The organism is Clostridium sp. AF35-15, from assembly GCF_003477745.1.
Lineage (GTDB): Bacteria > Bacillota > Clostridia > Lachnospirales > Lachnospiraceae > Otoolea > Otoolea fessa.
Genome location: NZ_QUDY01000001.1, coordinates 458601 through 516271, shown reverse-complemented (window position 1 = coordinate 516271; position 57671 = coordinate 458601). Strand labels below are relative to the sequence as shown.

Here is a 57671-nt window from a genome sequence, read left to right as displayed (position 1 = left end):
CTGTGCATCCGTCCCCACCGTCCGATTGGGCGGCTTTCCTCCGGCAGCTGTAAGTCTGGAATATAGTAGTCTCCGACCAGAACATAGTCCAGACCGTTACTGTCATCATGGATATGCTTTTTCAATTTCTCCATAGCGACCTCCTGTTTTCGTTTTATCCGAATCCAGTTGATCGTGTCCCTGTTCATCTGTTATTCAAGGCAACTGAACTCGTCACCATGAATTATGGCATATCTTTCCCCAATTTTTGATAGTTGAGTGAATGGGATGTTTCCCTCCCACGGCTCTCTCCGGTGTTGTAGGTGTCGATGGTTTCCTTACCCAGCACGGCGGCCAGCTCCTTGAGAGTGGTCGGCTCCTTACCGCCCAGAAAGATGGAAGTATCCATGTTTCCGATAATGGTATCTGCGTTATCCTTATAAATCGCCTTGAGCTGACTCTGCGCCTGCAACACCAGACAGGCGGAGATCTCACGGCTTCGGATAGTGGCCACCAGCTTTTCCAACTTGGGTATCTGGCCAATGTTGGCGCACTCGTCGATCAGACAGCGCACATGAACCGGCAGTCTGCCGTCGTACACATCGTCGGCCTTTTCGCAGAGCAGGTTAAACAGCTGGGTATAACACATGGATATAAGGAAATTAAAGCTGTCATCAGTGTCACTCATGATGAGGAACAGGGCAGTTTTCCTGTCTCCCAGAGTATCCAGCTCCAGCTCATCATAAGCCGTGACCTCACGCAACTCTGCAATGTCGAACACGGCAAGGCGAGCGCCGCAGGAAATCAAAATCGACTTGGCTGTTTTTCCGGCGGCCAGCTTATATTTCTTATACTGGCGCACCGCAAAGTGGTTTGGCTTCTCGGCTTCCAGTGCATCAAACATCAGGTCTACGGGGTTTTTGAACTCCTCGTCATCCTCACGGACTTCCATGGCGTTGATGAACTCAATGAGGGTGGAGAAGTTTTGTTCCTCCACCGGAGCCTCATAATGGATATAGCCAATAAGCGCGCAGTACAACAAGGTTTCTGCTTTTACCCAGAAATCGTCTCCGGCCTTGCCTTCGCCTTTGGTATTGGCGATCAGCGTTGTTACCAGCTTCAAGATGTCCTTTTCGCTATGGATATAGGCGAAAGGGTTATAGTGCATGGACTTCTTGAAGTTAATGGTATTTAGGACCTTGATTCGGTACGGCTCATAAATGACCTTGCCGTGCTTATCCTTCATAGGCTTTCCGTCTTTCCCCAGCTTGGGTGCGCCCCTTTGGAGCATTTTTCCGCACTCCACCAAAATGGTTCCCTTCGGGTCTGTGACCACATAGGAACTGTGCATCTGCATCAGATTCGGTTTGAGCCAGAAGCGGGTCTTACCGGAACCGGAGCCGCCAATCACCAGCACATTTTTGTTTCTGGCGGTCTTTGGGTCCTTGGGGCGGCTGTTCATTGTCAGGCTCTCCGTTTTCGTCAGAATCACATTGTTCTGGAATACCGGGTCGATGTAGGGTGTAATGTCCTCATGGGTTCCCCACCGGGCGGAACCGTATTCCATGCCGTGCCTGTACTTCTTGGCGTTCTTGCTTTTCAGGTACACAGCCAGCCGCAGGCCGCCGCAGCAGCACAGGCCCACCAGCAGGTCCAGCGGGTGCAGGCTGGGCCACCAGCTGGCCAGCGCCACCGGCAGCGTGGAGAAGAACGAGAGCATTTTTGCCGAAGCGTCCGCACCCACGGCCATCCGCCACGCTTCACCGAAGTTGGTGGAGAAAAGCCCCATCAGGATATACGGCAGATTCAGCAAAATGAGCTTTTTGATGTTCAGCTGCTTTTTCATCGTTCCAGCTCCTTCCGCTTGTTCCGGTCCACGACGGCGTGTTTTACCAGTTCTTTGAACTGGCTCAGCTTTGCCAGCACGGACGGGCGCTCGGATTTCTCCGCCTTTCTGACCTTTTTCCCGGTGTACTCGGTAAAAGCAGCGGTCAGGGCATCCGCGTCCCGACCCTTGAAAAAGATCAGGTACTTGGGTGGGGAGCTGCTGCGGTCCTTCTTCACCGCATAGTCCACGCCGTATTTCCGGGCGATCTTCTCAAACTCCTTGATGGAGGGGTCGGTGATCTCGATGTTGGAAACCCCTTGGTTTTGACCAATCAGCTGTTTCACCGTCTGCTTGCCCTGGGGCTTCACAGGCGCGTCACGGCTTCTCTGCTTTTGCAGCTTCTTTTCCTTGCGGTGGGCAAGGTACTTGCTGATGGCGGCTTTGAGCAGCCTGCCGGTGAACTTTGTTCCGCTGACAACCAGCGTTAAAGTCCTGTTTTCCACTTCTTCCTGCATTTTCATCGCCTCCTTTCCACAAAATGTGCAGGGGTGGTGCATTTATTTCTAAGGCGGGACCACCAGCCGCCGGAGAAGGTATTTCTTCATCGAACCGCCCTCAACGAATTTGCTCAGAACGGTCATAGAGCAAATCTCCATTTCTGACCTTTGCATGACTGAGAATCTTGATCTGTCCCTTTGCCTGACTGTCCAGAGCTTTTTCATAGCCCTTATCTGACAAAAACAGGCGGGTTCGTTCACCTTTCCAGCCCACCGGGGAGTCATGCGTCAGCACATCAAAAATAATCATGTGCCGGGTGTTCTCAGCAAATCGCTGGAGATCCATGTAGTCATGGCCGTGATAGTTCTGCGCTCCAGCTTTCTGGCGCATTTCTTCCATCAGCTGACCGATTGTTTTGCCTTCTGGCATAAAACTCACTTCCTTTCCCACTCTCATACAACCATCAAAATCATGTCTCTCAGCTGAGCAAAGTAGAGTTTGCCTTGCGGGGTTATCAGCGTATAGGAGCCGATATGCCCGTGATTGCAGTAGTCTTTGACACAAAACAGTCCTTCATTGGCTGGCTTTGCATAGGGCAGTACATTACCGGATGCGGTGCGGTACACAAAACGCTTTTCCAGAAGGAAACGGACAAACCGACGCTCCGGGACAAGCAACTCTTTGGCGGTGGTGCGGAGGTTGGTACTGTGATTGAGGTCGATGAACAAATCATAAAAGGCTGCCTTACTCTCCAGCAGGGCATTTTCCTCTCGTAGCGACGCATTTTCTTCCCGCTCAGCAAGCAGCTCGGAGCAGAGCTTTATCAGAGCTTCCGGAGAAGTGGCTATCTCCCACAACTTCTCTTTTGTGAGATAGGCTCCGTGCTTGCGAATGGCAGGTAGAACTTCATCAAACACCCATTGTTCAAACCGTTCCGCTGACGGCAGTTTACTATGGGCGATCAGACGATATAGATCACCTTCGGGGATAAAGAGCATTTCGACCATTTGTACCGCGGGGCTTCCATCTGCCTTTTTCCCAGTCTGGACCCCTATGGAACATTTCGTTCCACCCCTGGTATGGTCGCGGACGGCTTTGCGTGGATTGGTATATCCCAGCGCTGTTGCCACATCTGTACCGCAAAATAATACTTTGCCATTCTGTTCCAAAGTGCGAATGCTTCCGAACTCTGGACTATTGAAAATTTCAATCTGATTCATGCTGTGCCTCCTTTGGTGTAATACAAAAGCGGCTGATTACCAGCCGCCTGCGTGCATATCGTGATTTACCAGTGAAGTGTAGTGGTTATTCATGGTGGTAGGAGCGTTGAACAGCACTGCAAGCAGGTACTGCTTGATGTTGTGTACCTGGGTGGTGTTCTTTTGCAGACAGTCCATGACAAACTCGATGTGAGAGCTGTCCAGCTTCAAAAAGCGGGAGCGTACAATTTCATGAGGAAAGTCCGCACCAGAGATCCGGGTGGTCTTTCGTTTGGCACAGACCGTTTCTACCAACAGCTCTACGATCTCATTCAGGTCATCCAGGTAGAGAGGATAACGCTGCTTCAGACAATCATACTCGATATTCTCCAAAATCAATTCCCGATAATTTTCTATCTCTGTGACAGACATCGCATCCCTTCCTTTCCGTTCCGGCGGTATTACCGCCGCTGTTTCCCGGAAGGGAATGGAATCGGTATTTGATCCATGAGTATTTTGTTTTTGGGTATTTGATTTCTTAGTATTTAATTGTGTTGGATTTTCCGGTAACGGATTTACCGCTGACGGGTTTACCGTTATCGGGTTTTCCGACAACGGCTTATCCAACATCGGTTCTCCCTCGATGGGACGCTCAAAAATGGTATACTCATTGGCTGCGAATTTACCAGAAGCATCAGTTGTCTGTCTGCGCAGAATGTATCCGGCTGTTTCAAGCTCATTGACAGCAGAGCGGATTGCATCTTTGCTTTCTCGATTGATATAGCTGAGTCCTGACAGCGTATAATCCCAGTCATCAGGCAGAGATAACATTTGCGACAAGAGACCCTTTGCCTTCAAAGAAAGTCGTTTGTCTTTTAGATGAAAATTGCTCATAACCGTGTAATCGCCAGTGCGTTCTACACGAAAAACAGCCATTTACTTCACTCCTTTCATTTCTCAGGTATGAAAAAAGCCGCAATTCATAAAAGAATTGTGGCAGCGGTTAGGGTCTGTCTGTATCTTTTTTCTTGCGTCGGTAGGGGCGTTTTGGCATTGGTGGTTTATCAAACAGATCCCTTTCCTGAGAAAATGGTAAGGTTTGAAAAACACGGTCAATCTCGGTGGATTCCATATCACGCTGTGAGCGGCAATCTTCTTGAATAGCTTCTCGGATTTCTCTTACAGTACACATATTCATTCCTTTCCTTTCGTTGTATCGGTTATGAACGACGGTGTTTTTTAGGCTTGAAGTCGAGGATATGCCCCTCAATAACATGGGCATATCTCTTAATTTTGATTTCTCGACGCTGCTGGCTTTGCAGAGCTGACTGATACCCGTCCTCTGTGAGAAAAAGCCTCATTTCGTCACCAGATTCTCCATAAGCAGTAGGGCGCAAGACAGTAAACTCAATCATCCAGAAAGTGCTGTCCCAAAATCGCTCCACTGCAAGAATGTTGTGGCCTTTCAGTTCCCTTGCTGCAATATCTTTCATAGGCTCTCCCTTCATCGTTCCTGATCTCGTTGGCGTTTTTTCTGCCATTGTTCCAGCAGTTTAATAATGGTTTCCTGCATTTTGGCCGGTGTATAGCTTTTGGGGAAATACTTTCGCAAGGTATCGCTGCTCAAGGTCACTTTATCCAGATCACCCTTTTTTTCCTCTGACATGATGGCAAGCATCACATCTTCTGACAATTTCCCTTCCTGGCTGAACTTTTTCATTCGCTGAGCCTGAGAGAGAGAAGGGGTAGCCTGCTCATAGTCCATTGTTTCCACCAGCATTTGCTGTTCGTCCGGTTTCAAAAAAGAGAGTTCATAGGCTGGGTTAAATGCGATTTTCTTTTCATCCACCATATCCAAAAGCTCTGGAATCAGTTCAGTCAAACGAACATATCGCATTACCTGGATACCGCTTCGTTCACCGGCTTCTTTTGCCACCTGGTCTCTGGCGCTCAACTTCTGTTCAACTTGAACAGAAGTCAGGTCTGTTCTTGCTCCTTGATGTTTAATGGCTTCCAGCTTCATTTTGTAGGCAAAAGCCCTTTCACTGGGGAGCAGATTTTCTCGCTGCAAATTGCTGTCAACCATAATAATTGTGGCAGCATCGTCATCCAAGTCGCGCACAATGACAGGCATGGTTTCTTTTCCGGCCAATTCGCTGGCTCTGCGGCGTCTGTGACCGGCTACCAGCTCATAACCGCCATCAGGCAGTGGTCTGGCAATCGCAGGAACCAACACACCATACTTTTTGATGCTGTCTGCGGTTTCTATCATTGCATCATCATCCTTGACCTTGAAGGGGTGATCCTTGAACGGATGCAGTTCAGATAGGGGAATTTCCTGAATTTTTTCCAGTTGCTCGTCTTGCCGACTTTCTTCTGTAGAAAACAGGTCATCTACTGAGGCCAGCTCTATTTTTTTCGCGCTGCTTTTCAAGTTTCAATACCTCCTTCGTCAGATTTTTGTAGCCCTCAGCCACTTTGCCATTAGGATCATGGGCATAAATGCTTTTTCCTTCAGCACTGATTTCTTTAGCCCTGACAGAATGAGGAATTTCTGATGTAAACACCTTGATCTTACTGCCATAGGTTTCGCGCAGAAGAGCGGAGATTTCTTTGGCAAAATTGGTTCGGCTGTCTACCATCGTCAGCAGAATCCCATCAATTTGCAGCTTGGGATTGATTTGTCTGCGAACCTTATTGATAGTTTGCAAAAGCTGCTCCAAACCTTTAGCTGGAAGATACTCTGCCTGGACGGGGATTATAACCCTATTAGCGGCAGCCAGTGCATTGACCGTAAGCATACCCAGGGAGGGCTGGCAATCAATAAGGATATGGGAGTATTGCCCCTTCAGCGTGTCCAGATATTGTCGCAGAATGGTTTCTCGGCTCATAGCGTTTACCAGAGATACCTCCATACCAGATAGCTGGATGTCCGCAGGCATCAGGTCTACGCCCTCAGGGTGGTGCAGGATACCCTCGCCGGGACGAATTGGTTCATCCATCAAAATACGGCCCATAGCGTCTAACAGTGTAAAGGGCAGCTTATCAGGCTGAGGATTGCCCAAGCTGATGGTCAGGCTTCCCTGTGGGTCTCCGTCAATCAGAAGGACTTTCTTCCCGGACTGCGCCAGACCAATTCCAAGATTGGCACAAGTGGTTGTTTTGCCGACACCACCTTTTTGGTTGGCTATGGCAATAATCTGTGTATTCATGATTTCACCTCATTTCTTTCTAAGTTTAGATATGAAAAAAAGTGCCTGCTTTACCTTTCCTGAGAAAGATAAAACAGGCACTTTCACTGGCTCAATACCTCTTGTAATGAACCTCTATGTATGGTAAACTATGTCCACGATACCATGAATATAATTAAGTCTCGACGGGAATTGAACTTTTGGCTAACGCCAAATTTCGCGCCTTTGCAAACAGAGTGCAAACAATAGGGGGCTAAAATCCTTTGTTTTTGCTTGATTTTGCTTGTACAAGGTTTATAGAGAACATGGAGAAAAGCCTTGATATAACTGCATTTTCTTTATCCCTGTTGATAGGGAATATATGCACTGGGTCCATCTCCTAAGCACTAGTTGAGGGTTCGATTCCCCCTGGGAACGTGCATTTTTTGCAGCAATGATCGTAAAAGTTCATTGCTGCTTTTTCTTTTTTCCGGTGCTCGTGAGCACCGAGAGAACACTTAAACGCAGATATTGAGCACCGAAATTTCTTAACGGGCACCAATGCAATAATTCAATCCTGGTACCGAACGGAGATAACTACAGCGTAGGATAAGGATTGGGGTGTCAATGAATGTAAATATGGTTTTCTTGCCTGAACAAAACAGGCCTGACGGATCTATCCGCTCAGATTAGATTAAGAATCTATTCTGGGCGGATTTTTTCGTTACAGATATTTTAGAGGAGGATAGCTTATGGATAAAAAAACGGATGTAAGAGATCCGGATGAAAAAGTTGTTGAGATTGAAATGGAACGGTTAAGAGCATTTTCAAATCATCCATTTAAAGTGATCGGAGACAGTCAGATGATTGAGCTGCAGGACAGCATAAAAAAGTATGGTGTACTGAATCCATTGATTGTTCGTCCAAAGATTGAAGGCTACTACGAAATTATTTCTGGCCACAGAAGAAAATATGCGGCTGAGAAGCTGGGATATAAGAAAATTCCGGTAATCATTTGTATGTTGCAGGATGATGAAGCAGTAGTGATCATGGTCGATTCCAATTTGCAGAGAGAGCAAATTACACCAAGTGAAAAGGCCTATGCCTATAAGATGAAATATGATGCCATCAAAAAAAAGGCAGGCAGAAAGAATTGTAGTCAAGTTGACCACAATACAGGAAAGAGGAGTATTGACGTAATCGGAGAACTTTGTGGTGACAGTGCGAAGCAGGTGCATGGCAGTATCAAATCAAAAAGGTGGAGTTGGAAAGACGGTATCGTGCGTGAATTTAGGAATCGGACTGGCACAGGAAGGGAAAAAGGTTCTTCTGATAGATGCAGATCCGCAGGGCAGTCTCACAATTAGTTTAGGGTATGAGGAACCGGATGAAATGGAGTATTCTCTTGCAACGCTGATGCTAAATATTGTGAATGATGAAAAACTGAACATGGAAAAAACAATCCTTCATCATAAGGAAGGTGTGGATCTGATACCGGCCAATATAGAATTATCAGCGATTGAGGTATCTTTGGTAAACGCAATGAGCAAGGAACTGATTATGAGGTCACTTATTGAGAGATTAAGGGAATTTTATGATTTTATCATTATAGATTGTATTCAGAAGTAGTAGATACGAATGGAAGCGGACATGGTGCATTGGCAGGAGTTCTTAATGCATTAAATGCCGATGTTTTGATCTGCGGCGGAATAGGAGGAGGTGCCCAGACTGCGTTAGCGGTAGCAGGCATTAAGCTTTTTGGCGGAGTTTCAGGAGATGCAGATAAAGCAGTAGAAGCTTTTATCAATGATACACTTGATTATAATCCAGATGTTAAGTGTTCTCACCATGAGCACAGCCACGGAGAGGGACATACATGTGGTAAACATGGATGTGGAAACCATAGCTGTCATTAAGAAGAATAGCAAAAAATACAATACGAAAGGATGCGTCAAGGTAATGGGAGAATTATCGTGATACATCCTTTTGTATTATTTGATAAGATGGCAGATTACATTTTCAATAAGGCGGTTAAAAACTGTGAATGCTACATCGATCTCTACATGGATTGAGTATTTTTCTTTTCTTACTTGTAGAAAGTGATGAATGGAAGGTATAATATTGTTAATGATCCAGAGATATTTATTTTGGAAACAGCTTAATCAATTTGGAGGTATAAAATGAAAGCACATAAATATTGGTCAATCGGAGCAATAGTTACAATGGTTGGAACTTTTTATACAGGATATAAAGGGTTAAAAGCAGCACACAAATACTTTGCATTTGGCTCTCTGATATGCATGATTATGGCAGTCTATTCTGGTCATAAAATGATTTCAGGTAATAAAAGAACAAGAAAACAGGTGGAAAATACAAAAGCGGAGGAATAGTAAATGTTAGAGATAGGAACAAAAGCACCGGATTTTGAATTGCCGGCTCAGAACGGAGAAGTGCATAAATTAAGTGATTATTTAGGTAAAAAAATAATTTTATATTTTTATCCAAAGGATAATACACCAGGATGTACGAAGCAGGCATGTGGCTTTTCTGAGCGTTATCCACAATTCACCGAGAAAGGTGCGGTGATCCTTGGAGTCAGTAAGGATTCTGTAGCCTCTCACAAGAAATTTGAGGAAAAATATGGATTGGCATTTACACTTTTGGCAGATCCGGAGCGTAAGGTGATCGAAGCATATGATGTCTGGAAAGAAAAGAAAAACTATGGCAAGGTTTCTATGGGTGTGGTAAGAACCACATATCTTATTGACGAGCAGGGAATCATTAGAAAGGCAAATGATAAAGTCAAGGCGGCAGATGATCCTGAAAATATGCTTAAGGAATTAAATTGATGAAGATTATATTGTCACCTGCAAAAAAGATGATTGTAGATACAGATAACATAGCACCGGTTGAACTGCCTGCCTTTATTGATAAGACAGCAGAGATATTAAGCTGGATGAAAAGCAAATCAAAAGAGGAACTGAAAGCTATCTGGAAATGTAATGACAAGATTGCAGAGCAGAACGTTAACAGATTGGAAAATATGGATCTTTATAACAGACTTACTCCGGCTGTTTTAGCATATGAAGGAATTGCATTTCAATATATGGCACCAGCTGTGTTTGAAATCCAGCAGTTTGAGTATCTGCAAAATCATTTAAGAATCCTGTCTGCGTTTTATGGCATTTTAAAACCACTGGATGGTGTGACTCCTTATCGCCTTGAAATGCAGGCAAAAGCTGAGATTGAAGAAACAACAAATCTATATGATTACTGGGGGGACCGGTTATATCATTCAGTAATTGATGACAGCAGGATTATCATTAATCTTGCATCAAAAGAATACTCGAAATGTATAGAAAAGTATCTGACACCACAGGACAGATATATTACGATTGTATTTTGTGAGTTATCCGGAGATAAATTGGTAACAAAAGGTACCTATGCCAAGATGGCTCGTGGTGAAATGGTCAGATTCATAGCGGAAAATAATATTGAAAATCCGGTGGAGATTCAGAAATTTGACAGACTCGGATATTCGTTTAGGTCTGATTTATCTTCAGATTCAGAATATGTATTTGAACGCAAAATAAAATAGTTATTCAGGTAAAAGATGCTCAGTTTAGCACCTTTTATAATAATGAGAATCATTACTATTTTTATTGACAACAGGATGATAGTGGTATATAATCCTTATTAAGAACTAATCCTAATAAGGAGGACGGATGACAAGTAGGAGAAATACCATTCAAAAAGATCTCGTAAGAAATACCGTATACGAAATGAGAAGACACGTTACGGCAATTGAAGTGTATGAATTTATAAAAGAAGCATATCCATCAATTGGAAAAGGAACTGTATATAGAAATCTTGATATATTGGTAGAGGAAGGTGCATTAAGAAAGGTTGAAGTTCCGAATGGACCGAACCGATTTGATTTTACATTGAAAAATCATTACCATGTAAGATGTATAAAGTGCGGTGAAATTTTTGATGTGGATATGGATCAAATACCGGATTTGCTGGAAAGAATTCATAACACTCATGGAATTGAATTTGTGGATTACGATATTTCATTTAAAGGCATTTGCCCGAAATGCAGGGAGAAGGTAAAGGAGGAACAGCATGGATAGGAAAGCAATGTATAAGTTGAGTTATGGACTGTTTATATTGACCGCTAAAGAAGCAGAAAAAGATAACGGATGCATCATTAATACAGCCATTCAGGCAGCTTCGGAACCAAACCAGTTAAGTATCTGTGTAAATAAGGCAAATTATACGCATGATATGATTCAAAGAACCGGAAAATTTACTGTATCAGTCTTAAGTCAGAAGGCACAATTTGAATTGTTCAAACATTTTGGCGTCCAATCAGGAAGAGATACCAATAAGTTTGAAGCATTTGAGCAGTGTGCCAGGGGCACGAATGGTATTTATTATATTACAGAAGGTACAAATGCATACATTTCTGTGACAGTTACTAAAACAGAGGACTTAGGTTCACATACGATGTTTATCGGTGAGATAACCGATATGGAAGTTTTAAGCAATGTTCCTTCAGTAACATATGATTATTATCAGAATAACATTAAGCCTAAGCCACAGGAGGTTGGAAAAACAGAGGACAGTCAGACAATATGGCGTTGCAGAATTTGCGGATATGAATATGTAGGCGAGGAATTACCGGATGACTTTATATGTCCTTTGTGCAAGCACCCGGCATCAGATTTTGAAAAAGTAGTAAAGAAAACGGAGGTAAAAGAGATGGCAGAAAACAAATATGTAGGAACACAGACAGAGAAGAATTTACAGGAGGCATTTGCGGGGGAATCACAGGCAAGAAATAAGTATACCTATTTTGCTTCTGTAGCGAAAAAGGAAGGTTACGAGCAGATGTCAGCATTGTTTTTAAAGACTGCAGATAATGAGAAAGAACATGCAAAGATGTGGTTCAAGGAATTAGCAGGAATTGGTGATACAAAGGAAAACCTGGCGGCAGCGGCAGAAGGCGAAAATTATGAGTGGACAGATATGTATGACGGCTTTGCTAAAACAGCTGAGGAAGAAGGATTCCCTGAGCTTGCAGCAAAATTCAGGGCAGTAGGTGAGATTGAGAAGCACCATGAGGAAAGATATCGTGCACTTCTTAAGAATATTGAAACTGCACAGGTATTTGAAAAGAGCGAAGTTAAGGTATGGGAATGCCGTAACTGCGGACATATTGTGGTAGGAACAAAGGCTCCTGAGGTATGTCCGGTATGTAACCATCCACAAAGCTATTTTGAAGTACATGAAGAGAATTATTAAGGAGATAAGATTATTAGCAGTCAAGAACAGTGCTTATGAAATAATAAATAAAAAGCACGCTACATATTATGAAATGGCAATGTCTGTAAAAAGAATCTGTGAAGTAATTATGAGAAATGAAAAATCAATACTTCCGGTATCGCACATAATTTATGGCGTATATGATATTGACGGAGTATCGTTAAGTATGCCAGTTATTGTAGGTGTTGATGGTATTGAGTCTAATATACCTATTAATTTAAGTGGTGAGGAAGCATTAAAGCTTAAGAAATCTGCAGATTCTTTGAAAAAGATTATAGAGACGATTGAACTATAAATTATACACATGGAAGGAGATAAAAGCATGGAAGTAAAGTATTATATATGTAAGCATTGTGGAAACATTGTTGAAAAGGTAAAGGATAAAGGTGTTCCTGTAATTTGTTGCGGAGAACCTATGCAGGAATTAAAAGCCGGTGTGACAGATGCGGCTGTTGAGAAGCACGTGCCTGTATATACAGTGGAAGGCAATTATGTTCATGTCGTGGTCGGAGAGACAAAACATCCAATGCTTGAAGAACATTTCATTGAGTGGATTACATTAAATACCAATCAGGGAATATACAGAAAACAGTTAAATCCAGGGCAGGAGCCGATAGCAGATTTTTGTCTTTGCGATGGTGAACAGGTAGAAGAAGTATATGCATATTGTAACCTGCATGGATTATGGAAATGCTAAAAGCATTTATACATATTAAGATTTAAGAACAACACAAATATAACCGTAATATAGGCTGTGTATTAATGTATTTACAAGGAGGAACAACAAATGAAATATGTATGTGATGTTTGCGGATGGGAATACGATGAGGAGAAGGGATATCCAGAAGGTGGTATTGCACCTGGTACAAAGTGGGAGGATATTCCGGAAGATTTTGAATGTCCGTTATGTTTTGTAGGCAAAGACCAGTTTTCAAAGGCTGAATAAAAATGAAAGCAGGACTAATGGATGTATGAAATGAAACCAGAATATTATAATGGAATAAATATGATAGAATTGACATAATATTGGAAAATCTTCGTGATTATACAGTAAAACACTTTACTGATGAAGAGCAGTATATGGAATCTATTAATTATAAGAAGTTATTTACACAGAAAGTTCAACATCTGAAATTTATACACAAACTTGATGAATTTATAGAACATCATAATGATGAGATAGAAGATCAAGATGAACAGATTATGGTTATATGTGTAGAGTCTGCGGATAGAGGATAGGGGAATGTGCAGCATGTTTCCGTATTACTCCCATGTTGTTACCAATTGCTATCCTTTTGCTACCATTCTACCTCTTTTTTTTCAGAATTGACCTGTGCTAATATTATCATAGACAAATGAGACATGAGCTACAAACTTACATTTCATTTGTTTCTCTTTTGCAAAAGAATACGGACAAAATATAAAGCGTCTGCTCATTGCCGGAATGGTGATGAGTATGGCGCTTTTTTTGATGCCGAAAACCGGGTGATGACCTGAAAAATGAAACAGGAGGAAATAGCATGGCATATGAATATGGCCACGATTGCCCATTTGAAGCTTACATCACGAATCTCGGAAAATATAACGAAGGGGAGTTGGTAGGCGAATGGGTAAAGTTTCCTACCACATCAGAAGATCTGAAAAAAGTATTTGAACGAATTGGAATCGGTTCAAAAGATGACTTTGGTAATCCTTATGAAGAATGGTTCATAAGTGATTATGACTGTTATGTCGATGGGCTGTATGAAATGCTGGGAGAATACGAAAGTCTGGATGAACTCAATTATCTGGCTTTCTTTAAAAAGAAGCCGATCATATTTTTTTATGAAAAATAAATTTTGTTGAGGTTAAATTGAGATTGACTTTGTATTGTATAAGTATGAAATAAAAAGGAATCAGGTGCTGTACAATGAAAAAGCATAAAATATGTAAAATCCTTCTTGTTATACTGGCAATTTTTTTATGTGTGGCTTTTTATGAATTGCTCGGAATCTGCGTTGCATATAAAAAGCAGCCGGAAGTGTCCAATACAACCAAAAAAGAAACAAAAAATAGGTCATGGAACGAATGCAGTGAAAATACAGAACGGGCAGTAATCATAGAAAAGAATCCAGAAGCGCTTTTACAAAGAGTGCGTTTGATCAAGAATGCAAAAAAGGAAATTATTCTTTCTACTTTTGCATTTCAATCCGATGAAAGTGGAAAATTGATCTTAGGAGCACTGCATGATGCGGCAGACAGAGGTGTGCATGTTCGTCTGTTAGTAGATGGAATGGAGAGCTGGGTTGATATGGAAGGCAATCCGTATTTCTATGGATTATCTTCCCATGAGAATGTTGAAATTAAACTGTATAATAAGGCCAATCCGTTGAAACCGTGGAAAATGATGGGTAGAATGCATGATAAATATTTGATTGCAGATGGTAAGACATATATTCTTGGGGGAAGAAATACATACAATTATTTCCTGGGTGATTTTCCGGGACATAAGAACTATGACAGAGACGTGTTAGTGGTTTGCGATGAACCTGAGAAAGAAAATTCAGTTAACCAGTTGTCAGAGTATTTTGAAACCATATGGAATCAGGAAGACAGTGGTTATTTTCATGACAATAAAAAACTGGCAAATAGAAAATCTGTAAAGAACGCAGTTTTAGAGCTGCAGAACGGCTATCAGAAATATTTTGAAGAGAATAAGGAAAGAATCTGCGATACCGATTACACGGACGAAACTTTTGAGACAGAAAAGATTGCATTAGTGTCAAATCCTATCCACACAGGTCCCAAGGAACCAGTAGTCTGGTATCAACTGGGAGAACTAATGAAAAATGCAAAAGAGCGCGTGAAAATTCATACACCATATATTATCTGCAATGATATGATGTATAATACATGGAAAGAGATTGCGGAGAGAGTTCCGGATTTTTCTATCATGACCAATTCGGTTGCCAACAATGGAAATCCGTTTGGTTCTGCTGATTATGCGAGAAACAGAAACAGAATTTTAAATACAGGAATTGATATCTGGGAGTATGAAGGCGGCTATTCTTACCACGGAAAAAGCATCCTGATTGATGATGATCTATCCGTAATCGGTTCCTTTAACATGGATATGAGAAGCACGTATCTGGATACGGAACTGATGCTTGTAATACGTAGCAAAGAGATTAATAAACAGTTGGAAGAAGACATGATGGAATATGAAAGAGTGTCCCGACAGGTATTGGAAGATGGAACCTATCGTGCTCCATATCATGTAGAGCCAATTGAATTGACAAAGAAGCGTCAGAGAAACGTACTTTTGGTACAGCATCTGCTTGGATGGGCAAGATATCTGTTCTGATAAAGGAGGAAGAAGAGCGTGTTTCAAATATTAATTGTAGAAGATGATAAAGAATTAAGCCAGCTATTCCAAAAAGTGCTTGAGAAGAATGGATATCAGGTCAAAAGTGCATCGGATGGAGCACGGGCATTAGAAATATTGGATAAAGAGTATATTGATCTGATCATTTCCGATATTATGATGCCGGTTATGGATGGTTATGAACTGGTGTCGAAACTCCGTTCAGCAGGATATCAGATACCGGTACTTATGATCACTGCGAAAGGTTCCTTTGATGATATGCGCCAGGGATTTCTTTCGGGAAGTGACGATTATATGGTAAAACCGGTAAATGTGAATGAAATGGTTTTAAGAGTCGGAGCACTGCTTCGCCGTGCACAGATACTGAATGAACACAAAATTGTGATCGGTTCAACAGAGTTTGATTATGATGCAATGACGGTTACAACTGATAAGGAAAGTCTTGTTTTGCCTAAAAAAGAATTCCTGCTTTTATATAAGCTTGCAGCTTCGCCAGGCAGAACATTTACAAAACAACAGTTGATGGATGAAGTATGGGGATACGAGACGGAGGCAGACCCACATACGATAGAGGTACATATAGGAAGAATCAGGGAGCGTTTGAAAGATAACCCTGATTTTGAAATCGTAACAATGCGTGGAATTGGATACAAGGTGGTGAAAAAATAATGGAACAAAAGAAAGAAAAAGGATTGCGGATCCGATCCTGTCTGACTGGTGCAATCTGGCTGGCACTTGTATTTTCAACAGTCATATCTGCGTTATTAGTTGTTTTTTTGAATCATTTTTTTAATCTGCCTGGTAGCATACCTGTGCTTGGCTGGCTTTTGATTTTTAATACATTGATTGCAGGGCTGATTACTTCCTTTATCAATGCAAGGTTGCTGGAACCAATTACCAGACTCAGTAAAGCAATGAAGGAAGTTTCGCAGGGAGATTTTGAACAGCACTTGGAAACGAACAGCCGTATCGCAGAAGTTGGAGAATCTTACCAGAGTTTTAATGTGATGACAAAAGAGCTTCGTGCAACAGAAGTACTGCAGATGGATTTTGTCTCCAATGTTTCTCATGAGTTTAAGACCCCGATCAATGCCATTGAAGGATATACAATGCTGCTTCAGGGAGAAGAACTGTCTCCGGATCAAGAGGAATATGTAGAAAAAATCTTATTTAACACCCAAAGACTTTCAGGATTGGTTGGTAATATTTTGCTGTTATCCAAGTTAGAGAATCAGAACATACCAATGAAAAAAACAGAATATCGTTTGGATGAACAGATCCGTCAGGCATTTCTTTCCCTGGAGACAAAATGGACAGAAAAAGAAATTGGTTTTCAGGTAGAATTGGAAGAAGTTAAATATACTGGGAATGAAGGACTTTTTATGCATATCTGGATAAATCTTTTGGATAATGCGATTAAGTTCAGCCCTTCAAAGGGGACAATTACGATGTTTCTGAAACAAGAACAGGATTCTGTTAAGTTCATTCTGGAAGATGAAGGACCAGGAATAGAGGATGATGTAAAATCCAGAATATTTGACAAGTTCTATCAGGTAGATGGATCTCATAAAGCAGAAGGAAATGGTCTCGGCCTTGCACTTGTGAAACGGATCGTAGATAGTGCTGGCGGGACGATCAAGGCAGAAAACCGGGAATATGGTGGATGCAGATTTGTTGTAGAGCTTCCAATACAGAAAGATGAGGCCATATAAGTTTAAGAAAAACAGATAGAGGAGGAATTACATGACATTTTATCAGGAATTGCAGTTAAATCAGGCAGGTTCTAAAAACTTGTTGAAAAAGAGTGAAACAGTGAAAGAAAAATCATATCATATGCTGGTATATTTGGTAAAGATAGCTGTTACAATGGCATTTTGTTTTTTATTTGTTACTATTTTCAGTATCTTATTTGGAAATGAGAATAGTATTGTGGGTGTAGTAGTTTTATTATGCCTTATGGTATTTCGGAATGCGGATCTGGGGATCCACACCGGACAATCTACGATGCTTTTGGCTTTGTTCTTTGTAATTATGACTGTATGTCCGCATTTAGCAAATCAGTTTTCACCGGTACTTGGAATGCTGTTAAATATTGCGGCACTGGCTGTGTTGATTCTGTTCGGATGCCATAATCCATTCATGTTTAATCAATCTACATTGGTTCTTGGGTATCTGCTGCTATATGGTTATGATGTTACGGGAAAAAGCTATCAGATGCGATTAGTTGGAATGGCTTTAGGTGCAGCACTTACCTGCTTCGTATTTTATCGAAATCATAAAAACAGAACTTATAAAAGAAATCTGAAAGATCTGATACAAGAATTTGATATCACTTCTTCCAGAACAAAATGGCAGATATGTCAGATTTTATGCGTACCGATTGTCCTTTGCATTGCAGAACTTTGTAATATGCCACGTGCAATGTGGGCTGGTATTGCGGCCATGTCCGCGATTTTGCCGTTTATGGAAGATATGCACTACAGAGTCCGTAAAAGGATTGTCGGAAATATTGCAGGTGTTATATGTTTTACAGTATTATATTTTCTGCTTCCTTCGTCAATCTATGCATATATAGGAATTCTTGGTGGAATCGGTGTAGGACTTTCTGCAAAATATGGCTGGCAGGCAGTATTTAACACATTTGGTGCTTTGGCCATTGCTACAGAGAGTTATGGACTAAAAGGAGCAGTTGGTCTTAGAGTGATTCAGAATGTTTTTGGCGTTGTATTTGCATTAATATTTTGTGCTGTGTTTTATTGGCTTATGTCAAAAAAAGGAAACGTGGTAACCGTAGATGCAGAATAACGTGGGATGGAAAGAAAAAGGGTTAATCCGGAAATGGCAGCTTTGCTGACGAGTCTGGCGAAGAGTATGAAGATGTAAGGGAAAATTTAAGATCTGTTGGCTTTGGGAAGAATCCTAAGGGTGACAGATCTTTTTTTATACCTGCCTATCTTCCTTCATTTTAACACAAAGGTATTCTTCGTATTTAAAAAAGTCCAGGAAAAGAAGAAGGAACAGGAAGCGGCAAAGCCTGATCCGGATGCTGATTATGTGGACGATGACGAGGACTATGGGTACGATCCGGAGTTTGAGAACGATGATGCAGATAGCTCTGTCGATGAAGATGATAATGAACCTGTGTAAACAGGATAGGCTTGATGCCTGGGGCAGCCTTCGGGTTGCCTTTACATAATTTCCACTTTCAAAAAATAAAAAATTTTATGTTTTTGAAAGCGACATCTTGCATATACTATTAGCAGACAGTATAATAAGTACAGTGAAGCGGTTTCGAGAAATGAAAAAATTTCAATTTTTGAAAGCGGGTGACGATATGAAAACAATTACGAGAGCAAAATATCTCAATAGAATCATTGAACTGAATGACACTCCTGACATCAAGATCATCACGGGCATTCGTCGATCCGGTAAGTCCAAGCTGATGCAGGCGTATATTGAGTATCTGAAAAGCCATTTTGAAAACATCAATATCATATTCATTGACTTCATGGATTTGGCGTATGAAGAAATCAAGGAATACCATGCCTTACACGCCTATGTGGAAGAACATTATCAGGAAGGTAAAACGAACTACCTGTTTGTAGACGAGGTTCAGATGTGTCCCAAGTTTGAGTTGGCAATCAACAGCCTGTACTCTAAGGGAAAATACGACATCTATGTAACCGGCTCCAATGCTTTCCTGTTGAGTGCGGATCTGGCAACTCTGTTTACCGGACGCTATATTGAAATTCATGTGTTTCCTTTCAGCTTCCAAGAATATTGCCAATATTATGATGATGTTAGTGATAAAGATAAGCTCTTTGATGATTACGCTATCAAGGGCGGTTTAGCAGGTTCTTACGCTTACAGAACCGAAAAAGACAGAACAAACTATATCAAAGAGGTCTACGAAACGATTGTAACAAGGGATTTGGTGCAGAAATATGCGCTCCCGGACACTTTGGTTTTACAGCGTCTGAGCGAGTTCCTTATGGATAATATCAGCAACCTGACTTCTCCTAATAAGGTCAGTCAGCTACTGACAGCAAATGAGACTCCGACCAATCATGTAACCGTCGGCAAGTACATTAAGTATTTGTGCAATGCTTTTGTATTTTATGATATTAAGAGATACGACATCCGAGGCAAGAAATACCTTGAAAGCTCTGAAAAGTTCTATTTGTGTGACAGCGGTATTCGATATGCAATACTGGGAAGCAGAAATATGGATTATGGCAGAGTATATGAAAACATCGTTTGCATCGAACTTCTTCGCCGTGGATACGATGTCTATGTCGGCAAGCTCTATCAAAAGGAGATCGACTTTGTTGCTCAGAGAGGCAGCGAGAAGATTTATATTCAGGTCAGTGACAACATTTCCGGGCAGGAAACATTTGAGAGAGAATGCTCTTCTCTGCTTCAGATCCGAGATGCTTATCCGAAAATGATTATTGCCAGAACCAAACATCCAAAATATAGTTATGAAGGAATCGAAATCCATGATATAGCCGATTGGTTGCTACAAGAATAAGCAGGGCGAAATATCTCCGTCATTCTCTTTTGAAATGATGGAGATATTTTTATGTTGATGGAGATTCAGGGACAGAAAACTGTGTCCGGTTGCAAAATTCTTTCTGAACTTTTTACATAGCAGTCATGCATTACGGTGTGTGGCTGCTTATTTTTTTGCGAAAGGAGCAGATGCAAATGAAATTAGTTTTGGCTGAAAAGCCTTCGGTTGCACAGAGCATTGCCAAGGTGCCGGGTGCAAACAAACGTGAGGAGCGGTAAACTTTTGGCTCTATCCCTATCAAGAATATAAATCACGCGAAATGCAGATTATATCTAAGACACGATAGATGCGATAGGAGGAGTGAACAATGGAACAGAAAATGTTTTGTTATCAATGTCAGGAAACGGCCGGATGCAAGGGCTGTACGGTGGTCGGTGTCTGCGGTAAGCAGCCGGATGTGGCGGCAATGCAGGATTTGCTTGTGTGGGTGACGAAGGGTATCTGCGCGGTGACGACACGGCTTCGAGAGGAGGGACGTGCGGTGGCAGATGAGGTCAACCATCTGGTTACCGAAAATCTGTTTACGACGATCACGAATGCCAATTTTGATAAGGCGGCGATTGAAAAAAGGATTGAAAAGACGCTGGAAATGAAGACGGCACTGTGGGAGCAGCTGGAACGTCGGGACAATCTGCCGGAGGCGGCTGGCTGGACAGGTGAACCGTCTGAATTTATAAAAAAAGCGTCGGAAGCGGGCGTTCTGATCGGGCAGAACGAGGATATTATTTCCCTTCGCAGCTTGATTACGTATGGCTTGAAAGGTTTGTCTGCCTATACCCGGCATGCGAACGTTCTGCTGCAGGAGGACCGGGAGGCGGATGCATTTTTACAGCGGGCGCTTGCGGCGACGCTGGATGACAGCTTGAGTGTGGATGATTTGATTCACCTGACGCTGGAAACTGGCGAATATGGTGTCCGGGGAATGGCGCTTTTGGATCGAGCAAACACAGAGACTTATGGAAATCCGGAGATTACTACGGTTGATATCGGTGTCGGAAGTAATCCGGGTATTCTGGTTTCGGGACACGATCTGCGCGATATGGAAATGCTTCTGGACCAGACGCAGGGAAGCGGCGTCGATGTATATACGCACTCGGAGATGCTTCCGGCGCAGTATTATCCGGCATTTAAGAAATATCCGAATTTTAAGGGTAATTACGGCAATGCGTGGTGGTGCCAGAGGGAGGAATTTGAGACGTTCAACGGACCGATCCTGATGACAACGAACTGCATCGTGCCGCCGAAGGACAGCTACAAGGATCGCCTCTACACAACCGGTGCGGCGGGATATCCGGGCTGCACATATATCAACGGTGGAATCGGAGGAAAGAAGGATTTTTCAGTGATCATCCAGCATGCGAAGCGCTGTGAGCCGCCGGTCGGGATTGAGCAAGGACAGATTGTCGGCGGCTTCGCCCATGCACAGGTGCTGGCACTGGCAGATAAGGTAGTGGATGCGGTCAAATCGGGAAAAATCCGAAAGTTTGTCGTCATGGCGGGGTGTGATGGGCGTGCTAAGAGCCGCACTTACTACACCGATTTTGCAAAGGCGCTGCCGGAGGACACGGTAATTCTGACGGCTGGCTGTGCGAAATACCGCTACAATAAGCTGAATCTGGGCGATATTGAAGGGATTCCGCGTGTCCTAGATGCGGGGCAGTGCAATGATTCATATTCCCTGGCGGTCATTGCGATGAAGCTGCAGGAGATTTTTGGGCTGGATGACATCAACGACCTGCCGATTATTTACAACATTGCCTGGTATGAGCAGAAGGCGGTCATTGTTCTTCTGGCGCTTCTCTCACTCGGTATCAAGAATATCCATCTTGGACCGACGCTTCCGGCATTTTTAAGTCCGAACGTGGTAAATGTATTGGTGGAGAAGTTTGGAATCGCGGGAATTGACAGCGTGGAGAGCGATGTGGAATTATTTTTCGGGGAGAAGTGATAAATACAGGACGGAACTGGTAAGAGGGAATCGAAGAAAGCCGGAATTTGGATCTGAAATCTGGAGATAGATTTGCAAAAAATCTGTGTTGGTTTTACAAAAAGCGGTCGGAACGATCTTGAAAATGGCAGTTAGTGAAATAGGGGGCGGTTCTCTGGCAAATGCAGGGAACCGTCTTTTTTCGTCTATAGAAATATTGATATGGAAAATGAAAGTGTGATATGATGGGAAAGATGAATGAGTTCTAAAATATAAAAGAAATTGATACGGCAGATCAATCGATAGAGGATGCGGGAGGAAAACAGCCATGTCACTGGAAAAAGCAGAAAGTTACTTAAAGGAAGCCGGATTTTTGGATCATGTTATTGAGTTAAAAGAGTCCACAGCGACGGTTGCGCTGGCAGCGGAGGCATTAGGCGTGGAGCCGGGGATGATTGCGAAAACGATGTCCTTTTTACAGGGAGAACAGCCGGTATTGATTTTGACAGAAGGTACTGCGAAAGTGGATAACCGGAAATATAAAGATACGTTTCACGTGAAAGCAAAGATGATCCCGTTTGAGCAGGTGGAGGAGGTTACCGGTCATGCGCCGGGTGGGGTCTGCCCGTTTGGTATCAAGGATGGAATTGAAGTGTATCTGGATGAGAGCCTGAAGCGTTTTGAGACGGTTTATCCGGCAGCAGGAGACGACCACAGCGCGGTACGTCTCACGATCCCAGAGTTGGAAGAAGTGTCCGGAGCGAAAGGCTGGGTGGATGTCTGCAGGGAGCCGGAGGATCAGCAGCACGAGTAGGTGTGGGAGATTTTAGGAGAATTCATATGAGAGATGTGAAAGCAACGGGGAGAAGCAGGGGAGAAAATGAAAACGGCGGAATCAGGGTGGGTTCCAGATTGGGAAAGAAAGGTCGCCTGTGCCGGAAAATGTTCGTCCGCCTGCTTTGCCTGACAGCAGCCATGATGGTTCTTGGATCTTTTACCGCCTTTGCCAGAGCGGGAGGTGCTTCCGGCGGCGGAGGCGGCGGAGGTGGCGGAGGTGGTTCTTCCCATCATCATACAAGCAGCAGCCGGGGACAAGGCGGACGGGCGGGTGCGTTTCAGGCGCTTTTGCTTACGGGAACCTTTGTGATTCTGGGAAGTGCCGGAACCATTACATACCTGCACCGGGCAAAAAAGAAACAGGCGGCAGCCCGTGAAAAATTGAAAGAATTTTCCATCGGAGAAGATCATTGGGATCGGAGTGAGATACAGGAGCGGGTGCGGGAATCATATTACCGGATTCAGGAATGCTGGCGGGATCGAGATCTGGAAAAAGGGCATCCTTACCTGAGCCAGAAGATGCAGCAGGAGTTTCAGACGAAATTTGAGTGGAGCAGGATGCGCCATGAGGTGTTTGTCATGGAAGGGATCCAGCTTCTGGATGCGATTTTGGTGGAAGCGGAGAATGAGGACGGCGACGACCGCGACTATATCTGGTATTTGATCCATGGAAAGATGATCGACTATGTGTATCACGAAGAAACCGGAGAACTTTTGAAGGGATCCCGGAAAATGGAAGATTTCTTCGAATATTGGAGGTTTGTTCTGGAAGATGGAAACTGGGTGCTGGATGAGATCTGCCAGAAGGAAGAAGTGGATAATGGGCGGAAGTTGTGCTGAGAGGTGCTTTGAGTGCTCGAAACACGACAGCTGCGGATGCTGTCCGGTGGATATGCTTGAAGAGGAAAAGTATAGAACCTAAAAGTGAATGGAGCAAGGAAAGCGGAGCAGCAGGAAGAGTGAGGAGACTTTAGCTGCGGCGCAGAAATGCCAGAATTGCGCGCAGATAAGGCGCCGGTGTCCGGAATATGGAAGTATGCCGTCCCCCGGTCATTAAAAGAAGCCGACTGGTTGGAATCTGCCTTGCTAACCAGCGGGAGTGTGAGGGCTTAACGAGATCCCGGGTTCCGGCGATCAGCAGCACAGGAACGGAGATGGTTTGCAATTTCCGGGCACTTAAACGGGGCGAGTGAAGTAAAAGAGAAGTCAGATTTCGGCGGCGGAGGACGCGGTGCGTCAGCCGGGTAAGAAAGTCAGGCTTCTTTTTTTGTTCTGCCGGAATCCGGGGGAAAATTGACACGAAATGACGTTGCCTTTCTTTGTCGGCACAAACTGCGGATGTGGCGGAAACAGAGAAATTCTTCTGAAATGGCAGGGAAACTTTCGGGGTGGACAGTGCAGAGACCACAGAGGACCCGGAGGATGCAGAGGCAGAAGAGAAGCTGCATTTTAAAACAGGCAGCAGGAGATTCCCCAGGAGATTTAAAATGCTGTGCAGCATTTGGGCGGCAAGGTATAGCGGCGTGAGAAGCCCGTCCGGTGAGGCGTTGGCGCTGATACAGATGAGCTTTTTCAGCCGCTCCGGGTATTTGCATGCAATCTCTAGCCCGATATTGGCACCATCGCTGAATCCCAGCAGGTGGACGGAGGAAAGATGTAAGTGGTTAAGCAGGGCGATAACGTCGTCTGCCATATCCTCTGTAGAGAACCCGTGGAGCGCTGTGTGGACAGACAGCCGGGAACGCCCATGTCCCCGGCTGTCCATCAGAATCACCTGAAAATCGGGCAGAAACGTGCGCAGAAATGGATAAAAGACGGCAAGGGACTGGCTGTTTCCATGCAGGATAAGGAGCGGTGTGCCGCTGCCGTACTGTTCATAGTAGATTTCTGCGCCGGAGGTGGTAAGATAACCGGAATGTTTCATCGTAAGAGCGCCTCTTTTCTGGTAAAAAAATGAAATTTATCAGGCTGCATCCAGCATGATAAAAGCTGAGTTTAGTCTGCCTTTTTATCTGCATCTGTCTGCTTTCTTGTGTCGGGCTGCTTCGTGCTGGAAGAAGCAGTCCAACTTACCTGGCGAGATGGTTTACTTTGATGTGTCGGGGAAGTCCTCTTGTTTCTCAGTCGCTGCGCGCATCCTTTTACCAGATCCTCCGCTGCCTCGCGGATCTGATGCGGATTCTGAATCGTCACAAGGGCATAAAACATGTCTGGTGTTGGAATCTTCGGCAGGTAAATATAATAAGAAGGAACCCATTCGGTCGGGCTGTATTTTTCCTTGGCACGGTAGAGATCGCGGAATCCATAACAGTCATTCAGGTGGTTGTAAGCGAAGCAGAGCAGCTTTTCGACCGGATTAGAGCTGTCATTTTTCAAGCCAGCGAGCGGGGCAACACCGAGGCTGCCATACTCAATGCCCTCGTCTTTGAAAACCTGAAATGCGTCGTAAAGAATCGTCTCCATCACGCCGCTCGGTGCGCCGGTTCCGTGGCGGGTGACGTCCGCCATGTAGCCTCTTTTGCCGAGAAATGGGACAAACACGATGAATGCCACGATTTTTCCGTCGGCGTCGGTGGCGTAGAAATAACGCTTGTCCATCGGATTTTCCAGCCCGACAGTTCCCATAACGAAAGTCAGCATCGAACTCTTTTTCTGTTGCAGCCATTCGTTCGTGATGCGGTTCAGATCTGCCTCAATCTGTGCATCCCGCTGTTTCAGCGGGCAGTATTCATGGACGACGACCCCGGCTTTCCGGGCGTGGTTGATGTTCATACGCATCTTGGCGCCTTTCTTGCCAGAGATTTCATAGTCCGCAAGGTGGAAACGGGCTTCCTCCCCGTTTTTGACCCATCCAAAGCCCTGCTTTTTATATTCTTCCAGAAAATGGTCAGTGACGCTGATAAAAAACAAGTTGTGAGCGCTGCGCTGGCAAAATTCTTTAAATTCTGCCAGGAGAACCGGAAAATCGCTGTCCGCGCAGATGGGATCGCCGTTGATGACGATGGTGCTGCCGACGACTCCGTAGGGGATGACGCCGTCTACCTTCTGACCGAAATATAGGAGTTTGTCATCCTCCAGCGTCAGGTAGGCGCTGGGATTCTGGCTGTACAGGTTGACGAGGGTGCGGGCATGCATCAAATCCGAAGCATGGCTGACTGGATGCAGCAGCCATGGGCGGACCGCATACAGAATGGAGGCGAGGATGCAGCCCCAACTGAACCAGAATGTAACCAGTTCGACTACATGTGTTTCACGTGAAACATTGCTCGGATTTCCCATGCCGAAAATCATGGCAGTTCCCTGAATGAGACTATCCATCAGCGAGTCAAGAGAGGTTTCTCCCAGCGGTTTTACCGAAAAATGATAGCTGATACCGGCATTGACGATGATGCCTGCCAGTGCCAGCAGCAGAAACAGGAGAGAGCGTCCGAGGCTGCGCCGGTCAGACGGGCAGCAGAAGTCCTTCCGAAAACACAGGAGAAGCAGAAATAATACGGCTTCTGCCAGGTGGAACGGAAGATACAAAGGCGAAGAAAGTGCTGTCAGCCCGCGTAAAAAGCTTAAAAACAGCAGGATAACAGCAATGTTCCAGGCGGCGCGCTTCCGTTTCCAAAGCTGGAAGGTCAGGATGAAGAGCACGACAGAAAAGGCACGCTGTACCATGTGCCCCATTTCCAGAAGGATACCGACGCGGTTTGCCAGTCCCAGCCCTGGCAGGAAGCTGAGAATAAAAAGTACAAGGGAAAGAACGCCAAGTGCGCCGATCAAGGTGTTTTCCAGTTGGATTCGTGAGTTCTGTTTCATATTATAATGTCCTCCGTGTCAGTCTTGTACAGATATAATCTGTAAGGTGCTATGAAACGGGCATAAGCGCACAGGCGGCTTATGCTTGCCCTTGTTATAGTACGGAAAAACAGGGATGTCAAGATAAGATTTTGCATGGAAATAGGAGTGGAGAAATTCCGTTACTGTTTACGGGTAGGCACTTTTGGAAGCGAAGGTGCCGTAAGAAAACATGGTGGCAGCAGGAATTCTTTATGATAGAGGCAAAGGCACAGGGGGATTATGCAGACAGAAAAGGAACGGTTCAAAATGGAGAAAAGAAGCAGTTTGTTGGATGATTGACAAGCGAAGAACGCAGTTTCTATGGAAATCAAAGTAATAAAATGTAAAATTTTTGAAAAATACACAAATATATCAAAAGTGAATAGTTAAAACAGTTGAAATCCACCAGAATGCGTGCTATAATCTGGACATAGGGTGGTTAAAAAATTAACAGGAGGTAGTATCAATATGGCTAGATTTACATTACCGAGGGATCTCTATCATGGAGAAGGATCTTTAGCGGAACTGAAAAATCTGAAAGGCAAAAAGGCAGTCGTTGTCGTTGGCGGTGGTTCCATGAAACGCTTCGGTTTCCTTCAGAAAGTAGAAGATTATCTGAAAGAAGCTGGCATGGAAGTGGCTCTGTTTGAGGGAGTAGAGCCAGATCCGAGCGTTGAGACCGTTATGAAGGGCGCAAAGCTTATGCAGGAATTTGGTCCGGACTGGATCGTAGCGATCGGCGGTGGTTCTCCAATTGATGCAGCGAAAGCGATGTGGGCATTCTACGAGTATCCAGATACCAAGTTTGAGGATCTGATCACTCCGTTCAATTTCCCGACACTGCGTACAAAAGCAAAATTCTGCGCGATTCCGTCTACTTCTGGTACAGCAACTGAAGTTACGGCATTCAGCGTTATTACCGATTATCATAAGGGTATCAAATATCCGTTAGCAGATTTCAATATCACACCAGATGTAGCGATCGTGGATCCGGAGCTGGCTGAGACCATGCCGCAGAAGCTGACCGCAAACACCGGTATGGATGCGATGACCCATGCGATCGAGGCGTATGTATCCACACTTCATTGTGATTACACCGATCCGCTGGCACTTCACGCAATCAAGATGATTCATACCTATCTGGTTAAATCTTACAATGGCGACAAAGAAGCGAGAGCACGTATGCACAACGCACAATGCCTGGCAGGTATGGCATTCTCCAATGCACTGCTTGGTATCGTCCATTCTATGGCACACAAGACAGGTGCAGCTTACTCCGGCGGACATATCGTTCACGGTGCAGCGAATGCGATGTATCTTCCGAAGGTTATTAAATTTAACTCCAAGGAACCAGAGGCAGCTTCCCGTTATGCAGATATCGCGAAGTTCATCGGTTTACAGGGAGACAGCGACGAGGCTCTGGTTGACGCTCTGATCGCCGAGATCAAAGAGATGAACAAGCAGTTAAATATCGCTCCGAGCATTAAGCTCTATGAGGGCGGAATCATTGACGAGAAAGAATTCAATGACAAACTGGCAACCGTAGCAGAGCTGGCAGTTGGCGATGCATGTACCGGTTCCAACCCGCGTTCGATCAATCCGGAGCAGATGGCGAAACTTCTGACCTGTTGCTTCTATGATACAGAGGTTGATTTCTAATTTAAGAAGCTTCTGAATTTGGAATGCAAAATTAGAATGTAAAACATCGTGTTTCGATGTTGGAAGCGGTTCTGAAAAGAATCAAATATGTAAAACAAAGAAGCCATCCGGCTAAAAACTGGATGGCTTTTATCATTGTGTTTTTTGTTAGCTGGTGTTTTACTTTTTTGGTGATTGGCGCGTTTGTGTCCTATGTGTTTTCTGCGTGGCTGTTTTTCTCACCGTTTTCTCCGTCTGCCATTGCGTCATGCTGTCCGGTCAGCTGTGCCAGAAGTGCTTTCGCTTCCTCCGTACAGCGGAGAAGCTGTGCCTGGTCCGGCAGCTCGATGTCGTGGATCAGGACATTCCGCAGCTTGCGGAGCTGGACAATCTGGTTGATCATTTCTTTGTCAAAGAGATCCATCCGCTTGAGTGTATTGATATTGAAGGCACCGCGGGAACGCGTCGAGGTGCGCCGTGCAGTCTTGTTGAGCAGGCGCTCTAATGGCACCCACTCTTCGAGGAACTGGTTGACTGCCTGCAGGGTTTCCGGTGAGGCGGTTTCCGGTTCCGCCCGCAGCTCCTGGTAGCACTGGTAGCGCTTTTCATTGCCGGAGATAATCTGATCGATGATCTGCTGGGAAATGGTGCGCCGATCCTTTTCAAATTTGACAGACCGAAGAATCGGGGTAATATCTTTGAGACCGGTGAGCTGTAAACGCTGCAAAAGCCGGTAGAGCAGGGCAATATTTCCCATTCGAAGTTCGATGTCCTCGGTTTTGAGATGGCTGCTCAGGAAATTATAGAGATAGGACGCCAGCTCGTACTGGCTTCCAAACGCGGCATTGCGGCTGCGAAGCCGCTCATTTCCGGCTGCCTGTAGGCGTTCCAGCGCGATCTCGCCGGCAAGGACCAGACCATTTAACTCATCTAAGATCGACAGCTCTTCCTCGGATAAAGTTCCCTGCATTGGCTTGTAAATCAGATCATGTTCAACCTCGGACCAGGCGTGCATGATCAGGGACGCCACCTGGATCTCGATGCGCGCCGATTCGTATTTTTTCTGTGATTCATTCAAAATTTCATCGCGCATCCGCGCGCGGTAATGGTTCGCCCAATAGCCGGAAAACCGTTTGTGGTAAGTCGGGGGTTTCGACTGTTCCGGGAACTGTTTAAATTCCAGGATGTTGAAAAGCTCCGAGATGATCGCATCTACCTTGCCGCGGTCACCGGGGAAATACAGGGAGACGCGTACACCGGACAGATCGGCAATGTCGTCGTAGATTTCCTCGATTGTCTGGTATGGTTCTTCACGTCTGGAATTGCGCCGCTGCACTTTTGTGCGGAGTCTGGCGGGATTCTTGGCGCGAGAGGTCACGATCGCCCGGATACCGGCATTTTGCAGGGCGAGCTGGAGTTTCTCTGCCGCGAGCCGTCCGGCTGCGTCGTAGAACGTCCATTTCATCTTGTATGTATCGATAAATTGTTGTATTAAATCCATAAGCAGCCCCTCCCAAGGTGCATAATAAAGCTTAGAAGAAAGCATTCTGATAAAAGAAATGCTTCTTCGTTCTATCATGAAGTATAGCAAAGATGGAAGCACTCTGCCAGTGGTTCTATGTAAAAAATATGTTACTGTACACGCATACGTGTCCAGTAACGGAATTTGCCGTGGCTTCGCATTTAAATACGGCAAATTCCTGCTGCCACCACGTTTTCTTACGGCACTTTCGGTTCCAAAAGTGCCTACCCGTGTATAGTAACAAAAATATTACTGTCCCCACATGTGTGCCCGGTAACCTAATATGGACTTATACACAGATTTGTGGTAAAGTTATGGACAGTGACAACGTGAAGAAAGAAAAGTAAGAGGTAACGCAGAGAAAACGGAACCGTTACAAAGAGACGAGAATTATGGGACAGTTTATAGTATTGGATCTGGAATGGAACCAGAGTCCGGCGGGCAAGGAAGGCTCGATGAATCGGCTTCCATTTGAGATTATTGAGATAGGCGCGGTAAAATTAAATAAAAATCTTCAAATCATTTCGGAATTTCGCCGTCTGATCCGCCCGCGGGTGTACCGGCAGATGCATTATAAGATATCAGAAGTGACGCATATGTCGATCGAGCAGCTTGACACAGAAGGCGAGGATTTTGTGCGTGCGATGACCGAATTTTTAGAATGGTGCGGGGATGATTACCGGTTCTGTACGTGGGGCTCGATGGATCTGACCGAATTGCAGCGGAATATGGTGTATCACGGGATGGAGCTGCAGTTTCCATCGCCGCTTCTCTATTATGATTTGCAGAAAATCTATGCCCTGATCCACGGCACCAAGCAAAAGGAGTCGTTAGATACCGTGGTAGAGGAATTGCACCTCACGGAAGATCGCCCGTTCCACCGGGCGCTGGATGATGCGTACTACACGGGGCGTGTCATGAGTGAGATGGACTTTTACAGCATGATGGAGTATGTTTCAGTGGATTATTACCAGCCGCCGCTGACGGAGGAGGAAGAGATCTACCTGGAATTTCCAGAATATGCGAAATTTGTGTCGCGTGAGCATGAGACGAAGGAAGAGATTTTGGAGGAACGGCGTGTGGCGGAGATGGTTTGTTACAAATGCCGCCGGACCTTGCGGAAAAAGATCCGCTGGTTTTCCTCAAACCAGAAATTTTACTTCTGTCTGGCGGTCTGCCCGGAGCACGGTTATATGAAGGGAAAGATTCGGATGAAGAAGTCGGAGGACGGCTCGTTCTTTGCTGTTAAGACGACGAAGCTGGTCGGTGAAGAGGGAGCGGCCTACGTGGAGCAGAAGAAGGAGGAAACGAAGAAGAAGCGCGCGGAACGCAACAAGGCGAAGAAGTCTGGAAAGGCGGTAGAAGCAGCCGAGTAGGGTGAAGGCAGCCGAGCGGATGGAGCGTATGAAATAGAAATTAGAGAAAAGAAAAAATTCATAGAAAAGAGTTACTGGATATGGAAATGTTTCTCCTGCCTGTTTAGAGTAAGGTAAAAGAAGAGAATTTCCACATCTGGTAACTCTTTTTGTGTCAGTTATGGGATTTTATGCGATCGTTTCTTCCTTTTTTTCGCCAGCGCCGTTCGGCGGTCCTGCATCATCAGGTCGAAATCTGCTTCGGACATTCCGCTGTCGCGCAGACGTTCCGCGCGCCGTCTGCGGCGTTCTGCGAGGGCGTCCTCCTCCTGGCGGCGCTGCATCTGGAGAAAACGGATGCCGGCGGTGACCGCGCCGATCACGACAAGAATGGCGGTCAGTGCGGCGATGAATGCCGGTGGAACGCGGACGGAAATATGAAACAGCTGTCCAAAGGATTTACCGGTGGAACTATTTTCCTGATTAGCAGCCGATTCGGGCGGATTGGAGAGCGGCAAGGCCTCCGAGGAGCCGTTTGAGAGGGCAGTGTCGGAGCTGTCCTGCGCGGTAGCTGTTGCCGCCTGGGATACGAGCTTTTCAGGAATATCTGCCGCTGTCTGGCTGCTGTCGGTGAGGGTCAGATATGCCTGGCCAACCTTGTGATCGCCGAGCGAATAAGTGACACAGGCGATCGTGCCGTCCGGTGCGCCAGCCGGGATCTCATAGTCGAAGGAGGTCGTTGTCTCCGAGAAATCCGCTGTTTTTGGAAGTACCACGCGGCTATCTGGGTCGATGGACAGGGATTCGCCCCCGGCGGTAGACACATCTGCAATTTTTAAATCTTTTCCGATATTTGAAAAAGTTTGATCATAATCTGCAATTTTGACCGACTGGAAATTGTTAAATCCAAAGTCGAGTAGCCGGCAGGTATCCTCATACTGCGTGTTGTTGCTGTGCAGGATGACGGTAATCAGTGTCGTATCGCCCTGTCTGGCACCATTGACCAGTGTGTTGAGGGCGATGGAGGTATAACCGGTTTTGCCGCCGAGGACGTCCGGACGGTAGTACTGCGGCCAGTTCTTTTTGACCAGCTTATTGCCCGGGGAGATGCCCTGTCCCTCGGGATTTTTCTGGTTCGGCGGCAGTTTATAGTAGGTTGTCTCGACGATCTTGGCAAACGTAGGATTTTCAAATGCCGCCCGCGTGATGAGCGCCATGTCGTAGGCGCTGACATAGTGTTCCTCGTTATTCAGACCGCTCGGATTTGCAAAATGCGAATCCTGGCACCCAAGCTCGGCGGCTTTTTCATTCATCAAAACAGCAAATGCATCAGCGGAGCCAGCAACGTGCTCGGCGAGTGCGTTGGCAGCCTCATTGGCTGATTTTAAAAGCAGGGCGTAGAGGCAGTCCTTGACGCTGGCAGTATCGCCTGTATCGTATCCGGCGCTGCTGCTGTTGGACTCCACGTTGTAGACCGCGCTCTCGGAAAAGGTGACCGTCTCATCGAGGGAACAGTGCTCCAGAACGATGAGGGAGGTCAGAACCTTCGTGATACTGGCGGGAGAGTAGGTTTCATGGATGTTTTTTCCATATAAAACGACTCCGGTGTTGGCGTCCATGACGATCCCGGCATCGGAGTCAATGGAAATGTCCGCTGGCCAGTCGGTGGAGGCAAGCGCCTGCATCGGGGCGGCGAGCAGGGACAGCAAAAGTGTACCAATTAAAAACAAGGACAACTTGCTGCCTGTGCTGCCAGCAATTTTCGTCTTCAAATCCGGAGCAGCCGGGTGGCTGGAACTACCTGGAGAGCTGCCGCCTCCGGAATTTCTGGAATTTTCTGCTCCTGATTTGCCCCTGCGGTGTTCCCGCAGGATACATGCAAGACAGAGAAGAAACAGGGCGCCGGTCATCAGGCAGAAGGTGATGCCGATCCGGGCGGCGGTGTCCATGAAAAATGGTTCCGGCACGATGTTGATCAGAAGATCGGTCCGCGGATCGAGCTGCCAGAGATCGTTGGTAAAGAAGATTTTGTGGAAAATAATAAAATATTTCGTAAAATCAGTGGAAATGATCCCGGCAAGCAGGGCGGTCACGCCCAGAAATAAAACCGTCCCGGCGCAGAGCATCCGTGGCAGCAGGTGTTTTAACGGAACCTTGAAAAGTGCCAGCAGTGCAACCGATGCCGCTGCCAGAAACAGGCAGAGGCGGCGCAGCGCCAGTCCTCCGAGAAAGAGGTTGCGGACATCCGCCATGTGCGCCTTCTCCCTGGCGTTGAAAAATTCGCGCGGCGTCCCGTCTACGACGGTGTCAATGTTCAGATCGTCGCGGCTGCCGCGCAGATACGCCATCATCTCGTCCGTCACGTAAAGCAGGTCGTCCATTTCCATATGGACATCATCGGCAACCTGGTAGCGGGTATATTCATTTTCATAATAATGCGGCGTCCAGTAGGCGACGGCTTCCACCGAGGTGATCAGAAACACGATCATCAGACTGAAAGCACAGATAAGCCCCAGAAGCCAGCTTAAATATGTTTTTTTCTGTGTCATATAAAACCTTTCGCGGCTGTCAGGTTGTGGTACAGCTGCAGCCTTTTATTTTATGTGATAAATTTGTAAAGAGGTCGTTTGTTCTATTTTCCCTGAAACGGCTCTGTATGTTAAAGTTTCCGCTTCGCTATCCAGTATAACAGTTTCGGGGAAGCATGAAAAGGCGAGAAATGGAAAAATATGTGAAATTTTTGTTACTGTTTACGGGTAGGCACTTTTGGAACCGAAAGTGCCGTAAGAAAACATGGTGGCAGCAGGAATTTGCCGTATTTGAATGCGAAGCCACGGCAAATTCCGTTACTGGGCACGATGCGTGAACAGTAATAAATTTTTCGAAAGAATGGCGGGAGGGTGGAATAGGGGCTTGTCAGCTGGCGGGGGATTCCTGTATACTGGGGGAAGATGTTATAATCTGGAGCAGAAAGAGAGAGGATACGAATATGATAAAGGCAGTCATCTTTGATATGGATGGGGTCATCATTGACAGTGAAGGAATTTATCTGAATTATCTGTATGAATATGCAAAAACGAAAAATCCGGAGGTGACTCTGGAAAGTCTGCACGGGACGGTGGGGACGACGAAGCAGGACTGCTGGATGGTTGTGGAGAAGGCGATCCACAATGGTCAGACCTGGCAGGAGCTGCATGACGAGTATCTGGGGCGCTGGACGGACATTTTTAATTCGATTGATTATCTCTCGATCTTCCGCCCGGAGATTCTGGATGTGATGGATCGCCTGAAAGCGGAGGGCTTCCGGCTGGCGGTCGCATCCGCGACGAATATTGAGCAGGTGGAGCGCATTTTAAAGGAAAATGGCGTGGCGTCCCGTCTGGAGCGGATGATCAGTGCGAGTACGTTCAAGCGCAGCAAGCCGGATCCGGCGGTTTACCTCTATACGGCGGAGCAGATGGGCCTGCAGCCGGAGGAGTGCCTTGTGATTGAGGATTCGACGGTCGGCATCACGGCGGGGCACTGCGCGGGAATGACAGTGGCGGCGCTCATCGATAACCGTTTTTCCTTTGACCGGAGCCTGGCGGACTATGAGTTAAATTCGCTGGAGGAGATTGTGCCGCTGGCGGAGAAAATTCGGGATTTGAAGTAAAATTTGAGTTGAGTAAATTCAGGGATTCATTGCGGAAAGTATAATTGCGAAAGTGATGAACCATTGTACAAAGAAAATGAAAAGGAACCATGTATGTCAGGGAGAAGAATCACTGCATGTATGGTTCCTTTTTTGGCTGATTACTGCGAAACCTGCCGGATAAAGTCTCTGGAAACGTAGGCTTCCTGTCCGTTGTAGCTGATTACCGCCCATTTTTCGTCGTAATCACGGAGATATTCCACATCGGTATCTGGTGCTAGAACACCAATCCTGTCAGTGTCGGTGGATGGTTCCGGACGGACATTGACTGTGTCGGTGGTCCGGTAAACGGTCGATTCTGCGGCAACGGTCTCTGCCTCGGTTTCTGGAGCCAGCGATTCGGTGCTGACGGCTGCAGTAGAATCCGGTTTGGCATCCGTCGCAGGGCGTATCATCTTGATGATCAAAAGCAGCAGGATGATAATAATAATCAGAAGCACTGGTTTAATAATGCTTCGAAATTCAAAAGACGGACCGCCTGCATAGGCGCGCGGACGGCGTCCCCCGGAGTTGCCGGAACGTGTGCCGGCAGGTTTTCCGTTTCCAGAGCCGGCAGAGGGATGGCGGCTGTTCCCGCGAAGGCGGGAAGAAGCGGAGGTTGGAGCTGCACTTCGGGAAGCCCGGGTGGATTTTTTTGTGTCATTGTAGTCATTTGCGAAGGTGTAGACCTCCTGCGACAGAAGGTGATGCGCCTGATTGGCGTTGTAGGCGCTGTTGTCTCCCTCATGGATCGCCTTGTTGCCGATCGTGCGGATCTTGTGGTAATGTTCGCAGGTGGTCTTGCTGATTTTTCCGGCGCTGTAGAGGGCATCGATCATTTCCAGAAGGCCGGTCTCCAGAATGCCATACCGCTCGCAGAGGCATTTGACCATGTATTCAAGGGTCTGGCGGGCTTTCACCATCGCCAGGTTATAATTCTTCTGTCCGATCAGGCGCTCGGTCTCGCGAACCCCGCCGTGGATTTGTTCCCAGGTGCTCTGACCTGTGTTAGCTGTTGTTCCCATAGGCATATCCTCCTGTGTATATGATGCAGGTCCGAAACCGGCGTGCCGACGGCTGTTCCCGGACGGATCCTGACTTTTGAATGTCCGGCGAACGGGTGAAAAGACGGCAGCCATTTCGTGACCGTATGTTTGGTTTTGTTCTAAAATTATTATAATATAATCGGTTGAATTATTCATCTATAAAATGATGAAAATTGGAAAAGTTATGAAATTTGTAAGAAAAGGACACAAAGTCGGACGGATTAGAAAGGACGGCATGGAGGAGAGTGGAGGCTGTTTATGGGCAGGCATTTTTGGAACCGAAAGTGCCGCAAGAAAACGTGGGGGCAGCAGGAATTTGCCGTATTTAAATGCGAAGCCACGGCAAATTCCGTTACTGGGCACGTATGCGTGAACAGTAACACGGGGATCGTATGCGTGAACAGTAACACGGGGATCGTAAAATGGTGTGAAAATAGAGCACCTTTGCTTGCGAAATGGGGGCTTCAATGGTAAGATAAGGATAGATCCGGCGGGTAAGCCGGGGCGTCTCAACGGAATGATACGGTACGGAAGAAAGTCCATCCGGGACGGCGCAGATTGTAGACAGCAGGAGGAACGAAGATGAGATTACGCCATATACCGGGCGCAGAGCAGATGATAGAAGAAACCCCGCATGTGGTTCATGGGGCGAAGGAGAAGAAGGGAACCTGGCAGCAGATTTTTGGAAATGACCATCCGATCCGCATCGAGGTGGGTATGGGTAAAGGTCAGTTTATTTTGGAGCAGGCGTCCCGCAACCCGGATGTGAATTTTGTGGGTATTGAGAAATATTCGACGGTTCTTTTAAAGGCGATCCGCAAGAGAGAACAGATGGAACTGTCCAATATCTATTTCTTATGTGAGGATGCCAGAGAATTGGCAGAGATTTTTGGACCGGGGGAAGTAGAGCGGATTTATTTGAATTTTTCGGATCCGTGGCCGAAGGACCGACATGCGAGACGGAGACTGACCTCGCCGCCATTTATGGCAGTGTACGATCAGATTCTCCAGAAGGATGGAAGAGTCGAGTTCAAGACGGACAACCAGGATTTATTTTCCTATTCCCTGGAAGCCATCCCGGAGGCGGGCTGGCACATCACAGAATATACCCGTGACCTGCACCACAGCGAGATGGCAGAGGGCAACGTTATGACCGAGTACGAGGCAAAGTTCTCGGCGCAGGGCAAGCCGATCTGCAAGCTGGTGGCAGTGCGGTAGGAAAATCATTACTGTACACGGGTAGGCACTTTTGGAACCGAAAGTGCCGTAAGAAAACGTGGTGGTAGCAGGAATTTGCCGTATTTAACGGTTATCTGAGCTGGCAGAGCCGGAATAAAGAAAATAAAAGCTGCATATAGTTACTATAATATAAAGAGGGATGGCTGGATGCGCGGCGGTGCTTTTTGTGAGAAACCTGGACTCACATGAACGGTGACGATGCGCGCCGTGTGTTTGCCAGAAGTCAGGAATGGATATTAAAAAGCAGCTCACACGGAAACTTGTTCAGGCGACCAGCGATAAGGTGGAACTGAATAAACAGGCGTTAAAATGGAAAAAATCGATGGAAGAGGCAGCAAAGGCACTGGGAGGCGGTAAAAAGAAGCCGTCGTAAAGAGAAACAGGGCATTTCTGTTGACTGCCTGTATGGATAGAACGAAAGGAGGAAATGAGTGATGGAGATGAAGTTTACGACCGCGAATTTTGAGGAGGAGGTACTGAAATCGGAGATTCCGGTACTGGTTGATTTTTATGCAGACTGGTGCGGTCCGTGCCAGATGATGGCGCCGGTGATCGGGCAGCTGGCGGGCGAGTATGAGGGAAGAGTGAAGATCGGAAAGCTGAATGTCGATGAGAACCCGGATATTGCAGTCCGGTATAAGGTTATGTCGATCCCGACGATGATTATTTTCCGGAATGGGGAAGTATTCAGCAAGGAAGTCGGCGCTAGTTCAAAGAAGGAAGTGGAGAAGGCGATTGGGCGGGCACTGTAAAAGCTGCGTCTTTGGAGTCCGGCGTGGGGCGGGGTAAAAAAGGTTGCGTCTTTGAGTCCCGGCGTGCGGCAGCTCGAAAAAGCTGGCGCTTTTCCTCGCTGTCGGGCATTCGCCCTATAAAGAAAAAAAGAGATAACGGATGCTGCTTATGTGCAAGCACAACGCGTCATCCGCCATCTCTTTTTTTCTTTGCACGCCTCATTGCTAACGCACAAAGTGCCTGCCCCACAGCTCTCGGTCTGCGAAACAAGCACTTGATAGTGCGCCTTCAGGGACTCGAACCCTGGACAAATAGATTAAGAGTCTACTGCTCTACCAACTGAGCTAAAGGCGCTTATTTTGTTTTCTTGCGGATGCCTCATCCGTAAGACATGTGTTATTCTACTCCATCCAGAATAAAATGTCAACAGTTTTTTAAATATTTTTAAAAATATTTTAAAAAGCATTATTTTCGGTATTTTTAAAACAGATAAGGGTATGGGCGAAGGAGACTCAGAGGGTATATGGGATGCAGCCATGGGAGAAATGACGAGGTGGGTTTTGCACATGGGACGGTGGATAAGTCTGGAAAGAACGTCGTGGAAAGGAGATCACAGATTTGGGTGTTTGTAAAGGGAGAAAATGATTTTTGTGCAAAATTCTGATTCGAAAAAATATAGGGGAATCCTCTTCCATTTTTAATCTAATTGGTGTATGCTTAAATACGTCACGACGAACACACTATATATTGTGTTATGAAAGAAATCGAGTTCAATATTTTGTATGTAATTCTAAAAATTACCTAAATACAAATCAAAAATAAAGCCAATCGTAAGACAAGTCGGAACGGAAAAGAATCCTGTCAGTGAAGGCATCCGGACATGAAAAATAGCCTGTCAGAAGAAGGCGCTGCTCTCATGAATGAGGAAATGAGAGTAAGCTGGGGGACGGGAAATGGATACAGATGGATGTTCGATGTATGCCATAAAAGTAGAAAGAGAAATCACAGAAACAGGAACCGGCGAGTCAATTGATAGATTATAGAAGACAAGTCATAAAACGGGCTTAAGGGTAAGGAGAGGGAACAGGGATGGAAGACACAGTAACAACCAATGTAATCAAACGAAATGGAGAAGAAGTACATTTTGACCGGGAGAAGATCGTAAATGCGATCACAAAAGCGAACGGCAATGTGGAGCGTATTCACCAGATGAACCCGTACCAGATTGAAGCGATTGCAGATACGATCGCCGAGCAGGTGCAGGAGACGCCGCACGCGGTGAATGTGGAAGACATCCAGGATATGGTAGAGACCAGCATTATGGAGATGCGTGGTTATGAGGTTGCACAGAAATATGTGCGCTACCGCTACCGCAGGGAGTTAAAACGCAAGTCCAACACGACCGATAACGGCATCCTGGCACTTTTGGACCATATTAATGAAGAAGTGAATCAGGAAAACTCCAACAAGAACCCGGTCATCAACTCGACCCAGCGTGACTACATGGCGGGCGAGGTCAGCAAGGACTTATCCAAGCGTGTGCTGCTGCCGGAGGAGATCGTCCGCGCGCATGAGGAAGGCATCATCCATTTCCATGATACCGACTATTTTGCACAGAAGGAGCACAACTGCGACCTGATCAATCTGGAGGATATGCTGCAGAATGGCACTGTGATCAGTGAGACGATGATCGAGAAGCCGCACAGTTTCTTTACGGCCTGCAACGTGACCACCCAGATCGTGGCGCAGGTAGCCAGCAACCAGTATGGCGGACAGTCCTTTACTCTGGCGCATCTGGCACCGTTTGTGGACATCAGCCGTCAGAAGCTGCGCAAGAACGTGATTGCAGAGCGCACCGAGTGCGGCGAGGCACTGGATGAGGATATCATCAACCGCGTGACCGAACGCCGTCTGCGCGAGGAGGTTAAGAGCGGCATCCAGACGATCCAGTACCAGCTTATCACCCTGATGACCTGTAACGGACAGGCTCCGTTTGTCACGGTATTTATGTATCTGGACGAGGTCCCGGAGGGACGGACCAGAGATGACCTTGCGATGATCATCGAGGAAGTGATGCTGCAGAGAATGCAGGGCGTCAAGAATGAAAAGGGCGTCTGGATCACACCGGCGTTCCCGAAACTTATCTATGTGCTGGATGAGGACAATATTACGGAAGGTTCGAAATATTGGCACCTGACTGAGCTGGCAGCGAAATGTACCGCGAAACGGATGGTTCCGGACTACATTTCCGCTAAGATTATGAAGGAATTAAAGAAGGGCGAGGTTTACCCGTGCATGGGCTGCCGTTCTTTCCTGACGGTAGAAGATTCCCAGATGCTGCCGAACGGTAAGCATAAATTCTATGGACGTTTCAACCAGGGTGTTGTCACGATTAACCTGGTCGATGTGGCTTGTTCTTCGGAGGGAGATATGGACCGTTTCTGGCAGATTCTCGATGAGAGACTGGAACTGTGCCATCGTGCGCTCCGCTGCCGTCATGAGAGGCTGCTCGGCACGATCTCCGATGTGGCGCCGATTCTGTGGCAGAATGGTGCGCTTGCCCGCCTGAAAAAGGGTGAGACGATCGACAAACTCCTGTACAACGGCTATTCTACGATTTCTCTGGGATATGCAGGTCTGTATGAGATGTGTATGCGGATGTTAGGAAAATCCCACACCGATCCGGAGGCGAAGCCATTTGCACTGAAAGTTATGCAGCGTCTGAATGATAAATGCAAAGAGTGGAGAGAGGCGGAGAACATCAGCTATTCTGTATACGGCACGCCGATGGAGTCTACGACTTATAAATTTGCAAAATGCCTGCAGAAGCGCTTCGGTATCATTCCGGGCGTTACGGATAAGAACTATATCACGAACAGCTACCATGTACACGTATCCGAGAAGATTGACGCGTTCAGTAAGCTGAAATTTGAGGCAGAGTTCCAGAAGCTCTCCCCGGGCGGTGCGATCAGCTACATCGAGGTGCCGAATATGCAGACTAATATTCCGGCAGTTCTCTCTGTAATGCAGTTTATCTACAATAACATTATGTACGCGGAGCTGAACACCAAGAGTGATTTCTGTGAGAAGTGTGGCTATGACGGCGAGATCAAGATTGTTGAGGATGAGGCTGGCAAGCTGGTGTGGGAGTGCCCGAACTGCGGCAACCGCGACCAGAACAAGCTCTTTGTCGCACGCCGTACCTGCGGCTACATCGGAACCCAGTTCTGGAATCAGGGACGTACCCAGGAGATCCGCGATCGGGTGCTGCATCTGTAGGATGTGGTGAAAGCCTCCGAGAGTACTTTGGTCTAGGGGAGGAAGATATGTATTACGGAACCATCAAAAAGTATGATATTGCCAACGGTCCTGGCGTGCGCGTCAGCTTGTTTGTGTCGGGCTGCCGCCATCACTGTAAGGGCTGTTTCAATGCGGAGACGTGGGATTTCCGATATGGACAGTTATATACAGAAGAGACGGAGAAAGAGATTTTAGCGGCATTGGAGCCGGGATATATACAGGGCTTTACGCTGCTCGGCGGAGAACCGTTTGAGCCGGAAAACCAGATGGAACTGGTACATTTACTCCGGAAGGTGCGCGAGACGTATCCGGAGAAGGATATCTGGTGCTACAGCGGCTATCTCTGGGATCGGGATCTGGCAGCCGGCGGCGTGGTCCATACAGAGGTGACAGACGAGATGCTGTCCTATGTAGATGTGCTGGTGGACGGAGAGTTCGTGGAAGCGGAGAAGGATCTGACCCTGCAGTTTCGCGGAAGCCGGAACCAGAGGATTCTGGAGCTTAAGAGAATAGGAAGAAAATAATAAGAATGAGATAAAAAGCTGCTGCAGATCGGAAAAAACTTTCTGATCTGCGTCAGCTTTTTGCATTACAAGGGAGATACAGCAAGCATATACGTGCCTTTGTAATCCGGGGCAGGCTATCATAAGTGGATATTTGCTTCAAGGGGCATAAATAACCCACCTAAGCATCCGTATTTGTGGTAAGATGGACTTAATAGGGGGTATAGCTATGGAGTCTGGAATTCTGATGATTGTGATAGTGGTTATGGGCATCTTTTATCCGGCATATACGGCCTGGATTTCCCTTGTGGAGGCACCGGTGTATCTAAAGATAGGTTTCTTGTTTACTATGTCAGGAGCGCTTCTCGTCATGAGAATCCTGAGGAAAGAAAAGCAGATAAAATGGATGGTTCTGCTTGGCATTCTGGGGGTATATGCCTGGAGTCTGTATAGTTGGTATGACGAAGAGTGCCATTACCAGTATGCGAGAAGCGTGCATGGAGATTCGGGCAATGCTTTGATGCTGTTTGTTGGCACCTTTACATGTCTGATACCGTTGTTTTTGCTGGATGCTGAACTGACCAGGTGGATGGAGTCCCGGAAGAAAAAGAAAGAAGAGAGTCCTGAATCTGAGAAGGAAACAGAGAAAAAAGAAAACCGTCTGGCAGCAGGAATGAAAAACTGGTTTGGAAAGCATCGCCAGACTCTCTGTACGCTGCTTATCTGTGCGATGGGCTGTGGACTTCTTATGATCCTGCTGTATCCGTATAAGTGCCGGGAGGAAGGATGTTACAATCTGGCCTTCGATGACTTATACTGTGAACAGCACTGGGCAGAGAAGATAGAAGAAAGTAAACGGGAAGAAGAGGAACGTAAAAAAAGAGAACGGGCTGAGCTGATAGAATTACAGAAGAAAAAAGAAGAAGAGGAATCCAGAAGCCATGAGGAATATCTTAAGCGGATAGAAGAGGATCCCTTGTGGGAACTGAAACAACGGAGTCGTAAAAACACACCTGCGCAGAGGGGAATACCACCGGTGCAAAAGAATCTCCAGAATCCCTATGCGGCTTATGATGCAGGATATGATGATGTTATGGAAGGTGATGATTATGACTGGGATCGCTACCGCCGGGATTCAGAATATGCCGATGGTGTAGATGATGCCCTGGATGAGCGGGAAGAGTATGGACGGGATGACTGGTAAGGTATCTTGCTGGTGGACACCTTATATATAATATTCGGATAGGTTAAGCGGTACTGTCTTTTCAGAGGCGGTACCGCTTCTGTTTTTAAAAATAGGATCACCAAAAAGAGCTGTCACAAAAGCCGGTGCAAACCGTCGGTTGACAGCTCTTTTTTGGCGTGCGATCCGCACATGAAATTACTTGTTTCCGAATGTTTAATACATTCCATCGTAAGGATCTTCTTCCTCATGAACTTCAAATAGATCGCCGGGCGTACAGTCCAGTGCGGAGCAGATGCGGGCGATGGTGCTGAAGCGGATGGATTCAGTTTCATTGTCCAGAATCCGGCTGGCATTTTTATAGCCAAGCCCGGTCATGGCGATAAAACGGTATTTCGTCAGACGCTTTTCAGCCAAAAGTTTATGAATGCGAAGTTTAATCGTGACAGTTTTCAATTCGGAATTTCCTCCTTTGTATACACACAGTGTCACATTAAATATAAAGGATTTTCAATGTGCGGATAACTGGCTTAAACAATAGCTGATGTAGAGGAACTGATAGATACATTAAAAAACTGTTCACTGGTTTGTGTATAAAAAAGAACTGCCACGCTCATGACAGTTCTTACGAAAACAAATAGATAGTAAAAAACACCAGCTGTGAATCGCCTCTAAGGCGCCTCACTCCCCCCATTCTCTTCTGCGTAAAACATCCGGTACTGCGCCGGGGTGATGCCGATCTCCTGCTTAAATACGCGGATAAAATAGGATGGGATCCGCAGTCCTACCATCTCACCGACCGACTGGATCGTGGCGTCGGAGTGGAGGAGAAGCTGGGAGGCGTGTTCGATCCGCAGTTTTTTCAGGTACTGCATCGGGCTGGCACCGTATGCCTGGTGGAAGCTGCGGATTAAGTGGGACGGGCTGTAGGAATACTGGCGCGCCAGATCGTTTAAGGAGATCTCCTCCGTGTAGTGGGCATCCAGATAGTCGCGCAGCGTCCGGGCGATGCTTTCCTTCTCGCGGCTGTAGCAGTACGGCGCATAGAGAACCTGGAGAAATTCAATGAAATCATTCTGGAGCTCAAACGGCGTCCGCACGGAGGACGGAAAGCTCTTTTTCTGTGTGTATTTGCTGAAAGAAACCAGGTTCATCCGCTGCAGATACTTTTCCAGCTTCTCCCGGTTGGCTTCCGGCACGGTGCCGGTGCGCGGCAGGGAGAGAATGAAATTCTGCGGCGAATAGTAAAATTTCGGCGCGGCGCGCCGGGTTACGTTGTCCGGGTAAAATTCATCGGACAGGCTGTATTTGCCGTTGGTATAGAAATGCACCCAGCTCGTCGTGGTCTTTTCCTGGCAGACGCGGCTGCCGCGGTGCGGGGTATCGGGGGTAATGATAAAAAACTGCCCGGCATTCAGTTCAACGCGGAACGGATCCTGTTCGAGATATAAAGTTCCGCTGTGAACATAGATAAGATCAAAGACATTTCGGATCGTCCGGCGCTCATGGATATCGCCGGGGCGGTAAACACATCCGCCTCCGACGATAAAATAAGGAAGGGGTGGACAGTTTAAATTAATAAAATTCATGATGTATGTACTCCCGTTTAAATAAAAACAGCCACGTAACAGGAATCCTGTCTGAACCGCAGAGAAGCAAACGAAAAACAGGACAACTTTGTCAGGTTGTTAAACAAATTTAAAATATCAATTTTATTATATCAAATAGAAAGAAAAACAGCAAGAATCTGTTTGGGAAATCCCTTATATTTGCTGAAATAAAACACTCTACTTGGGAAAATAAGAGGGGATGAATGAAAAATGAAGAAAAATCAGAGAAAAAGAAAGAATGAAATCAGGCTGATTTTGTTCTATAAAAATACGCGTATTCTTTTCTATAATATGCAAAATGTGTTAGATCGCTTTTCCACTATTTGAATGGTATACTTATAAGAAAACATACAAAAAAAGAAGTCTTTTTCAGATTATTGATAGGCGCTTACGGATAAGTGAATAATAAATCAGGAGGTTTTCTGTGAATGATAAAAAAGGAGACAAGTTTCATTGATTTGAAACAGGTAAAGATAGATGACCCGTTCTTTTCGCGGGTACAGAATGTGGTAATTCACACGATGATTCCGTATCAGGAACGGGTGCTTCACGATGAGGTGTCCGGAATCCGAAAGAGCCATGTGATTAAAAACTTCCGCATTGCAGCGGGAGATGAGAAAGGAACGTATTACGGGCGTGTATTTCAGGACAGCGACCTGGCGAAATGGCTGGAGGCGGTGGCGTACTCACTGACCGTCGAGGCAAATCCAGAGCTGGAGGCGCGTGCCGATGCGATCATCGACCTGATCGGGCGGGCGCAGCAGCCGGACGGCTACCTGGATACCTATTTCATTGCGGCGGAGCCGGAACATAGGTGGCAGAACCTGACGGACTGCCATGAGATGTACTGTGCCGGACATATGACGGAGGCAGGCGTCGCGTACTATCAGGCGACGGGAAAGACGAAGCTTTTAGATATCTGCTGCAAGCTGTGCGATCATATCGATCGGCGGTTCGGACGGGAAGCAGGCAAAGTAACCGGCATTCCGGGACATGAGGAGATCGAGCTGGCACTGATGCGGCTTTATCAGGCAACCGGGGAAGAGAGATACCGGAAGCTGGCGGCATATTTTATCGATGAGCGCGGACGGGATCCGGAGTTCTTCCATAAAGAAGCGGCGGCTAGAAGCTGGAGCCGCACCGATTACATGGACAAGCAGCCGCCGTCCTACATGCAGAATCACAAGCCGGTGCGTGAGCAGGATACGGTGGAAGGACACGCGGTCCGTTGTATGTATCTTCTGACGGCGGCGGCAAACCTGGCAGCGCAGAATCACGATGAGGCGCTGATGGCAGCCTGCCGGAAGATGTGGGACAACATGGTAGACCGGCGGATGTACATAACGGGTGGAATCGGTTCCACCTATTACGGCGAGGCATTTACCGTGGATTATGATTTGCCGAATGATACCGCTTACGCGGAAACGTGTGCGGCGGTGGGGGTCTGCTTCTTCGCGAAACAGATGCTGGAGGCGGATCCGGACGCGCGGTATGCAGATATTCTGGAGCGGGAGATTTACAACGGAACCATCAGCGGCATGCAGTTAGACGGAACGAAATTCTTTTATATCAATCAGCTTGAAGCCAATCCGGGCATGCCGACCAACGCATACGGCGAGGAAGAGTACACGCCGGAGCGGATCGGCTGGTATGACTGTGCATGCTGCCCTCCGAACCTGGCGCGTCTGATGACTTCACTTGGTTCTTATGTATGGTCTTCAAGTGAAGATACGATCTATTCCCACCTGTTTGTCGGGGGAACGGCTTCCTTTGAAACGGCGGGCGGCGTGAAGATAGCGCTTACATCGAAATATCCGTGGAACGGCTCCGTTACCTACACGGTAGAACCGGAGCAGGCGGGAACAGAATTTACTTTGGCAGTCCGTTATCCGGGCTGGTGCCATCAGATGCAGGTAAAGGTCAATGGCATACCGGTTTCCGGGGCAGTCAAGACAGACAAGGGCTACTGGATGATCCAGAGAAGCTGGCAGCCTGGTGATACTGTTTCCTGCGAGATGGAGATGGAGCCGGAGCGGGTCTATGCACACCCGATGGTGCGGGCGGATGCCGGATGCGTGGCACTCAGATGCGGACCAATCATCTACACCTTTGAGGGCGTGGACAACGGAGAGGATCTTCAAACACTGCGGATTCCGCGGGAGGCGAAGATTGAAGCGCTTCCGTATCAGGCGGATCTGCTGGAAGGTATCGTGGCGCTGCGCGTGACGGGCTGCCGGAAGAAAACGGCGGTTAATCCGGCGCTTTATGCAGAAGATGCGGCACCGGAGGAGATGGTAACCCTGCAGGCAATTCCGTACTATGCATGGTGCAACCGTGGCATGACGCATATGCGCGTGTGGATGCAGGAATAGAGAGATAAAACCGTTTGTCTTATTTTATACTTCGGAGCTGAAAGAATATCCGGGCTATAAGAGAAGGAGAGAGACGTATTATATAAGAAAGAAGGGAGTACGGACATGAAGAAATATATCGGAAAACGTATCATGATTTCTCTTGTCACGCTTCTGATCATCATCCTGGTACTTTTTATGCTGCTGCAGCTGATGCCGGGATCTCCGTTCAACGATGAAAAGCTGACCGCGGATCAGATTGCGATGATGTCGAAGAAATATGGACTGGACAAACCGTTGATCGTACAGTTTTTCACGTATGTGAAGAACCTGCTGCAGGGCGATTTTGGTGTATCGTATGTTATCTCCAAGGATACCTCCATCTCGGTTCTGTTAAAGAACCGTGTGCCGGTCAGCTTTGGAATCGGACTGGAGGCAGTTTCCTTCGGTGCGGTAGTCGGACTGATTTTAGGTATTCTGGCAGCGCTCAAGAAAAATAGCTGGCTTGATACCATCTGTACTGTGATTTCAGTTCTGGGCGTCAGCCTTCCGTCCTATGTTTTTGCATTGGTTATGGCATATTTCATCGGCTACAAGGCACAGTGGCTGCCGCTTCTGTTTGACGGCAAGAAGTTCTTCGCATCGTCGATCATGCCGATGCTGGCGCTGTCGATGTTTACGGTAGCGACGGTGGCTCGATTTACGAGAACCTCCCTTCTGGAGGTGCTGGACAGCGACTACATGCTGCTTGCGGAGAGCAAGGGAATCACGGGACGCCCGCTTCTGGTGCGCCATGCACTTCGAAACGCGCTGATCCCGATCATTACGGTACTGGCGCCGTTGGTTGTCGATCTGATGATTGGTTCCCTGGTTATCGAGAAGATCTTCTCGATTCCGGGCATCGGAAGCTTAATGATTGCAGCGATTCAGTCCAACGATTACAACGTGACGATTTCGCTGGCATTTATCTACAGTGTCATGTACATTGTCCTGATGCTGGTGGTTGACGTCCTGTACGGAATTATCGATCCGAGAATCCGTCTGGCGAAGAAATCGGATTGAGAGGTGATGGCATGAAAAAACGGAGTGACGAAAAGACAGATGAGAAAATGACAGGCGGGGATGCGGCTTCCGTTCGGGAGCATGTGTTATCACCCGAAGAATATTTAAGCCAGATCGAATTTCTGGACGATGATTTTGAATTCCAGCACAAAGATGGCTTTGAACATGTCGATACAAACTTTGCAAGCCAGAGCTACTGGAAAGAGGCAATTGCACGGTTTAAGAAAAATAAGGGCGCAATGTTCAGCTTTGTCTGTATTCTGTTTCTGATTGTGATGGCGCTTGTCGGACCTCACATGAACCAGTTTACCTACGATCAGCAGATTATTACCAACCAGAACATGGCGCCGAGAGTGCCGGGACTGGAAAATATGGGTATCTTAGATGGTTCTGAGACGATCCGTACATCCACCGGAAGTAAAGAAATCAACTATTATGAGAGCAACGATCTGACCGATACCTACTATTGGTTTGGTTCCGATTCGCTGGGACGCGACCTCTGGACCAGGACCTGGAGCGGAACGCGGATCAGTCTCTATGTAGCGGTTCTGGCGGTATTCATCGACCTTGCGTTTGGTCTGACGTATGGACTTGTATCCGGATATTTCGGCGGAAAAGTCGATATGATCATGCAGCGTATCGTTGAGATACTAAACAGTATTCCGTACCTGATCACGGTTACCCTGCTTTTGTTAGTCATGAAACCGGGGCTTATGTCCATCACGTTCGCCCTGATGTTTTCCGGGTGGCTGGGCATGAGCCGAATCGCCCGCGCGGAGGTCTTAAAGCTGAAAGAGCAGGAATATGTGCTTGCTTCCCGGACGCTGGGAGCAAAGAGTTTCCGCATTATTTTCAAAGAGATTTTACCAAATATTTTTGGTCCTCTGATTACACAGACGATGTTCTCGATCCCGCATGCGATCTTTACCGAGGCATTCTTAGCCTTTATTGGCCTGGGTGTGCCGGAGCCGATGGCTTCGCTGGGTTCCCTGATTTCGAGTGGATATCAGAACTTTACAAGCCATCCGTACATGATCGTGTTCCCGTTAATTGTCATGGGACTTCTGATGCTGTGCTTTAACATGCTGGCGGATGGTCTGCGTGATGCATTGGATCCGAAGATGAAGGATATGTAGGAGGAAATGGCATGGAGAAAAAAGAAGAAATTTTACGAGTGCGGAATCTGGACATTTCCTTCGAGACGACAGCCGGAGTGGTCAATGCCGTCCGGGGCGTCAACCTGACGGTAAACCGGGGCGAGACGGTTGCAATCGTTGGGGAGTCCGGTTCCGGTAAATCGGTTTCTGCGAAGGCGATCATGGGAATCCTGGCAAAGAACGGAACGATCGACCGCGGACAGATCACATTTTCATATTACCGTAACCCGGAGGAACGGGTCACCAGAGAAATTCTGCAGATGAAAAAAGAGGAAATCCGCCGTCATATCAACGGAAAACGGATCGCGATGGTCTTCCAGGATCCGATGACCTCCTTAAACCCGCTGATGCCGGTTGGAAAACAGATCATGGAAGGCATGATCTGGCATTACCATACACCGAAGGAAGAGGCATATGAGAAGGCGCTGGAGATGATGAAACTGGTCGGCATCACCGACGCGGAGAAGCGAATCAAAAACTATCCGCACCAGCTCTCCGGTGGTATGCGCCAGAGAATCGTCATTGCGATCGCACTGGCGTGCGATCCGGAACTTTTAATCTGCGACGAGCCGACGACGGCGCTGGACGTTACGATTCAGTCGAAGATTCTGGAACTGATTCAGGAGATTCAGAAAAAACGGCAGCTGTCGGTTATCTATATCACGCACGATCTGGGCGTCGTTGCGAAGGTTGCCGATTATGTCAACGTCATGTATGCAGGCAAGATCGTCGAGAGCGGCACGGTCGAGGATGTATTCTACGATCCGCGCCACCCGTACACATGGGGACTTCTCTCCGCGATGCCAGATCTGGGAACGGACGACGAACGTCTTTACACAATCCCGGGCAGCCCGCCAAACCTGCTTCACAAGGTAACGGGTGATGCGTTTGCACCGCGGAATAAATATGCGTTAAACATTGACAGTCGTCTGGAGCCGCCGATGTTCAAGATATCGGGGACACACAGCGCCGCGACATGGCTGCTGCATCCGAAGGCGCCGAAGGTCGATATGCCGCCGGAGCTTCGGGATCGAATTGAGAGAATGAAGAAAGAGGGGGGAATCGCATGAGTGCAGTGACAGAGACAAACAAAAAGCCCCTTCTGGAAGTAAAAGGACTCAAGCAGTACTTTCCGGTCAGCCGGAAATTTACCGTAAAAGCGGTTGAGGATGTCAGTTTTTATATCAATCCGGGCGAGACCTATGGTCTTGTGGGGGAATCCGGATCGGGAAAGACGACGATCGGGCGGGCGCTGATCCGCCTCTACGATCCGACCGCAGGACAAATTACCTTTGACGGGATGGATATTTCCGGAAAAATGAGCCGCCAGACAGAGGCGAGACTCAGAAGTGATATGCAGATGATTTTCCAGGATCCGATGGCATGTTTAAATCCGCGCCAGAAAGTAGCGGATATCATTGCACAGGGGCTGGATATCCATCACCGGTACCATTCCCAGAAAGAGCGGACCGAGATGGTGGCAGACATCCTCCACAAGGTAGGTCTGGCGCCGGAACATGCAAACCGGTACCCGCATCAGTTTTCCGGTGGTCAGCGGCAGCGTGTCGGCATCGCCCGGGCGCTTGTCATGAACCCGAAGCTGATCATTGCCGATGAGTGTATCTCGGCGCTGGATATGTCCATTCAGGCGCAGGTTGTCAACCTGATGAAGGACATCCAGGACGAGACGGGGCTTGCATACCTCTTCATCGCCCACGACCTCTCGATGGTTAAATATATTTCCGACCGCATCGGCGTTCTTCATCTGGGCTACCTTCTGGAGACGGGCACGACGGAGGAGATTTTCTCCCATCCGGTACATCCGTACACCCGAAGCCTGATTTCGGCGATCCCGAACCCGAACCCGGTGGTAGAGCGCAGCCGGATTGCACTGCACTATGATTATAAGACGAGCGGCCTGGATTACGGCGCAGGTACGATGCATCAGATTGAGGGCACACATTTTGTGCGCGGAACCGATGCAGATTTGGAAAAATGGGTGTAGATTTAAAAGAAAGCCGATGCATTCCGGCACAAAATCAACCATAATAAATGTGATAAAATGACCTGTTTAGCGGGTGATTTTATAGATGAGCCGAACCAGCAGACAAATGAGGATAGACAGCCGGGACCAGGAAATGCAGCATGAAACGGGAATGGTTTGGTTTTATTAAAAAAACAAAAAAGGAGGAAGTATTATGAAGCTAAAAAAAGTAATGGCGTGGACGCTGGCTTCTGCTATGTTTGCTGGACTTTTAGCAGGCTGCGGCGGATCGACCCAGACAACAGAGACAGCAGCGGCTGAATCTGGAAGCGCAGAGGGCGGCAGCTCGGCTGAGGGCGGCAAGGTGCTTCGCTATCAGGCAAGCACTCTGGTAGACTCCCTGGATCCGGCACTTTCCAACGACTACACATCCAGTGGTGTTATCTCCCAGTTTATGATGGGGCTGATGACCAAGGATGAGTCAGGTGCTCCGGTTTACGGCGTGGCGGAGAGTGAGGAGAAGTCCGAGGATGGTCTGACCCTGACCTTCAAGATCCGTGACGACGCAAAATGGTCCAACGGCGATCCGGTAACGGCAAACGATTTCGTTTACGCATGGAGACGAGTAGCCGATCCGGCAACTGCAAGTGATTACCAGTTCTTTATCACAACCGCCTGCATCGCAAATGCAGAAGAGGTAACAACAGGTGAAAAACCGGTTGAGGAACTGGGTGTAGAGGCAGCGGACGATAAGACATTAGTCGTAACTTTAAGCTCCCCGTGTGCTATCTTTGATTACCTGATGGCATCCGGCGCATGCTTCCTGCCTTTAAATCAGAAATTTGTAGAGAGCTGCGGCGGCAACTTTGCAACTTCCGCAGATACCCTGTTAGCAGATGGTCCGTTCAAGGTATCTTCCTATGAGCCGTCTGCCATGAAGGTAGAATTAGTAAAGAATGATCAGTTCTTCGGTGCATCCGATGTCAAACTGGACGGTGTTGAGTTCTCGATCATTACCGACAGCCAGACAGCAGCCCTTTCTTTTGAAAATGGCGATCTGGACGTTGTAACCTTAAGCGGTAACCTGGTAGAGCAGTATGAGGATGATCCGAGATTCTCCACCAGAAGTGACGGTTACAACTGGTATCTGACCCCGAACATGAAGAAAGAGGGGCTTGACAATGTAAATATCCGTAAGGCACTGGCAAAATCGTATGACAAAGAAGCGATCACAACCCGTGTTCTGAAAGATGGTTCCACACCGATGGATTACTTCGTACCGCAGGGCCTTGCAACCAATGAAAGGGGCGAAGATTTCCGTGAGGCAGCAGGTAGCGCATACGACAGCTGGACCTACGATGTAGAGGCAGCAAAAGAGCTGTGGAAGACAGGTCTTGGCGAGCTTGGCAAAGATTCCTTATCCTTCACTTTAATGTGTGAAGATACCGATTCTGCACAGGCTGTTGCACAGTTCTTACAGAGCGAGTGGCAGAACAATCTGCCGGGTCTGACCATCGAACTTCAGGTACTTCCGAAGAAAGCCCGTCTGGAATACATGCAGAAAGGTGAATATGATATCGGTCTTACCCGCTGGGGTCCGGACTACGCAGATCCGATGACTGATCTGGATATGTGGATAACCGGCAGCTCCACCAACTACTCCCAGTTCTCCGATGCAGACTACGATGCAACCATCCAGTCCGCAAAGAAGGGCGATCTGGCACTCGACCAGGATGCTCGTTGGGAAGCTTTAGTTGGCTGTGAGAAGACGCTGGCAGATCAGTGTGTTCTGTTCCCGATTTACGGACAGTCTGTAGCCGTTATGACCAATCCGGATGTAAGCGGTATCCAGTACTACTCCGTAGGGCTTCCTTATCTGTTCATCAATGTAGATAAAAAGTAATAAATAAAAACAGATGGATCAAAATCTGAAATGATTTTAGATTCAAAGCGGACCGCAGAGTGAGAAAATGTACCCTGCGGTTCGTTTTTTTAGTTATTTTATGGCATTTTCGCTGTCAAACTGCAGCCTGCTTGTAACGGTTCACAGGTGGGAATTTTCTGAACTGAAAATTCCGTACGATACAGTAAGGGATGATTTACACGAATCGGAAATGATGATACAATCATAGAAATAGTACAGAGTATTGAGGTGGAAAAATGGCAGGGAAAAAACGAAACAGCAGCTTTGAAATACTGACAGCCATGCAGGACTTAAACACCCCGGCGGGAGCACTCCAGCTGGCGCAGATCCTGCATCTTCCGTCCGCCAGCATTGGGCGGGAGCTTCTGGAGCTGGAGAAAGCAGGGCTGCTTGTCAAGGTGCAGAACAAGGGGCGGATCCTGACGCCGCAGGGCGAACGCTTTCTGGAAGAAGAACGGTCACGCCGGGAGAAGATGAAGGCGGCGAATGAGCTTATCGAGGCGGCGTCGATGGAGACAGAAAGCGGGCTGGAGGATATTCTTTTGGTGCGGAAACTCCTGGAAGGATATGCGGCGGAGGCATGTGCAGAGCGGATTGAGCCGAAGGAACTTCAGAAATTAAAAGATCTGCAGGCAGACTATCTCTATGCAATCCGCCATGGAAGGGCGGGAAGCGAGGAAGATCTGGCGTTCCATCTGAAGATCGCGCATCTCTCAGGCAGCCCGTCTATCCTGCGGATGTTAAAGCTTATCCTGACCGACCAGGACGCTTATGCGCGCATCTCTCAGGCAGCAGTCCGCTCTGACGAAGTCCGGGAAAATGAACACGAAAGTCTTCTGGCAGCGATTGAAGCCGGAGACGGGGCACTGGCGCGCCGGGAGATGGAGCGGCATCTGGAGCATGTAGGGGAGAACCTGCAGGCGTATTTTGCGGGGAGAAAGTAGGATTTGTACGGATTATAAATAAGAAAAAATTTATGCAAATCACATTTTCGATGCGGAATTTGTATGTGCATAAATTCTGTTCTTAAATATGCTTGCGTTATCTGAAATAAAAAATAATGGTCTGCAGAATAAAATCTAAAACAGAAAAAGAAAATGAAAAAAAGATACTTAAAAATGTGAGGATTTATAGCGGATAAATAACAGATATTCATGTTTGATTATGAATCAAAAAGATATAAATTTCATATAAGTGAAATCCAAATGAACAAAATTCACGTTTAAACAAATGAAAATGGAAAATTATGAAAGCGTGTGAACCGTTATTTTTTTAAAAAATACTCGATCAAATAGCAGAAAGGAAGAATACAAATCTTCAAATAACACAACATTTGAACGGAAGTTATGCTGAAATTCTGTAAGTAAACAGATATTACAAGGGTAAAATAGCATGTTGAAAATCCCGTATTGAGGTAAAATAAGGGGCGAACAAGTGTCCTGTCGATGTAAAAAATTTCAAAATTATGAAAAATGAGATTGACTTTCGATGAAAAGCAGAGTACCATAGAGGTATCAAAACCAAAATAGAAACAATCTGTTTTTCGAGCCGAAATTGCTAAGCGGGAAACCGTATGCAGTCAGGCCAATGGGTACATCTGGAAATGGAAGTGCCTTCCGCATTTGAAAAGAAAGAGAGATTCGCTTTACATCGATGGATACGGGAAGCTGTCAGGCTTCTTGTATAGATAGGGTATATATGTGCTGACAGATAGGTATAGGTATAGATATAGGTGTATCCATATCTATAGGTGCAGATGTATATACAAACTCGGATACGTTAAGCGGTACTGTCTTTTCAGAGGCGGTGCCGCTTTTCTTTTTGTGTTTCTAAGAACAGGAGGTGCGGATGGAGCCGGATATTAAAAAACTGAACCAGCTGCTTTTATCGGGAAGCTGCTGCAGTCAGGCACTTGTTTCGCTGGGACTTACCCTTAAGGGCGAGGAGAACCCGAGCCTTCTGAAGGCATCTGCAGCACTCTGTCTGGGAGTCAGAAGCGGGCTGACCTGCGGAGCTTTGACCGGTGCGGCGATGATGATGGCGCTCTTTGAGCCGGAAGCGGCATACAGCGAGATGATACCGGAACTGGCAGACTGGTTTCAGGAAAACTATGGTGAAATCTATGGAGGAAGTGATTGTCATTCGATTTTAGGAGATAACATGGCCAACAAGGCACTTCGGTGTCCCCAGGTGGTAGAGAATACCTACCGCAAGGCCAGAGAACTTCTGGAGGACTATGGCGTGGATCTGGCGGATCTGGCAGAGATGCTGGAAAACGCGGATGACTAAGGAATCGTAAGTATTGGGTATGATGCGGAAGGATAGTCGGAAGCATCAGGGCTCTATTTATTTTAAAGAAGGAGGACGAAACAGCATGAAATTAAGAAAAATGATGTTGAACATCAACGGTGTTGATCGTATGTTTATGTGCGATCCGGAAAACGATAAACTGTCAGATGTTCTGCGCCGGATCGGTCTGACCGGTGTTAAGGTTGGATGTGGAACCGGTGTCTGCGGTTCATGTTCCATCATTCTGAACGGACAGGTAATCCGTTCCTGTACCAAGAAAATCAGCCAGGTAGAAGAGTATTCCAAGATTACCACCATCGAGGGTATCGGTACTCCGCAGCATCTGCATCCGTTACAGGTTGCATGGATGAACTGCGGTGCTGTACAGTGTGGTTTCTGTGTACCAGGCTTCATCGTTTCCGCATATGCTCTGTTAGAGCAGAACCCGGATCCGACCCGTGAAGAGGTTCGTGACTGGTTCCAGAAGACAAGAAACGTATGCCGTTGTACCGGATACAAACAGATTGTAGATGCAGTTATGGCTGCAGCTAAGGTTATGCGTGGCGAGTGCAGCATCGAGGATATCAAGTTCCACAATCCGGAAGATGGCAACTACTACGGAAAACCGGTTGTTCGTCAGGATGCACTTGGTAAGGTTTGTGGTCTGACCGACTACGGCGATGATCAGGCTCTTAAGATGCCGCAGGGCGTTTTATATGCAGCTATCGTTCAGCCGAAGGTTACCCATCATGCAAAGATTCTGGCTATCCATACTGAGGAAGCTGAGAAGATGCCGGGCGTTGTTAAGGTTATCACAGCAAAAGACCTCATCGCAGCAGGCGGAACTAACATCATGGCTGAGGGTCAGTTCCATGAGAGAAGTACTGTTATGACACCATCCCGTAAAGTTCTTCAGGATGAGAAGATCTATCGTTACGGTGATGTTATCGCTATGGTAGTAGCTCATACACATCGTCAGGCTCGTGCAGCAGCCGCTAAGGTTACGATGGAATACGAGCAGCTGCCAGAGTATCTGACATATCTGGATGCAGTTATGCCGGATGCTATCCGTATCCATGAGGATACTCCGAACATCTTCTGCGAGCAGCCGGTATTAAAGGGAGCAGGTCTGGAAGATGCAGAAGAGGTAAGAGACTTAATCGACAAAGCACCGCATGTAGTAGAAGGAAGCTTCTCCTCCTCCCGTGAGCCGCATCTTTCCATCGAGGGTTGTGTACTTCAGTCTTACTGGGGCGATGATGGCCTGCTGACCATTCAGTGTAAATCCCAGTGTGTATACTCCTCGATCGGACGTCTGGGTAACTGCCTTGGTGTACCGAAGGATAAATACCGTATCATCATGAACCCGACCGGCGCAAGCTTTGGATGGTCTACCAACGCAGGCGATATCGCACTGTGTGCAGCTTGTACCGTAGTTACCGGCGAGCCGGTATCCCTGTCCATGTCCTATGAAGAGCATCAGCACTTCAGCGGCAAACGCTGCCCGGCATACTCCAATGGCCGTCTGGCATGTGATAATGAAGGTAAGATCCTGGCTGCTGAATTTGATATCGGTATGGACCACGGCGCTTACTCCTGGGGCGGTGACGACGTTATGACCAAACCGGCACGTTTCACCTTCTTCCCGTACAATGTACCGAACGTAGCAGGTCTGGTTCGTGTAGCGAACGTTAACCATGCATTTGGTACTGCTTACAGAAGCTACGGTTCTCCGCAGGCATATACACTCAGCGAGCCGCTGATGGATATGATGGCAGAAGAACTGGGCATGGATCCGTTCGAGTTCCGTTATAAGAATATCTGCCGTGAAGGCGATAAGAATATCAACAGCTATGTATATCCGCAGTATCCGATGGAGAAGATCATGGATACCATGCGTCCAATCTATGAGAAGGCGGTGGCTGATGCGAAAGCGGCTGACACACCGGAGAAGAGAAGAGGCGTTGGTATCGCATGGGGCGGCTTCAACGTTACTGAGGGCGGCGGCGACAGCGCTGAGGTTGCTCTTGAGCTTATGCCGGGCAACAAGATCCGCAAATACGACACATGGCATGCAATGGGCCAGGGTGCTACAACCGGTTCTCTGGTAGTAACACTGGAAGCTCTGAAAGAAATGCATCTGACACCAGAAGATATCCAGCTGATTCAGAATGATACCAAGACCTGTCCGGATACCGGTATGGCTGGTGCCAGCCGTTCCCTGTACATGGATGGTAATGCAACCATCATCGCAGCTAACAAGCTTCTGGCAGCTATGAGAAAAGAAGATGGTACACTTCGTACCTATGATGAGATGAAGGCAGAAGGCATCGAGACCAAGTATCTTGGCCGTTATGAGACCAACACAACTCCGGGTCTGTGCCGTCTGGATCCGAATACCGGTATCGGCGACCCGACTCCGGCATTCACATACTGCCTGAACCTGGCAGAGGTTGAGGTTGATACCAAGACCGGTAAGACTACCGTTCTGAAATTCACCTGTGTTGACTTCGTTGGACGTATCGGTAATATCGATGCTGTTAACGGTCAGGCATACAGCGGTATCATGCATGGTATC

Annotated in this window: 53 protein-coding genes, 1 tRNA gene, 3 pseudogenes and 1 riboswitch (2 of these 58 cut by a window edge); of the genes and pseudogenes, 39 read left to right on the top strand and 18 right to left on the bottom strand. The window is 46.9% G+C overall.

Going from position 1 to position 57671, the window contains the following annotated elements:
• The 10 genes and pseudogenes from DWZ76_RS02505 to DWZ76_RS02460 form a co-directional block, all read right to left on the bottom strand.
• Nucleotides 1-134, bottom strand: the 5' portion of a protein-coding gene (locus DWZ76_RS02505; protein WP_002593334.1) for a TnpV protein. The gene continues 250 nt to the left of window position 1, outside the view; only the first 134 of its 384 coding nucleotides appear in the window; its start codon is at nt 132-134; its stop codon lies beyond the left edge, outside the window.
• 95 nt (nt 135-229) lie between these two features.
• Nucleotides 230-1825 (bottom strand): annotated as a pseudogene (locus tag DWZ76_RS02500) (type IV secretory system conjugative DNA transfer family protein); the annotation flags it as partial.
• Nucleotides 1822-2322: a PcfB family protein gene (locus DWZ76_RS02495; RefSeq protein WP_008723309.1), complete on the bottom strand. Its 501-nt coding sequence runs from the start codon at nt 2320-2322 to the stop codon at nt 1822-1824. The pseudogene DWZ76_RS02500 and the gene DWZ76_RS02495, both read right to left, overlap by 4 nt.
• A 100-nt stretch (nt 2323-2422) precedes the next feature.
• A complete protein-coding gene (locus tag DWZ76_RS02490) occupies nt 2423-2734 on the bottom strand; it encodes a DUF5720 family protein (RefSeq protein WP_008723307.1) in 312 nt (103 codons plus the stop codon).
• 23 nt (nt 2735-2757) lie between these two features.
• The gene (locus DWZ76_RS02485; protein ID WP_002589066.1) at nt 2758-3525 is read right to left on the bottom strand and encodes a phage antirepressor KilAC domain-containing protein; all 768 of its coding nucleotides are present in this window, start codon (nt 3523-3525) and stop codon (nt 2758-2760) included.
• 36 nt (nt 3526-3561) lie between these two features.
• Nucleotides 3562-4440 carry a DUF6017 domain-containing protein gene (locus DWZ76_RS02480; protein ID WP_117440276.1) on the bottom strand — a complete coding sequence of 293 codons (879 nt, stop codon included), beginning with the start codon at nt 4438-4440 and terminating at the stop codon, nt 3562-3564.
• Nucleotides 4441-4507: 67 nt separating this feature from the next.
• Nucleotides 4508-4696: a hypothetical protein gene (locus DWZ76_RS02475; RefSeq protein ID WP_006059571.1), complete on the bottom strand. Its 189-nt coding sequence runs from the start codon at nt 4694-4696 to the stop codon at nt 4508-4510.
• Nucleotides 4697-4724: 28 nt separating this feature from the next.
• The gene (locus tag DWZ76_RS02470; protein ID WP_117440310.1) at nt 4725-4997 is read right to left on the bottom strand and encodes a DUF5720 family protein; all 273 of its coding nucleotides are present in this window, start codon (nt 4995-4997) and stop codon (nt 4725-4727) included.
• An 11-nt stretch (nt 4998-5008) separates the two neighbouring features.
• Complete coding sequence (locus DWZ76_RS02465; protein WP_006059569.1) at nt 5009-5938, bottom strand: ParB/RepB/Spo0J family partition protein; 930 nt, start codon at nt 5936-5938, stop codon at nt 5009-5011.
• Nucleotides 5895-6716 carry a ParA family protein gene (locus DWZ76_RS02460; protein ID WP_117440275.1) on the bottom strand — a complete coding sequence of 274 codons (822 nt, stop codon included), beginning with the start codon at nt 6714-6716 and terminating at the stop codon, nt 5895-5897. Before DWZ76_RS02460 ends, DWZ76_RS02465 begins: the two co-directional genes overlap by 44 nt.
• A gap of 710 nt (nt 6717-7426) precedes the next feature.
• Here DWZ76_RS02460 and DWZ76_RS02455 point away from each other — a divergent pair.
• The 21 genes and pseudogenes from DWZ76_RS02455 (at nt 7427) to DWZ76_RS02345 (ending at nt 23543) form a co-directional block, all read left to right on the top strand.
• Nucleotides 7427-8041, top strand: coding sequence for a ParB/RepB/Spo0J family partition protein (locus DWZ76_RS02455; RefSeq protein WP_227589455.1), 615 nt, complete (start codon nt 7427-7429; stop codon nt 8039-8041).
• Entirely contained in the window at nt 7959-8303 is a 345-nt protein-coding gene (locus DWZ76_RS02450; protein WP_347560914.1) for an AAA family ATPase, read from the top strand. Before DWZ76_RS02455 ends, DWZ76_RS02450 begins: the two co-directional genes overlap by 83 nt.
• Nucleotides 8288-8590 (top strand): annotated as a pseudogene (locus tag DWZ76_RS02445) (NifB/NifX family molybdenum-iron cluster-binding protein); the annotation flags it as partial. The gene DWZ76_RS02450 and the pseudogene DWZ76_RS02445, both read left to right, overlap by 16 nt.
• 264 nt (nt 8591-8854) lie before the next feature.
• The gene (locus DWZ76_RS02440) at nt 8855-9064 is read left to right on the top strand and encodes a DUF6219 family protein (protein WP_015516636.1); all 210 of its coding nucleotides are present in this window, start codon (nt 8855-8857) and stop codon (nt 9062-9064) included.
• A 3-nt stretch (nt 9065-9067) separates the two neighbouring features.
• Nucleotides 9068-9523, top strand: coding sequence for a thioredoxin-dependent thiol peroxidase (gene bcp / locus DWZ76_RS02435; RefSeq protein WP_107000940.1), 456 nt, complete (start codon nt 9068-9070; stop codon nt 9521-9523).
• Nucleotides 9523-10272 (top strand): peroxide stress protein YaaA, encoded by a 750-nt coding sequence (gene yaaA, locus DWZ76_RS02430; protein ID WP_107000939.1) that lies wholly within the window; start codon nt 9523-9525, stop codon nt 10270-10272. Before bcp ends, yaaA begins: the two co-directional genes overlap by 1 nt.
• A 127-nt stretch (nt 10273-10399) precedes the next feature.
• Nucleotides 10400-10807 (top strand): transcriptional repressor, encoded by a 408-nt coding sequence (locus DWZ76_RS02425; RefSeq protein WP_107000938.1) that lies wholly within the window; start codon nt 10400-10402, stop codon nt 10805-10807.
• On the top strand, nt 10800-11981 hold the full coding sequence (gene rbr, locus DWZ76_RS15385) for a rubrerythrin (RefSeq protein WP_118471717.1): 1182 nt from the start codon (nt 10800-10802) through the stop codon (nt 11979-11981). Before DWZ76_RS02425 ends, rbr begins: the two co-directional genes overlap by 8 nt.
• Nucleotides 11965-12297 (top strand): hypothetical protein, encoded by a 333-nt coding sequence (locus DWZ76_RS02415; protein WP_347560913.1) that lies wholly within the window; start codon nt 11965-11967, stop codon nt 12295-12297. Before rbr ends, DWZ76_RS02415 begins: the two co-directional genes overlap by 17 nt.
• 27 nt (nt 12298-12324) lie before the next feature.
• Complete coding sequence (locus DWZ76_RS02410) at nt 12325-12699, top strand: desulfoferrodoxin family protein (RefSeq protein ID WP_107000936.1); 375 nt, start codon at nt 12325-12327, stop codon at nt 12697-12699.
• 90 nt (nt 12700-12789) lie between these two features.
• Nucleotides 12790-12948 (top strand): rubredoxin, encoded by a 159-nt coding sequence (locus DWZ76_RS02405; RefSeq protein WP_107000935.1) that lies wholly within the window; start codon nt 12790-12792, stop codon nt 12946-12948.
• A 574-nt stretch (nt 12949-13522) separates the two neighbouring features.
• A pseudogene (locus DWZ76_RS02395) lies at nt 13523-13795 on the top strand (antirestriction protein ArdA); the annotation flags it as partial.
• A 116-nt stretch (nt 13796-13911) separates the two neighbouring features.
• Complete coding sequence (locus DWZ76_RS02390; protein WP_118471715.1) at nt 13912-15345, top strand: phospholipase D family protein; 1434 nt, start codon at nt 13912-13914, stop codon at nt 15343-15345.
• An 18-nt stretch (nt 15346-15363) separates the two neighbouring features.
• Nucleotides 15364-16035 carry a response regulator transcription factor gene (locus DWZ76_RS02385; protein ID WP_117796784.1) on the top strand — a complete coding sequence of 224 codons (672 nt, stop codon included), beginning with the start codon at nt 15364-15366 and terminating at the stop codon, nt 16033-16035.
• Complete coding sequence (locus DWZ76_RS02380) at nt 16035-17078, top strand: HAMP domain-containing sensor histidine kinase (protein ID WP_118471713.1); 1044 nt, start codon at nt 16035-16037, stop codon at nt 17076-17078. The genes DWZ76_RS02385 and DWZ76_RS02380 overlap by 1 nt, the downstream gene beginning before the upstream one ends.
• 31 nt (nt 17079-17109) lie before the next feature.
• A complete protein-coding gene (locus tag DWZ76_RS02375; protein WP_118471711.1) occupies nt 17110-18171 on the top strand; it encodes an FUSC family protein in 1062 nt (353 codons plus the stop codon).
• A gap of 120 nt (nt 18172-18291) precedes the next feature.
• On the top strand, nt 18292-18513 hold the full coding sequence (locus tag DWZ76_RS02370) for a calreticulin (RefSeq protein WP_227589456.1): 222 nt from the start codon (nt 18292-18294) through the stop codon (nt 18511-18513).
• 151 nt (nt 18514-18664) lie between these two features.
• Nucleotides 18665-19897, top strand: coding sequence for an ATP-binding protein (locus DWZ76_RS02365; protein ID WP_117796787.1), 1233 nt, complete (start codon nt 18665-18667; stop codon nt 19895-19897).
• A gap of 349 nt (nt 19898-20246) precedes the next feature.
• Nucleotides 20247-21887 carry a hydroxylamine reductase gene (gene hcp, locus DWZ76_RS02355; protein WP_118471709.1) on the top strand — a complete coding sequence of 547 codons (1641 nt, stop codon included), beginning with the start codon at nt 20247-20249 and terminating at the stop codon, nt 21885-21887.
• A 307-nt stretch (nt 21888-22194) separates the two neighbouring features.
• On the top strand, nt 22195-22680 hold the full coding sequence (locus DWZ76_RS02350; protein WP_118293332.1) for a YbaK/EbsC family protein: 486 nt from the start codon (nt 22195-22197) through the stop codon (nt 22678-22680).
• Between the two features lie 26 nt (nt 22681-22706).
• Complete coding sequence (locus DWZ76_RS02345) at nt 22707-23543, top strand: Tim44-like domain-containing protein (RefSeq protein WP_118471707.1); 837 nt, start codon at nt 22707-22709, stop codon at nt 23541-23543.
• A 130-nt stretch (nt 23544-23673) separates the two neighbouring features.
• Here the strand turns inward: DWZ76_RS02345 and DWZ76_RS02340 are convergent, their stop codons facing one another.
• The gene (locus DWZ76_RS02340) at nt 23674-24627 is read right to left on the bottom strand and encodes an alpha/beta hydrolase (protein WP_118471705.1); all 954 of its coding nucleotides are present in this window, start codon (nt 24625-24627) and stop codon (nt 23674-23676) included.
• A 71-nt stretch (nt 24628-24698) separates the two neighbouring features.
• Nucleotides 24699-26507 carry a phosphatidylglycerol lysyltransferase domain-containing protein gene (locus tag DWZ76_RS02335; RefSeq protein ID WP_118468992.1) on the bottom strand — a complete coding sequence of 603 codons (1809 nt, stop codon included), beginning with the start codon at nt 26505-26507 and terminating at the stop codon, nt 24699-24701.
• Between the two features lie 489 nt (nt 26508-26996).
• Between DWZ76_RS02335 and DWZ76_RS02330 the strand changes: the two genes are divergently transcribed.
• Nucleotides 26997-28187, top strand: coding sequence for an iron-containing alcohol dehydrogenase (locus DWZ76_RS02330; RefSeq protein WP_022359140.1), 1191 nt, complete (start codon nt 26997-26999; stop codon nt 28185-28187).
• Nucleotides 28188-28377: 190 nt separating this feature from the next.
• Here the strand turns inward: DWZ76_RS02330 and DWZ76_RS02325 are convergent, their stop codons facing one another.
• Complete coding sequence (locus DWZ76_RS02325) at nt 28378-29667, bottom strand: RelA/SpoT domain-containing protein (RefSeq protein WP_118471703.1); 1290 nt, start codon at nt 29665-29667, stop codon at nt 28378-28380.
• 413 nt (nt 29668-30080) lie between these two features.
• On the opposite strand from DWZ76_RS02325, the gene DWZ76_RS02320 reads away from it, so the two are divergent.
• Nucleotides 30081-31064 carry a 3'-5' exonuclease gene (locus DWZ76_RS02320; protein WP_118471701.1) on the top strand — a complete coding sequence of 328 codons (984 nt, stop codon included), beginning with the start codon at nt 30081-30083 and terminating at the stop codon, nt 31062-31064.
• Between the two features lie 158 nt (nt 31065-31222).
• Here DWZ76_RS02320 and DWZ76_RS15440 read toward each other — a convergent pair whose 3' ends face one another.
• Nucleotides 31223-33592, bottom strand: a complete 2370-nt coding sequence (locus DWZ76_RS15440) for a TIGR01906 family membrane protein (protein WP_347560912.1) — start codon at nt 33590-33592, stop codon at nt 31223-31225.
• Nucleotides 33593-34032: 440 nt separating this feature from the next.
• On the opposite strand from DWZ76_RS15440, the gene DWZ76_RS02305 reads away from it, so the two are divergent.
• Nucleotides 34033-34695 (top strand): HAD family phosphatase, encoded by a 663-nt coding sequence (locus tag DWZ76_RS02305; protein ID WP_107000922.1) that lies wholly within the window; start codon nt 34033-34035, stop codon nt 34693-34695.
• A 140-nt stretch (nt 34696-34835) separates the two neighbouring features.
• On the opposite strand, the gene DWZ76_RS02300 is transcribed toward DWZ76_RS02305, so the two are convergent.
• Nucleotides 34836-35738, bottom strand: coding sequence for an SH3 domain-containing protein (locus tag DWZ76_RS02300; RefSeq protein WP_118471699.1), 903 nt, complete (start codon nt 35736-35738; stop codon nt 34836-34838).
• Nucleotides 35739-36341: 603 nt separating this feature from the next.
• Between DWZ76_RS02300 and trmB the strand changes: the two genes are divergently transcribed.
• The 3 genes from trmB (at nt 36342) to trxA (ending at nt 37750) form a co-directional block, all read left to right on the top strand.
• Nucleotides 36342-36977: a tRNA (guanosine(46)-N7)-methyltransferase TrmB gene (gene trmB / locus DWZ76_RS02290; protein ID WP_118471695.1), complete on the top strand. Its 636-nt coding sequence runs from the start codon at nt 36342-36344 to the stop codon at nt 36975-36977.
• A gap of 250 nt (nt 36978-37227) precedes the next feature.
• Nucleotides 37228-37371, top strand: coding sequence for a hypothetical protein (locus tag DWZ76_RS15000; RefSeq protein WP_182426662.1), 144 nt, complete (start codon nt 37228-37230; stop codon nt 37369-37371).
• A 61-nt stretch (nt 37372-37432) separates the two neighbouring features.
• Nucleotides 37433-37750, top strand: coding sequence for a thioredoxin (gene trxA, locus DWZ76_RS02285; RefSeq protein ID WP_118468980.1), 318 nt, complete (start codon nt 37433-37435; stop codon nt 37748-37750).
• A gap of 261 nt (nt 37751-38011) precedes the next feature.
• Here the strand turns inward: trxA and DWZ76_RS02280 are convergent.
• A tRNA-Lys gene (locus tag DWZ76_RS02280) sits at nt 38012-38084 on the bottom strand.
• A gap of 735 nt (nt 38085-38819) precedes the next feature.
• Between DWZ76_RS02280 and nrdD the strand changes: the two genes are divergently transcribed.
• The 3 genes from nrdD (at nt 38820) to DWZ76_RS02265 (ending at nt 42737) form a co-directional block, all read left to right on the top strand.
• Nucleotides 38820-41009 carry an anaerobic ribonucleoside-triphosphate reductase gene (gene nrdD, locus DWZ76_RS02275; protein WP_118471693.1) on the top strand — a complete coding sequence of 730 codons (2190 nt, stop codon included), beginning with the start codon at nt 38820-38822 and terminating at the stop codon, nt 41007-41009.
• Between the two features lie 47 nt (nt 41010-41056).
• Nucleotides 41057-41554 (top strand): anaerobic ribonucleoside-triphosphate reductase activating protein, encoded by a 498-nt coding sequence (gene nrdG / locus DWZ76_RS02270; protein WP_118471691.1) that lies wholly within the window; start codon nt 41057-41059, stop codon nt 41552-41554.
• Between the two features lie 208 nt (nt 41555-41762).
• Nucleotides 41763-42737: a DUF308 domain-containing protein gene (locus tag DWZ76_RS02265; RefSeq protein ID WP_118471689.1), complete on the top strand. Its 975-nt coding sequence runs from the start codon at nt 41763-41765 to the stop codon at nt 42735-42737.
• Nucleotides 42738-42932: 195 nt separating this feature from the next.
• Here the strand turns inward: DWZ76_RS02265 and DWZ76_RS02260 are convergent, their stop codons facing one another.
• Together DWZ76_RS02260 and DWZ76_RS02255 are read right to left on the bottom strand one after the other, a co-directional pair.
• Nucleotides 42933-43172, bottom strand: a complete 240-nt coding sequence (locus DWZ76_RS02260) for a helix-turn-helix transcriptional regulator (protein WP_022359127.1) — start codon at nt 43170-43172, stop codon at nt 42933-42935.
• 215 nt (nt 43173-43387) lie between these two features.
• Nucleotides 43388-44305 (bottom strand): AraC family transcriptional regulator, encoded by a 918-nt coding sequence (locus DWZ76_RS02255; RefSeq protein WP_117796802.1) that lies wholly within the window; start codon nt 44303-44305, stop codon nt 43388-43390.
• Between the two features lie 449 nt (nt 44306-44754).
• Here DWZ76_RS02255 and DWZ76_RS02250 point away from each other — a divergent pair, with 449 nt between their 5' ends.
• From DWZ76_RS02250 to DWZ76_RS02210, 9 genes are all read left to right on the top strand, one after another.
• Complete coding sequence (locus DWZ76_RS02250; protein ID WP_118471687.1) at nt 44755-46698, top strand: beta-L-arabinofuranosidase domain-containing protein; 1944 nt, start codon at nt 44755-44757, stop codon at nt 46696-46698.
• Nucleotides 46699-46803: 105 nt separating this feature from the next.
• On the top strand, nt 46804-47739 hold the full coding sequence (locus DWZ76_RS02245; RefSeq protein WP_022359124.1) for an ABC transporter permease: 936 nt from the start codon (nt 46804-46806) through the stop codon (nt 47737-47739).
• A gap of 11 nt (nt 47740-47750) precedes the next feature.
• A complete protein-coding gene (gene opp3C, locus DWZ76_RS02240; RefSeq protein ID WP_227589457.1) occupies nt 47751-48875 on the top strand; it encodes an oligopeptide ABC transporter permease in 1125 nt (374 codons plus the stop codon).
• Between the two features lie 11 nt (nt 48876-48886).
• A complete protein-coding gene (locus DWZ76_RS02235; RefSeq protein ID WP_118471685.1) occupies nt 48887-49966 on the top strand; it encodes an ABC transporter ATP-binding protein in 1080 nt (359 codons plus the stop codon).
• On the top strand, nt 49963-50901 hold the full coding sequence (locus tag DWZ76_RS02230) for an ATP-binding cassette domain-containing protein (protein ID WP_107000910.1): 939 nt from the start codon (nt 49963-49965) through the stop codon (nt 50899-50901). Before DWZ76_RS02235 ends, DWZ76_RS02230 begins: the two co-directional genes overlap by 4 nt.
• A gap of 193 nt (nt 50902-51094) precedes the next feature.
• Nucleotides 51095-52783, top strand: a complete 1689-nt coding sequence (locus DWZ76_RS02225; protein WP_243017752.1) for a peptide ABC transporter substrate-binding protein — start codon at nt 51095-51097, stop codon at nt 52781-52783.
• Nucleotides 52784-53040: 257 nt separating this feature from the next.
• Nucleotides 53041-53748 carry an FCD domain-containing protein gene (locus DWZ76_RS02220; protein WP_118471681.1) on the top strand — a complete coding sequence of 236 codons (708 nt, stop codon included), beginning with the start codon at nt 53041-53043 and terminating at the stop codon, nt 53746-53748.
• Between the two features lie 585 nt (nt 53749-54333).
• A riboswitch (molybdenum cofactor riboswitch) is annotated at nt 54334-54453 on the top strand.
• Between the two features lie 199 nt (nt 54454-54652).
• A complete protein-coding gene (locus DWZ76_RS02215; RefSeq protein ID WP_107000907.1) occupies nt 54653-55093 on the top strand; it encodes a DVU_1555 family C-GCAxxG-C-C protein in 441 nt (146 codons plus the stop codon).
• 85 nt (nt 55094-55178) lie between these two features.
• Nucleotides 55179-57671: the 5' portion of a molybdopterin cofactor-binding domain-containing protein gene (locus DWZ76_RS02210; protein ID WP_022359117.1), read on the top strand. 429 nt of this gene lie beyond the right edge of the window; only the first 2493 of its 2922 coding nucleotides appear in the window; the start codon lies at nt 55179-55181; the stop codon falls past the right edge of the window.

What these genes read in the sequence shown, in the direction of transcription:
- nrdD (WP_118471693.1), top strand. Translation starts at nt 38,820, where the DNA reads ATGGAAGACACAGTAACAACCAATGTAATCAAACGAAATGGAGAAGAA.
- nrdG (WP_118471691.1), top strand. Translation starts at nt 41,057, where the DNA reads ATGTATTACGGAACCATCAAAAAGTATGATATTGCCAACGGTCCTGGC.
- DWZ76_RS02245 (WP_022359124.1), top strand. Translation starts at nt 46,804, where the DNA reads ATGAAGAAATATATCGGAAAACGTATCATGATTTCTCTTGTCACGCTT.
- DWZ76_RS02250 (WP_118471687.1), top strand. Translation starts at nt 44,755, where the DNA reads ATGATAAAAAAGGAGACAAGTTTCATTGATTTGAAACAGGTAAAGATA.
- DWZ76_RS02305 (WP_107000922.1), top strand. Translation starts at nt 34,033, where the DNA reads ATGATAAAGGCAGTCATCTTTGATATGGATGGGGTCATCATTGACAGT.
- DWZ76_RS02235 (WP_118471685.1), top strand. Translation starts at nt 48,887, where the DNA reads ATGGAGAAAAAAGAAGAAATTTTACGAGTGCGGAATCTGGACATTTCC.
- DWZ76_RS02345 (WP_118471707.1), top strand. Translation starts at nt 22,707, where the DNA reads ATGAGAGATGTGAAAGCAACGGGGAGAAGCAGGGGAGAAAATGAAAAC.
- DWZ76_RS02225 (WP_243017752.1), top strand. Translation starts at nt 51,095, where the DNA reads ATGAAGCTAAAAAAAGTAATGGCGTGGACGCTGGCTTCTGCTATGTTT.
- DWZ76_RS02380 (WP_118471713.1), top strand. Translation starts at nt 16,035, where the DNA reads ATGGAACAAAAGAAAGAAAAAGGATTGCGGATCCGATCCTGTCTGACT.
- DWZ76_RS02220 (WP_118471681.1), top strand. Translation starts at nt 53,041, where the DNA reads ATGGCAGGGAAAAAACGAAACAGCAGCTTTGAAATACTGACAGCCATG.
- DWZ76_RS02215 (WP_107000907.1), top strand. Translation starts at nt 54,653, where the DNA reads ATGGAGCCGGATATTAAAAAACTGAACCAGCTGCTTTTATCGGGAAGC.
- DWZ76_RS15000 (WP_182426662.1), top strand. Translation starts at nt 37,228, where the DNA reads ATGGATATTAAAAAGCAGCTCACACGGAAACTTGTTCAGGCGACCAGC.
- DWZ76_RS02390 (WP_118471715.1), top strand. Translation starts at nt 13,912, where the DNA reads ATGAAAAAGCATAAAATATGTAAAATCCTTCTTGTTATACTGGCAATT.
- DWZ76_RS02340 (WP_118471705.1), bottom strand. Translation starts at nt 24,627, where the DNA reads ATGAAACATTCCGGTTATCTTACCACCTCCGGCGCAGAAATCTACTAT.
- DWZ76_RS15440 (WP_347560912.1), bottom strand. Translation starts at nt 33,592, where the DNA reads ATGACACAGAAAAAAACATATTTAAGCTGGCTTCTGGGGCTTATCTGT.
- DWZ76_RS02425 (WP_107000938.1), top strand. Translation starts at nt 10,400, where the DNA reads ATGACAAGTAGGAGAAATACCATTCAAAAAGATCTCGTAAGAAATACC.
- DWZ76_RS02350 (WP_118293332.1), top strand. Translation starts at nt 22,195, where the DNA reads ATGTCACTGGAAAAAGCAGAAAGTTACTTAAAGGAAGCCGGATTTTTG.
- DWZ76_RS02415 (WP_347560913.1), top strand. Translation starts at nt 11,965, where the DNA reads ATGAAGAGAATTATTAAGGAGATAAGATTATTAGCAGTCAAGAACAGT.
- DWZ76_RS02300 (WP_118471699.1), bottom strand. Translation starts at nt 35,738, where the DNA reads ATGGGAACAACAGCTAACACAGGTCAGAGCACCTGGGAACAAATCCAC.
- DWZ76_RS02265 (WP_118471689.1), top strand. Translation starts at nt 41,763, where the DNA reads ATGGAGTCTGGAATTCTGATGATTGTGATAGTGGTTATGGGCATCTTT.
- DWZ76_RS02480 (WP_117440276.1), bottom strand. Translation starts at nt 4,440, where the DNA reads ATGGCTGTTTTTCGTGTAGAACGCACTGGCGATTACACGGTTATGAGC.
- DWZ76_RS02495 (WP_008723309.1), bottom strand. Translation starts at nt 2,322, where the DNA reads ATGCAGGAAGAAGTGGAAAACAGGACTTTAACGCTGGTTGTCAGCGGA.
- trxA (WP_118468980.1), top strand. Translation starts at nt 37,433, where the DNA reads ATGGAGATGAAGTTTACGACCGCGAATTTTGAGGAGGAGGTACTGAAA.
- yaaA (WP_107000939.1), top strand. Translation starts at nt 9,523, where the DNA reads ATGAAGATTATATTGTCACCTGCAAAAAAGATGATTGTAGATACAGAT.
- DWZ76_RS02375 (WP_118471711.1), top strand. Translation starts at nt 17,110, where the DNA reads ATGACATTTTATCAGGAATTGCAGTTAAATCAGGCAGGTTCTAAAAAC.
- DWZ76_RS02490 (WP_008723307.1), bottom strand. Translation starts at nt 2,734, where the DNA reads ATGCCAGAAGGCAAAACAATCGGTCAGCTGATGGAAGAAATGCGCCAG.
- DWZ76_RS02365 (WP_117796787.1), top strand. Translation starts at nt 18,665, where the DNA reads ATGAAAAAATTTCAATTTTTGAAAGCGGGTGACGATATGAAAACAATT.
- DWZ76_RS02440 (WP_015516636.1), top strand. Translation starts at nt 8,855, where the DNA reads ATGAAAGCACATAAATATTGGTCAATCGGAGCAATAGTTACAATGGTT.
- DWZ76_RS02475 (WP_006059571.1), bottom strand. Translation starts at nt 4,696, where the DNA reads ATGTGTACTGTAAGAGAAATCCGAGAAGCTATTCAAGAAGATTGCCGC.
- hcp (WP_118471709.1), top strand. Translation starts at nt 20,247, where the DNA reads ATGGAACAGAAAATGTTTTGTTATCAATGTCAGGAAACGGCCGGATGC.
- DWZ76_RS02330 (WP_022359140.1), top strand. Translation starts at nt 26,997, where the DNA reads ATGGCTAGATTTACATTACCGAGGGATCTCTATCATGGAGAAGGATCT.
- DWZ76_RS02455 (WP_227589455.1), top strand. Translation starts at nt 7,427, where the DNA reads ATGGATAAAAAAACGGATGTAAGAGATCCGGATGAAAAAGTTGTTGAG.
- DWZ76_RS02335 (WP_118468992.1), bottom strand. Translation starts at nt 26,507, where the DNA reads ATGAAACAGAACTCACGAATCCAACTGGAAAACACCTTGATCGGCGCA.
- DWZ76_RS02485 (WP_002589066.1), bottom strand. Translation starts at nt 3,525, where the DNA reads ATGAATCAGATTGAAATTTTCAATAGTCCAGAGTTCGGAAGCATTCGC.
- opp3C (WP_227589457.1), top strand. Translation starts at nt 47,751, where the DNA reads ATGAAAAAACGGAGTGACGAAAAGACAGATGAGAAAATGACAGGCGGG.
- DWZ76_RS02325 (WP_118471703.1), bottom strand. Translation starts at nt 29,667, where the DNA reads ATGGATTTAATACAACAATTTATCGATACATACAAGATGAAATGGACG.
- DWZ76_RS02410 (WP_107000936.1), top strand. Translation starts at nt 12,325, where the DNA reads ATGGAAGTAAAGTATTATATATGTAAGCATTGTGGAAACATTGTTGAA.
- rbr (WP_118471717.1), top strand. Translation starts at nt 10,800, where the DNA reads ATGGATAGGAAAGCAATGTATAAGTTGAGTTATGGACTGTTTATATTG.
- bcp (WP_107000940.1), top strand. Translation starts at nt 9,068, where the DNA reads ATGTTAGAGATAGGAACAAAAGCACCGGATTTTGAATTGCCGGCTCAG.
- DWZ76_RS02470 (WP_117440310.1), bottom strand. Translation starts at nt 4,997, where the DNA reads ATGAAAGATATTGCAGCAAGGGAACTGAAAGGCCACAACATTCTTGCA.
- DWZ76_RS02320 (WP_118471701.1), top strand. Translation starts at nt 30,081, where the DNA reads ATGGGACAGTTTATAGTATTGGATCTGGAATGGAACCAGAGTCCGGCG.
- DWZ76_RS02255 (WP_117796802.1), bottom strand. Translation starts at nt 44,305, where the DNA reads ATGAATTTTATTAATTTAAACTGTCCACCCCTTCCTTATTTTATCGTC.
- DWZ76_RS02230 (WP_107000910.1), top strand. Translation starts at nt 49,963, where the DNA reads ATGAGTGCAGTGACAGAGACAAACAAAAAGCCCCTTCTGGAAGTAAAA.
- trmB (WP_118471695.1), top strand. Translation starts at nt 36,342, where the DNA reads ATGAGATTACGCCATATACCGGGCGCAGAGCAGATGATAGAAGAAACC.
- DWZ76_RS02460 (WP_117440275.1), bottom strand. Translation starts at nt 6,716, where the DNA reads ATGAATACACAGATTATTGCCATAGCCAACCAAAAAGGTGGTGTCGGC.
- DWZ76_RS02405 (WP_107000935.1), top strand. Translation starts at nt 12,790, where the DNA reads ATGAAATATGTATGTGATGTTTGCGGATGGGAATACGATGAGGAGAAG.